The sequence below is a fragment of the Gallibacterium sp. ZY190522 genome, assembly GCF_054166015.1.
On the sequence record NZ_CM135118.1, the window covers coordinates 1,897,851 to 1,947,500 of the forward strand.

Sequence of the window (49,650 nt, forward strand, 5' to 3'; positions counted from 1 at the left end):
CCACTGCTTCCACCGCCTGCGGCTAATGCAATGCCTCCGAGCAATGCTGCTGCACCGGCTACATATGTCCAAGGACTAAAACTTTGTCCATTTTCTAAGCTGGTTGTTAATGTTCCACTGGCAATATCGTTGCTACTAAAACCACTCATTTCTGCTTCAACTTGGGTAACGATAACCTTGCCTTGCTCAGCACCTTGCGCCGCACTGTCAAACACTGCAAAGCATTGCTGTTCTGCGCTACATTCGCCCCAGAATTCATCTATGATAACTTCAATCTTGTCTTTTTTGCTTTTTATAACAAGATCGTTACCTGATCGGGAAACCTGTAAATCTTCCGGGGTTTTTCCTGTTTCACTGTCTATAACGTGATACTCTTCTCCGGCAACGGCTAATTCAACATATTTGCCTTTTTTGGCAACTTTGCTTAAATCAATTCGCTGTCCTGATTTTGCTTTGATTAAAATTAGACTCATTAGAGTCCTCCTTTATGGTTGGTAAATAAATTTATTTGATATGTTTCTTGTTTTATTTAATCTTTTATAAACAAAACTACTTCCTTTGCGTTACATTTTCTAAACTAAAAAATAGATTAAATTTTTCACAAGAATGCGCATACTATCTAATAAATACAAGGTTGTCAAAATAGGAAAATAGTAGTAGTAGTAGTAGTAGTAGTAGTAGTAGTAGTAGTAGTAGTAGTAGTAGTAGTAGTAGGTGATGATAGCAAACGTTTGCGTCAGGGCAAATACTATTTTTTAAAACTTAACCGGTTATTTTATTTACTAATAATCTGTTCTTTATTACTTTTTTTCTAACTTAAAATAATTACCTATTTATAGGTATAAAATAAACTATCGTTACTTTTTAATAGGGAAAAACAATGAGTAAATATGGTTTTTTCTATCAAAATACTTTCTATAAGGATTTATTTACTTTATTAAAAACTTTTGTTCTTTGAACATTATCTACCTCATTTTCACAACTTTTTTGTCTGCTAGGTTCATTAATGCCTTGCCATTTGTGAAAACAGAGTGAGTACAATCACACCAATCATAATTAAACTGATACCGATTACGCCACCAACATCTACTTTTTGGTTAAAAAAGAAAACACTAATTATTGCAGTTAAAACAATTCCGATACCAGACCAAATCGCATAAGCTGCACTTAATGGAATCCCTTTTAATGCCAACCCTAACAAATAAAATGATAATACATAACCAATAACCACACCGATTGAGGGGTATAATCGGCTAAACCCATCGCTCACTTTTAACATACTGGAAGCAAAAATTTCAGAAAGAATAGCTACCGCTAAAAATACCCAATACATTTAATCTGTTTTCTCCTGTAACGATTTTATCGCCTGATTTACTATTGATATTCCACTGCGTAAAATCAATAAACTCAAAATTGCACTCGCTACCAAATCCACCCATTGCCAATCTAATAGCCAAGCGCTTAAACCAGCAATAATTGCAATAATAGATCCAAACAGATCTGCCAATACGTGCAAATAAGCGGCACGAATATTCAAATTTTCGTGATCACTTTTAAACATTATTAATGCTACTACCATATTGACTAACAATCCGATAATCGCAACGCCAAGCATCGGTAATGCCACCATTTTCTCCGGCGTATGCCAACGTTGAACCGCCTCCCACAGAATCATTAATGCAACTAAAATTAACGAACTACCATTCAAAATGACAAATCGTTTTTGTATTTTTTCATTGAAGAAAAGTGCAATCAATGCCAATAATAATGACAAACTGTCATTTGCCATATGTCCGGCATCCGCCATTAAAGTTAAACTATGAAAATGATATCCCCCCCAAAACTCCACTAGCATATAACTGGTAATAATAACAAGGCTAATCAGCAGAATTGTTTTACTTTTAGGGATATGGTGATGATCGTGATGATCGTGATATAAATGATTGCTCATTTTTAAGCCTCTATATAAATGAAATGCTTGATTCTTTTTTATGGAATAATATAAAGTCTGTAGCGACTACAGAGTCAATCTTTTTCATAAAGGTTATTTAATATGAAAATTCACGAAATCAGCAAACTCAGTGGCATTAATCTAGAAACCATCCGTTACTATGAAAAAACGGGCTTATTACCTGAACCTCAACGCGGTAGCAATGGTTATCGCTATTATGATCAAGCAAGCCTTTCATTATTGAAATTCATTAAATCCTGCCGTTCATTAGGTTTTTCTTTGGAAGATATTAAACAGCTTATTCAGCTTCGTCATAAACCGACAGAACATTATCACGCCGATCAAATCATATTAAAACAGCTAGAACAGGTAGAACAAAAAATCCAACAATTATTGGAAATTCAGACATTTTTGAAACAGTTAAGCTGTCAAGAAGAACACAATGAAGACGAGTGCAAAGCCATTTCTGGATTAGAAGAGGTTGGAAATACCAAAGCACAAAATATATATTGAAATGATAACCGTTATCAATTAAAATCCAACCCCTTTATTTGTTAGCCCATAGGAAATACAGTCTTTGAATTAAACGCAGAGTCATTCACCTTACCTGAGAAAGTGTTGTTGCACTCTATTTCATTGCAATTCAACACAGGGAAAATTTACGGCATTATCGGAGCAAATAGCTCAGGGAAATCCACGTTAATTAAGCTCCTTGCCCGTCAGCCGGTGGCGAACACTCTCGTGAGTAGCTAGCAATGTTATTGGCACAGCCTCGCTGTTATGCAAAGCATTGATCCAAAAGCCAAAAAGTTATCGCCGTTTGCTTTCAACGGTTGAAATTGAACGGCAATATGGCGGAATTTTACACCGCACTTTGAAAATAAGAGGTAGATAAGTGCGGTCAGAAAATTCCACGTTTTTTATACACAAAATAGGAGACATCAAATGAAAAAACTCACTCATCTTGCCTTAATATGTGGCTTGGCATTCCCACTGGCTGGGCAAGCACACGATTTATGGGCATATGCACAACAAGCGGAAGCGGGCAAAGATTTGCTTGCAGTGCTTGGCTATGGCGATCGTTTTCCTGAAGGGGAAAAAATCGCAGAGGGGCGTTTAAATATTTTAAATCCGCTGGTGTTGCACAGTGCGGACGGCAAAAGCACTACCCTCACCCAAAAGGGCGAAAATTTTCACTATGTAACCACCAGCCCGTTGGCGAAAGCGGAATACAAAATTTCGGGCAGCTATAAACCGACATTTTGGTCGAAAAATGACAACGGCTGGAAGCGTGAAAATCTCACTCAAATGAAAGATGCCAATTACTGCGAAGAATCCAGTATGTTCGCTTCAACCTATGTGAACACAGGTGTTGATGTGAGCGATTTCGCCATTGCTCCAGTGGGATTACCGTTGGAAATCGTGCCATTGGTTGATCCAACCACGCTAAGCCCGATGGATGTTTTCCCCGTGCAAGTGTTGTATCAAGGTCAGCCAGCGAAAGGCGTGAGCGTGATCGGCACAACCAACGAATTTACCAAACTTGATGAAAAAGCCGTTTACGATCACCGTGAACCACAAGCTTTCTCTGGCAAAACGGACGCTCAAGGCAAAGTGAATTTCATTCCAGCCTTAGCCGGCACTTGGAAAATCAAGGCCATTTATGAAATGGATTACCCAGATCAAAAAGTGTGCCAAAAACGTAAACTTTATAGCACTTATACTTTTAAAGTGAACAAATAATTTTATTCTCGTGGGGCGGATCAAAACGCCCCTTATTTAAGCTGTAATTTGTAGTAAATTAAGGACTATTTATAGCAAAAGCTGTTAAATGGCATAGTAGACAAAATTGTTGCTAAAAAGTGGCTTAAAGCCTTATAGTACAAGGCTTTAAGCCCTCTTTTTGAAATATGAATAAAAAACTGCCCATTTTGCCAAAGTGCAGAAATAAAGAAACATGGCAAATTAAATAATTTTCAACGTTATTTTTGTCACCAATGCCATAAAACATTTACGTTCAAAAAGAAATTAGAGCCAATAAAAATTTGGTCTGATTACACTTGTGGAAAACAAACTTATCAACAACTTGCAATTAAATATCATTGTTCCGTTAGAACCATTCAAAGATATATAGATAAATCCCCCAAAACACCCTTAAAATTACCTCAAAATCGATACCTGAACATTATTATGGATACCACCTTTTTTGGTCGCTATTTTGGTGTTTTAGTGCTGATGGATTCAAAAACAAATAAGGTAGTTTGTTATCACTTTATACGAACAGAAAAGGATATTTATTACAAATTAGCATTAAATCGACTAAGAGAAAAAGGCTATATAATTCAAGCTATTACTTGTGATGGGAGAAGAGGATTAATGAAAGATCTTTTTAATACTCCGGTACAGATGTGTCAATTTCATATGATAGCTATTGTAATGAGAAAATTAAGAAAAAAACATCAATCATCAGCAGGTAAGGAATTAAAAATTATCACTAAAACAATAACAGAAAGCACAAAAAATGAATTTTATCTTCGCTTACATACATGGTATTTAAAGCACGAGATTTTTTTAAAAGAACGAAGTGAAAAAGCGAATGAAAAAGGCTATTTCCCATATAAGCATCGAAACATAAGAGGCGCTTATGCCAGTTTAAAATGGTATATGAATTATTTATTCTATTTTGAAAAGTATACTGAAATAAATATTGAAAAGACGACAAATAGGATTGAAGGATTATTTAAACATCTAAAACGTCAATTAAATAATCATAATGGCTTAACAAAACAGCATAAGATTATGTTTATAAAGGATTTTTTAAATAAAAAGAGTTGCTAATATTTTGAAAAATAAATATTAGCAACAAAATTGTCCACATGGCATAGTTTTTGATAGATCAGCAACAATTTTGTCTACTATGCCATTATTTTACACCTGGTGCTTTCCACAATGATGTGGTTAATCCTTCATCTACAAGTTGTAATTGTTTCTGATAAACTTCAGCCCATTGTTGTTTGCGCTGCTGATAAAGCTCATAATTTTTAGGGTTTGGTATATGTTTTCGTTCAAATCTGACAAGTTTTTTTCCTGCTTCGGCCAAAGAAGAATAAACCCCAACGCCAACACCTGCTGCAATCGCACAACCTAATGCAGTTGCCTCTTTTACTACAGGAATATTTACAATCAGTCCTGTAACATCAGCAAGGATTTGACTCCATAATTTTCCTTTAGCTCCGCCACCAGCAAAAACAATTTCTTTTAGTTTAACTTTAGAAAATTTTTCTACCTGATCTAAATTATAAGAAGAGACTACTGCTGCGTTTTCTTCTAATGCTCTAAATAAAACAGGTTTATTGCATTTTTCTGGATCAATCGAAAGATTAATAAATGATGGTGCTGCGTGATACCAAGATTTAAAATGCATCGCATCAGAAAAAATAGGTATAACATCATTTGCTCCAGCTGGTACCTTTTCGGCCATTTGTTCGAGTAAGCTATAAGCATCAACGCCAAGTTTTTCAGCTAAATGTTTTTCTTCTTCACAAAAAACATCTCTAAACCAACGCATCGTTAATCCAGTGAAAAAACTAATAGATTCAGCTTGAACTAAGGGAGAAATGACATAAGGATTTATACGAATATTCATTTCAGGATCTGTCTGTGGGGCTGGCAGATTTACCACTTGTTGCCAAAAAGTCCCCCCAATAATCGCCGCCTGTGAAGGCTCTGTAATACCTAACCCTAAACACCCCAGCTGAACATCTCCGCCACCTACAATGACTGGTGTTCCCTCTTTCAATCCTGTTATTTCCGCTGCTTGCTTTGTAACCTGCCCTAAGACTTCACCTGTTTCCTTAACTGGAGGCAAAATAGTAGAGTTTAATCCCGCCATATCTAACAGCATTGGAGACCATTGGCGAGTATGCAAATCCAACATCCCCGTAGTTCCCGCATTAGAAGGTTCTACCGCAAGCTGCCCACTTAGCATAAATCCGAGCCAATCGCTAATCATAGTTATCGCTTTGGTTTTTCGATAAATATCACTACGGTGATGGGCGAGCCATAATAATCTTGGTACAGCACTTAATGCCAAAGTTTGGCCTGAAATATGATAAAGTGTTTCTTCAAATGTATGATTATAAAGCTCTTTTAATTCATTCACCTCTTGGGTTGCTCTAGCATCAACATTACCACAAGCCCAAATTGGTTGCTGTTTTTCATCGTATAAGACAATACCTTCACGCATTGAACAGGTCGAAATTGCTAAAATCTGATCGGGACTTATTTTCGTTTTATCTAATACTGTCGAAATACTTTTACAAGCTAAATCCCAATTATGTTCTAAATCAAACTCCATTGATCCTGGGATATTTGGATCGCTTAAATGACTCCATTCGTATTGTGCTGCACCAATTTGATTTCCTTCTAAATCAAAAATAACCGCTCTAATACTCCCTGTTCCTGCATCTAATGCCATTAAATAGGCTGATTTCTTTTCCATGTTCCCTCCTGAATAATCTTGAAAAAACGCTAAAAAATCAACCGCACTTATAACATCTAGACAAGGTGTGCAAGGATCATACGAGCCGTTTTTTCTTCTGTTACCAATGAATTGATATGCTTCCCATATAATGCACTTAGGATAGCTTCGACCTTATTTTCTCCACCTGCAATACCAATTACATTAGGAATTTTTTGCAAGTTATCTAAAGAAACACTGATTAACTCTTCATGCAATGGCATATCAGGCTGTAATGTGCCATCTTTTTGCATAAAATAACCAAGAATATCTCCTACAGCACCTTTTGCTCTAATTGTTTGCTGCTTTTCTTCTGTTATATAACCTGAACGCAATAATGTTGCTTGTCCTCGCTGCCGCGTTGCTCCAATACCAACGATTGCGACATCAGCACTACAAGCTGCAAGCATAATATCCCTAACACAAGCTTCTTTTTTAAATAATTTAGCCGCTTCTATTGATGAAGCCCTTAACGGAGCTGGGATAATACTCACGGAACAAGAGCCATCCAATTGGCCAATACCTTTCATATAGGGACCAACCCCACCAGATAAGGTAATCAGTTTAATTTGATTCTGAGTAATAAAATCATTGCTATATTTGATAGTCTGCATAATGGTTTCCCCAAACCCAATGGATAAAAGTTGATTAGGCTTGAGTAAGGACATTAATAATTGCGCAGCTCCAATTCCTAAGCGTTCATTCAGATCATGTTGTTCTAGCTCTGGTAAAATTCGAATATATTTCAAATCAAAACGTTGTTGTAAAGCCTGTTCTAATTCTAAGCATCCAGTAAACCGAGAGTTAATCTGAACTTTAATAATCCCATGCTGACGCCCTCTTTCTAACAGTCGAGAAACTTTTAGCCTAGGCAATCCTAGTCTTTCTCCAATTTCACCTTGTGTTAAATTATCGTGGTAATAAAACCAAGCAATACGAGCTAAAAGCTCTTCTTCTGTCATTGAATGAGATAATGCGTTCATTTCTTGTCTTTTTTCATTCATTTTCTACTCACAAATATTATTCATATGAATCATAAAAATATCAATTGTTCATTTTCAATTTTTTCAAATACTGTGATACAGATCACTTTTCAGATAAAAACTTCCATTTATAGGGTAAATAATCTGAATATGAGATCTTGATCACAGATTTATTTTATGTTTGGAACTAACATTATGATAAATTGAATTTTAGATTTTACATTTGTTCAATCATTAAAGGTAACATCTTATGCATAATGAATCTTCAATGAAAAAATGTTTATTAGATGTACATAATATCAGCAAATCCTTTTCAGGCGTAGAAGTTCTTAAAGATATAGATTTTTCTGTATATGCTGGTGAAATTCACTCACTATTAGGTGGGAATGGTGCTGGAAAATCAACATTAATGAAAATTATCGCTGGTATCCAATCTGCTGATAGTGGCACAGTAAAAATTGGTGGTGAAATTCAGACTAGACTTTCCCCACAAAAAGCACATCGTCTTGGTATCTATCTTGTTCCACAAGAACCTCTGCTCTTTCCAAATTTAACCGTAAAAGAAAATATCCTTTTTAGTTTACCCCGTCATAAAGAAAATGAAGAAAAACTAAATGAATTGCTGAAAGAGCTAAACTCTCATTTGTCTCTTGATATGCAAGCAGGATCTTTAGAAGTTGCAGATCAACAACTTGTGGAAATAATGCGTGGACTAATGCGTAATGCAAGTTTGCTTATTCTTGATGAACCCACAGCTTCTTTAACTCCCGCTGAAACCGAAAATCTATTTAACAAAATTAATTCATTATTGGATAAAGGTGTAGGTATCATTTTTATTTCCCATAAATTAAATGAAGTATGTCAGATCTCTCATCGCATTAGTATTATGAGAGATGGATATATCGCTTTAACAGGGAAAACCAATGACCTAACTCAAGAACAAATTATCAACGCAATTAAGCCTAGCTTGAAAAATGCTCAGCTTAATGAAACACAAAAACTTTGGTTAGAATTACCTGGTCATCTACGTACTAAAGATACTAACTCTCCTATCCTTGAAGTAAATCATTTAACTGGTGAAGGTTTTAAAAATATCACCTTTGATCTTTATCCTGGTGAAATACTTGGATTAGCTGGTGTTGTCGGAGCTGGTAGAACAGAACTTGCAGAAACCTTATATGGTTTAAGGAAAGCAAAGTGCGGTGAAATTTTATTTAAAAATGAAAATATTACTTCTCTCTCATTAAAACAGCGTTTACAAAAAGGTATTGTTTATCTTCCCGAAGACCGGCAATCTTCAGGATTATATTTAGATACGGCACTTACTTGGAATGTCTGTGCGCTCACTTATTACAATCAAGGATTCTGGCTAGATGAAAATAGAGAAAATGCTACTTTAGAACGTTACAAAAGAGCGATGGGTATAAAATATGCAATGCCACAACAACCTATTCGCACCCTATCTGGTGGAAATCAGCAAAAAGTCTTAATTGCTAAATGTTTAGAAGCCAATCCACGTTTACTGATCGTTGATGAACCTACTCGCGGTGTTGATGTTGGCGCAAGAGCTGATATCTATCAACTTATCAAATCAGTCGCTAAACAAAATGTTGCCGTGCTTTTCATTTCTTCTGACTTGGAAGAAATCGAGAAAATGTCTGATCGTGTTCTTATTATGCATGATGGAGAAATTAACTGTAGTTTGCAAGGTGATCAAATAAATAGCGATAAGATTATGCAATTTGCATTTGGCGGATAAATTTCAAAGGAGACACCAAACTATGTGGAAATTCATTCAAAACAATAGAGAAATAACCATTCTAATTGCTATTTTATTTCTTTTTCTATTACTTGGATTTGAAGGTAATGGGTTTCATTTGCAAACAATAACAATGATTTTTAATTCATCTCTTATTGTTATCCTATTAGCACTAGGTACAACGTTCGTTATTTTAACGCGTAACATTGATGTTTCCATCGGTTCAATAATGGGGCTATGTGCTGTAATTATGGGTAGTCTTCTTAACGCTGAATTTAATCTGGTTACTGCATTTTTTATGACTTTATTATGTGGAATCGCAGCGGGAATATTTAATGGAATACTTGTTACTTTATTAAAGATACCTGCTATTGTTGCCACACTAGGTACATTAGGTTTGTACAAAGGAATAATGCTATTAATCACTGGTGGTAAATGGATCGAAGGATTACCACAAGATTTAAAATTACTTGCATCCCCTAACTTGTTATCTATCTCTCCCATTGGATGGATAACACTAATACTTATTTTAATTTCTTACTTCATTCTTACTCGTACTCAAAATGGACGCAATTTCTATGCCGTAGGCGATAATCTACAAGGTGCATTACAACTTGGTGTGAAAACAAATCAGATTCGAATCCTTGCATTTACAATTAATGGATTAATGGCGGCCATCGCTGGAATAGTATTCACTTCACAAATTGGTTTTGTTCCGAACTCAACTGGCAGTGGTTTAGAAATGAAAGCTATTGCTGCTTGTGTATTAGGTGGAATTAGTTTGCTTGGTGGAACAGGAAATATTCTCGGTGCCGTATTAGGCGCTTACTTCCTGATACAAATTGATACGATCTTGGTTTTACTTAAAGTTCCTGCTTATTGGAATAATTTTATTGCAGGACTCGTTTTACTATGTGTATTAATTTTTGATGGAAGAATAAGAGTAATGATTAGTGAAAACTTAAAACTACAACGTTACTCCAGATTCCTTAACACTAAATAAATTAAGGAGAAATTATGTTACAGATAAAGAAATATAGCTGGGAAATAACATTATTCTTTCTTGTTATTTTAGAAATAATTGGATTTGGTTTATTTAACCCTAGAATGCTAGATATCAATGTTTTATTATATAGCACAAGTGATTTTATTTATATTGGAATTCTGGCATTACCACTGACACTGATCATTGTTAGTGGTGGTATGGATATTTCTTTTGGTTCTACTGTTGGTCTTTGTGCTATATCTTTAGGTGTATTATTTCAATTAGGTTATCCTCTAAGTATTGCTATTTTTCTCACTCTTATCATTGGAATTTTATGTGGACTACTTAATGCAAGTCTTATTTTGTACACCAAAGTTAATCCCCTCGTAATTACATTAGGAACAATGTATCTTTACGGTGGTGGAGCTTTATTACTATCTGGATTTGCTGGTGCTACTGGTTATGAAGGTATCGGTGGTTTTCCAGATAGTTTATTAAACTTCGCTAATCAAAGTATTTTCAACATTCCAACTTCAATTATTTACTTCATTATTATAGCTATAATATTCTGGTTATTAATGCATAAAACAGTCATTGGCAGAAGTATATTTTTAATTGGCCAAAATGAACGTACTTCTATTTATAATGCCGTACCTATCAAACAAACCTTATTTATTATTTACGGTTTATTAGGTGCTGTTGCAGCATTTGTTGGAATATTACTAGTATCCTATTTTGGCTCGGCTCGTTCTGACTTAGGTAGTTCATTATTAATGCCTGTCCTTACAGCTGTTGTATTAGGCGGTGCAAATATCTATGGTGGAGCGGGTTCTGTTCTTGGCACAGCCATCGCGGCACTATTAATTGGTTATTTACAGCAGGGCTTACAAATGGTTGGTGTCTCTAATGAAATTTCTAGTGCTTTATCAGGAGCATTATTAATTATCGTACTAATTGGAAAATCATTCAGCATATATCGAAGTTTTATTATGAATTGGCTTAAGAAGAATGTTTTTATTTAAAACAAAAATAAATAAAGGAGGACTTTTATAATTAATCTTTAACTTTTATTTATGCAGTATCTCATTAATGTTCAACTATAAAATAGGAGACTCACTATGAAAATGAAATTAAAAACAACCGCACTTGCTATTATGTTAGGTTTAACCGCAACTTTTGTACAAGCTGCCGATAGAATCGCATTCATTCCTAAACTCGTTGGAGTTGGCTTTTTTACAAGTGGCGGCCAAGGTGCGACTGAAATGGGTAAAAAACTAGGCGTAAATGTTACTTACGATGGCCCAACAGAACCAAGCGTTTCAAACCAAGTACAATTAATTAATAATTTTGTGAATCAAGGCTATAACGCAATTGTCGTTTCTGCGGTTTCCCCTGAAGGACTTTGTTCTACATTACAACGTGCAATGAAAAGAGGTGTAAAAATTCTTACGTGGGACTCTGATGTAAAACCTGAATGTCGAAGCTACTATATCAACCAAGGCACACCTGAACAACTTGGTTCAATGCTAGTTGAAATGGCTGCTAATCAAGTCACTAAACCTAAAGCTAAAGTTGCCTTTTTCTATTCTAGTCCAACAGTAACAGATCAAAACCAATGGGTGAATGCAGCTAAAGCCAAAATCAGTAAAGAACATCCAGAATGGGAAATTGTAACAACTCAGTTTGGTTACAATGATGCAATTAAATCTTTGCAAACAGCAGAAGGTATTATCAAGGCCTATCCAGACTTAGATATTATTATTGCGCCTGATGCAAATGCCTTACCTGCCGCCGCCCAAGCTGCAGAAAACTTAAAAAATGACAAAATTACGATTGTTGGTTTTAGTACGCCAAATGTAATGCGCCCTTATGTAAAACGCGGCACAGTAAAACAATTTGGTCTATGGGATGTAGTAAAACAGGGTGAAATTTCTATTGCTGTAACAAATGAACTTTTAAAAGGTCGAACACTAAACGTAGGAGATAAAGTTAAAGTTCCTGATATTGGTGAAGTTGAAGTATCACCAAATAGTGTTCAAGGTTATCAATATGAAGCGAAAGGAAATGGAATTGTACTCCTTCCTGAACGTGTTGTTTTTACCAAAGATAATATTGACAACTATAATTTTTAAAATCAGGTAGGAGAATAAAATGGCAGATTTAGATGATATCAAAGATGGAAAAGACTTCGGATTAGATAAGCCCCAAACACATAAGACATTTTATTTAAAAGGATGTGCGGCTTTAGACTGGGGAATGCAATCTAGACTGGCTAACATATTTAATCCTAAAACAGGTAAAACAATTATGTTAGCTTTTGATCACGGTTACTTTCAAGGCCCAACAACAGGATTAGAGCGCATAGATCTCAATATTGCACCATTATTTGAATATACTGATGTTTTAATGTGTACAAGAGGGATCTTACGTAGCGTTGTTCCTCCAGATACTAATAAGCCTATTGCATTACGTGCATCAGGAGCAAATTCAATTCTAACTGAATTATCGAATGAAGCCGTTGCAGTTGATATTGAAGATGCATTAAGACTAAACGTATCAGCTATGGCTGCGCAAGTTTACATTGGCTCAGAATACGAACATCAATCAATTAAAAATATTATCAAATTGGTTGATCAAGGTTATCGCTATGGAATGCCAATTATGGCTGTAACTGGTGTTGGTAAAGATATGGCTAGAGATCAACGCTATTTTTCACTTTCTACGCGTATTGCTGCAGAAATGGGCGCAAATATAATCAAAACCTATTATGTTGATAAAGGCTTTGAGCGTGTTACAGCTGGATGCCCTGTTCCCATTGTTATTGCTGGCGGGAAAAAGCTCCCAGAACGCGATGCATTAGAAATGTGCTATCAAGCTATAGATCAAGGCGCTTTAGGGGTAGATATGGGAAGAAATATTTTCCAATCAGATTCACCTATTGCGATGTTAAAAGCCGTGAATGCCGTTGTTCATGACGGTGAAAATTCGGAAAAAGCTTATCAACTCTATCTTCACGAAAAAAATAGTTAACCACAAATTCATTAAGGAGCAATTATGCTTACAATGTTAGTTGAAATTAATGTGAAAGAAGGAAAAGAAGAAGAATTCTTAACCCTTTTTAAACATCATCAGGCTTGCACAAGTGCTGAAAAAGGGAATATTCGTTTCGATGTTTTACGCGATCCTGAAATCAAAACACGTTTTTATGCTTATGAAGTTTACGCGAGTGAAGAAGCTCTAAATGAGCATAGAAAAACGCCACACTATCAGCATTGTGTGAAAGAACTAGAAAATCTTATGACTTGCCCTAGAAGTAAAAAACTATTTGACTGGGTTAGCCCTGAAATTTCATAAATATATTTAATAGTAAAAAAATACATTATGCTTTAATCTGCACCCTAAACTTGGACGTAAAAACCAGCAATTAAGGTGCAGATTTTTGATCTGCCCCCAAAAAGTTAGACTATATTCTAATTTCATTCAAGGACTGAGTTCTGTATTCCACAGGGCTTAGTCCTTTGAGCTTCACTTGAATACGCTCATTGTTGTAGTAATGAATGTACTCGTGAATCACTTTTTCAAGCTGTTCAAAGGTTTCAAACCGCTTGCCAAAGTAACATTCCGTCTTCAATCGCCCGAAAAAGCTTTCCATCGCACCATTATCAAGGCAATTGCCTTTTCTCGACATACTTTGCTTAATACCGTGTTTTTTCAATATCTCCCGATAACCCATCATTTGATACTGCCACCCTTGTCGGAATGCAGTATCGGTTTTTCCCCCGCTAATCGGTTCACCGCCTGGGTCAACATTCTGGTTATCTGCTCAAAACTCGGACTTCTCGCCACATCATAAGCAATAATTTCGTTATTAAACAAGTCTTTAATCGGCGATAAATACACTTTGCCTTCCGCACATTTGAACTCGGTGATATCCGTTACCCACTTCTCATTCGGCACCGTTGCCGTAAAATCCCGTTGCAACAGATTATCGGCAATGTGTCCCACTTTGCCTTGGTAAGAACGATATTTTTTCTGCTTACTTTTTCCTTTTAACCCCAAACGTTGCATTATCGCTTGCACCCTTTTGTGGTTGATAATCAAGTATTTCCTTAATTCCAAGGTAATTCGACGATAACCATAATTTTCGTCATTTTTGCGATAAATTTCCTCTATTTGCTGTGAAATCGCTACATTTTTATCCGACTTTGGCTTGAGATGATAAAAGAACGAACTGCGTGCCAATCCGATTAGCCTGAGTAACAATTCCAACGGGAAACGCGAGCGTAAGGCATTTACGATGACGGCTTTTTCCGCATTTTTTGTTGGTTGAGTTCCTGCAACTTTTTTAGCATTGCATTCTCCGCTTCTAATTCCAAAATTCGGTAACGCAAGCGTTCTTCTTCTGTTTTGGGCGTTGGTGGCATTTTAGGCGAGTTGAGTTTCATACTTGGACGACCTTTAGGTTTGAGTAATAACCCATCTATACCTTGTTTTTCAAAGCGTTGCAACCATTGACTAATTATCCCTGAACTGGGGATATCAAAGCGAAATCAGGCGGCTTCAGCGGAGCACTGGCCTTTTTTGATAGCTTGAATAACCTTTAATTTAAACTCAACAGAATAATATCGTTTTTTACCTAACACAGCTAATCCATTGATTCCATTATGATTAAATTTCGCAATCCAACGTGCTAACGTTCTTTGGGGAAGCTGAAAATACTGGCGAGTAAGCGAACGGTTTTTTCCATTTTGATGATAAAAGTCGAGCACTTGTTGTTTGAAACGTTGAGTATATTTAGTCATAAAAAATCTGCACCTTAATCAATTGGTTGTTTAGTCCAACTTTTGGGGTGCAGATCATTCGTCAAGGGCTTTTTGTGTGCCGTTGAAGGCATCTTGGCGTTGAATCCACAATTTGGTGGTGACAAAAATCTCTTCGCGAGGGATGCCGCTGGCTTTAATCGCACGCCCTACGCCTGCTTCGTTGCCGTAAATGGCAGCGGTGTCGAGCAGGCGATAGCCTTGTTCGAGGGCGGATAAGACGGCTTTTTCCGTTTCTTCATCGCTCACTTGATACACGCCAAAGCCGATCATTGGCATTTCAATACCGTTGTTTAATGTTGCTGTTTTCATTTTTACTCCTATGTGCTTTAAATGATGACATTATAGGGAGAAAATATTGTTTTGATTAGTGGGGTATTTTTTGATAGCCTGTTGAATATTTTTCAACAATCAAAGAGAGCCAAGATGATTGAAAATATGAATGAATTACGCAATTTTATTATTGTTGCACAAACTGCCAGTTTTACTAAAGCGGCTGCATATTTAGGCGTATCGACCTCAGCGTTAAGCCATTCTATGCGGAAATTGGAAGAACAGCTGAAAATAAAATTGTTTCATCGAACAACTCGCAGTGTTGCCACTACCGAAGCAGGTGAACAACTTTTTAAACAACTTTTCCATTATTTGAGAGTATTGAAGATAATGTTAATGCATTAAGTCATTTTCGTAACACGCTAAATGGAACATTACGTATTAATGGGGCTGATCACGTTTTTCTCTATGTTATTTGGGATAAGCTATTAAGATTTATGGAAAAATATCCCGAAGTAAAATTAGAGCTAATCAGCGATATGAAATTTACTGATATCGTGGCTGGGCGTTTTGATGCGGGGATTCGTTTAGGCAAAGAAGTAGATAAAGATATGATCGCCATCAGAATTTCAGATGATATGCAAATGGCATTAATTGCAACGCCACAATATTTAGAACAATACGGAATTCCAAAAACAATTGATGATTTAACTTCACATCAATGTTTGTGTGTACGAATGCCAACTTCTGAAGGTATTTTTCCTTGGGAATTTTGTATGCCAAAAGGTAAAGAAGTGGTTAAATTTATGCCATCGGGTCGATTCGTGGTGAATAATAATTTTCTTGCGAAAAAAGCCTGCTTATCTCATTTGGGGTTGGCATTAATGCCGAAAGACAGAGTACTAAAAGAGCTTAAATCTGGTGAGATAGTCGAGGTGTTACAAAATTATGCAATGCGTTACGAAGGTTATTATCTTTATTACCCTAATCGGAGACAGGATTCTCCGTTGTTTAAGGCTTTGGTGGAATGTATAAAATAAAGCAATATATCCAAACAAATATTAAAAAGAGAAACCTCTTTTTTATAAAGGTTTCTCCTAATGTTTTATAATTTATTTTGATAATATAAGAATGCTTAGAATGGCATATCATCATCAAAATCAGCAGTATCCGGATTTACTGCCGCTTGAGGTGCTTTCGCTACTGTCGGTTGTGCAAATTGGTTAGGTTGTGCCGGCTGATTATAAGACGGTTGTGCAAACTGATTTTGTGGTTGAGCCATTGGTGCTGACATATCAGCCCCCATACGATCACTGCGACTATCCAACATCTGTAATGTATCTGCCTGAATTTCAGTAGTATAACGATCCTGACCGTTTTGATCCTGCCATTTTCGAGTACGTAATTTCCCTTCTACATAAACTTTTGATCCTTTACGCAAATATTGTCCGGCAATCTCTGCTAAACGGCGGAATAAAACAATACGGTGCCATTCAGTAATTTCACGCCATTCTCCACTCTGTTTATCCTGCCAACGTTCACTAGTTGCTACGCTGATATTGGCAACTGCATCACCATTTGCAAAGGTTCTTAATTCAGGATCATTTCCCAAATTTCCCACAATAATTACTTTATTAACGCCTGCCATAATTGTTCCTCTTAATTTAAATTAAAACCTCGCTATCTTACCGTAAATCCCCTATGAAAAAAATAAAATAATACTGGATATTTGCACAGTTTTTTCGATTTTGCGATAATCATCGACGTTTTTATTTTTTGATCAGCTATTATGAACAATATCGAAATCCGGGGTGCAAGAACCCATAATTTAAAAAATATTAATTTAACTATTCCTCGTAACAAATTGGTCGTTATCACTGGTTTATCCGGTTCGGGAAAATCTTCGTTGGCATTTGATACACTTTATGCCGAAGGGCAGCGTCGTTATGTGGAATCACTTTCCGCTTATGCTCGACAATTTCTTTCTTTGATGGAAAAACCGGATGTGGATCATATTGAAGGTTTATCTCCGGCAATCTCAATTGAACAGAAATCCACTTCACATAACCCTCGATCTACTGTCGGCACTATTACCGAAGTTTATGATTATTTAAGACTGTTATTCGCTCGAGTCGGAGAACCTCGCTGTCCAACGCATAACATTCCATTGGCAGCTCAAACTATCAGTCAAATGGTGGATAAAATTCTTTCCTTGCCAGAAGGCAGCAGAATGATGCTACTTGCACCGGTGGTGAAAGCTCGCAAAGGTGAACACACTAAACTGCTAGATAGCATTTCTGCGCAAGGCTATATTCGTGCAAGAATTGACGGTGAAATCTGCGATCTTTCCGATCCTCCACAACTGGAACTGCAAAAGAAACATACTATCGAAGTGATTGTCGACCGTTTCAAAATCCGCCCTGAATTATCAACACGTTTAGCTGAATCACTAGAAACTGCTTTAGAACTTTCTGGTGGTATTGTTGTTGTTGCTAATATGGATAACAGTGATGCAGAAGAGTTGGTTTTCTCTGCCAATTTTGCTTGCCCACATTGTGGGTATTCTTTACCAGAATTAGAACCACGAATGTTTTCATTTAATAATCCGGCAGGCGCTTGCCCTAGTTGTGATGGATTAGGCATTCAACAATATTTTGATGAACATCGTGTAGTCCAAAATCCAAGTTTATCACTTGCCAGTGGAGCAATTCGCGGTTGGGATCGTCGCAACTTCTACTACTATCAAATGTTAACGTCGTTAGCACGTCATTATCATTTTGATATTGAAACACCTTTTGAAGAATTACCGAAAAAAATTCAGCATTTAGTACTTCACGGTTCCGGTCACGAAAAAATTGAATTTCAATATATCAATGATCGTGGAGACACAATTGTGCGTCATCACCCATTTGAAGGCATATTAAACAATATGGCTCGCCGTTACAAAGAAACTGAGTCAATGTCAGTACGTGAAGAATTGGCAAAATATATCAGTACTCGCCCTTGTAAATCGTGCCACGGCTCTCGTCTAAAAGAAGAGGCTCGCCACGTCTTTATCGGCGAAACCACGTTACCACAAATTTCTGAAATGAGTATCGGTGAGGCATTACATCATTTTGAACAATTACAGTTTGAAGGGCAAAAAGCAAAAATCGCTGAAAAAATTTTAAAAGAGATTAAAGAAAGGCTGCATTTTTTAGTCAATGTTGGTTTGGAATATCTATCTTTATCCCGTTCTGCTGAAACACTCTCTGGAGGTGAGGCTCAGCGTATCCGTTTGGCTAGCCAAATCGGGGCAGGCTTGGTCGGAGTAATGTATGTATTGGATGAGCCTTCTATCGGGCTACATCAACGCGATAATGAGAGGTTGTTAAATACACTGATTCATTTGAGAAATTTAGGCAATACTGTGATTGTGGTTGAACACGATGAAGATGCAATCCGTACTGCTGACTATATCATCGATATTGGCCCTGGAGCTGGTGTACACGGTGGTGAAGTGATAGCACAAGGCACCGCTCAGCAGATTATGAAAAATCCAAATTCTCTTACCGGTCGTTTTCTTTCCGGTAAAGAAAAGATCGAAATTCCAGCAGAGAGAACGGCTATAGATTCACAAAAAATATTACGACTAATTGGAGCAAGCGGTAACAATTTAAAAAATGTAGATTTAGAAATTCCTGTCGGATTATTTACCTGTATCACTGGTGTATCCGGTTCGGGGAAATCCACCTTAATTAACGACACTTTATTCCCAATAGCACAAAATGCGCTTAATCGTGCTGAAAACCAGCAACACGCTCCCTTTAAAGCAATTGAAGGATTAGAATTTTTTGATAAAGTAATCAATATTGATCAAAGCCCAATCGGACGCACACCACGTTCTAATCCTGCAACCTATACTGGAGTTTTCACGCCTATTCGTGAACTTTTCGCCGGTGTGCCAGAAGCTCGAGCAAGAGGATATAATCCGGGGCGCTTTAGTTTTAATGTACGTGGCGGTCGTTGTGAAGCTTGTCAGGGCGATGGGGTAATTAAAGTCGAAATGCACTTTCTACCAGATATTTATGTGCCGTGTGATCAATGTAAAGGAAAACGTTATAACCGAGAAACATTGGAGATCCATTATAAAGGTAAAACTATTCATCAAGTTTTGGAAATGACGGTTGAAGAAGCTCGAGAATTTTTTGATGCTGTGCCAATGATCGCTCGTAAATTACAAACATTAATTGATGTTGGCTTGTCTTATATTCGCCTTGGTCAAGCTTCAACAACCCTGTCAGGTGGCGAAGCACAACGGGTTAAATTGGCATCAGAACTATCTAAACGTGATACTGGAAAAACACTCTATATTCTTGATGAGCCTACAACCGGACTGCATTTTGCCGATATTAAACAATTATTGGAAGTACTTCATCGTTTACGCGATCAAGGCAATACTATTGTTGTAATTGAACATAATCTGGATGTGATCAAAACTGCCGATTGGATCGTTGATTTAGGGCCAGAAGGTGGCAATGGAGGTGGCGAGATCATTGCAAAAGGCACACCGGAACAGGTCGCGGAAATGACACATTCTCACACAGCAAGGTTTTTAAAACCTATTTTAGATAAACAAAAATAGATCTTGTAATTTATTAAAACCTATCCATTTTCAAATCAAAAAGAGTTGCTAATAGTGTTAATAGATCATCTTTAGCAACTCTTTGGCATAGTAGACAAAATTGTTGCTGATCTATCAAAAACTATGCCATGTAGACAATTTTGTTGCTAATATTTATTTTTCAAAATATTAGCAACTCTTTTTATTTAAAAAATCCTTTATAAACATGATCTTATGCTGTTTTGTTAAGCCATTATGATTATTTAATTGACGTTTTAGATGTTTAAATAATCCTTCAATCCTATTTGTCGTCTTTTCAATATTTATTTCAGTATACTTTTCAAAATAGAATAAATAATTCATATACCATTTTAAACTGGCATAAGCGCCTCTTATGTTTCGATGCTTATATGGGAAATAGCCTTTTTCATTCGCTTTTTCACTTCGTTCTTTTAAAAAAATCTCGTGCTTTAAATACCATGTATGTAAGCGAAGATAAAATTCATTTTTTGTACTTTCTGTTATTGTTTTAGTGATAATTTTTAATTCCTTACCTGCTGATGATTGATGTTTTTTTCTTAATTTTCTCATTACAATAGCTATCATATGAAATTGACACATCTGTACCGGAGTATTAAAAAGATCTTTCATTAATCCTCTTCTCCCATCACAAGTAATAGCTTGAATTATATAGCCTTTTTCTCTTAGTCGATTTAATGCTAATTTGTAATAAATATCCTTTTCTGTTCGTATAAAGTGATAACAAACTACCTTATTTGTTTTTGAATCCATCAGCACTAAAACACCAAAATAGCGACCAAAAAAGGTGGTATCCATAATAATGTTCAGGTATCGATTTTGAGGTAATTTTAAGGGTGTTTTGGGGGATTTATCTATATATCTTTGAATGGTTCTAACGGAACAATGATATTTAATTGCAAGTTGTTGATAAGTTTGTTTTCCACAAGTGTAATCAGACCAAATTTTTATTGGCTCTAATTTCTTTTTGAACGTAAATGTTTTATGGCATTGGTGACAAAAATAACGTTGAAAATTATTTAATTTGCCATGTTTCTTTATTTCTGCACTTTGGCAAAATGGGCAGTTTTTTATTCATATTTCAAAAAGAGGGCTTAAAGCCTTGTACTATAAGGCTTTAAGCCTCTTTTTAGCAACAATTTTGTCTACTATGCCATTTTTTATTTAACTAAGAAAATAACGATAAGCTTTGCTATCGGTTACATCTTGACATACATAACCCAACTGGCTCAAATGGCGTTCAAAATCGGCTAAATCATCATTCTCAAATTGGAAACCAGCAAGAATATTGCCATAATCAGCACCGTGTGCACGATAATGAAACAATGAAATATTCCAATGTGTTCCTAATGTTTCCAAAAATTTCAACAACGCTCCTTTTTGCTCTGGAAACTCAAAACTGTACAAACGTTCAAATTTATCGCTGTTCGGACGACCACCAATCATATAACGAATATGTGTTTTCGCAACATCATCATTGGTCATATCTTCTACATAATAACCAGCTTGACTTAAATCATTGATAATTTCCGCTTTTTCTGCTTCATTAGCAGTACGAACTCCAACAAAAATACACGCTTTTCTATCATCAGCATAACGATAATTAAATTCGGTTACCGCTCTATCACCCAATAAATGACAGAATGTTAGGAAACTTCCTTTCTGTTCTGGAATAGTTACTGCCAATAAAGCTTCCCGATTTTCACCAATTTCACAACGTTCAGAGACATAACGCAATGTATGGAAATTTAAATTCGCACCTGACAGAATCGCTGCCAATTTTTCGCCCTTAAGCTGCTGCTGACGTGCATACTTTTTCAATCCAGCTAAAGAGAGTGCTCCAGATGGCTCAGCAACCGCACGCACATCTTCAAATAGATCTTTCATTGCCGCACAGATTTCATCACCATCCACCAGTACAATATCATCAAGATATTGCTGACATAAACGGAATGTTTCATCACCAATACGTTTAACCGCAACACCATCAGCAAATAACCCGACTCGCTCCAGATCAACCGGATGTTTTGCTTTTAATGCCGCATATAAACAGGCGGAATCTTTCGACTCAACGCCAATTACTTTAATTTCCGGCATCATCTGCTTGATTAATACGGCAACACCTGCCGCCAAGCCACCGCCGCCAACCTGCACAAAAATACGATCAATATCCGAATTCTGTTGCAATAACTCCATTGCCAATGTTCCTTGACCTGCAATCACTAATGGATGATCAAACGGTGGAATGAATGTCATTTTTTTACTTTCAGACAGTTCTATCGCTTTTGCCTTTGCTTCATCAAAATTAGCACCGTAAAGCAACACTTCTCCGCCAAAAGCTCGCACCGAATCAACTTTAATGCTTGGCGTATTTTGTGGCATAACAATTAATGCTTTTAAACCTAGTAATTTTGCCGATAAAGCGACTCCTTGTGCATGATTACCCGCAGAAGCGGCAATCACTCCAGCTACTTTCTGTTCCGGCGTCAAGGCTGAAATCATTGCATAAGCGCCACGCAATTTGAAACTATGCACCGGTTGACGATCTTCTCGCTTGATAAAAATTTGGTTATCTAAACGATTAGAAAGTTTTTCCATCTTTTGTAGCGGCGTAACTTGCGCCGCTTCATACACTTTTGAACCCAATTTCACTATTGCCTTTAAATATTGCAAACCGCTAGGTTGGGCGGTTGTCAATAAAGTTTGCATATCCATTTTGTTACCACTTACAGTTTACTACGATCTCTAACTGCCCCTTTATCTGCACTGGTTGCCAATGAAGCATAAGCTCTCAATGCCAAGGAAACCTGACGTTGGCGACTTTTCGGTTTCCAACCCTGTTCTTCTCTTACTGCACGGCGTTTTGCCAGCTCCTGTGCATCCACCAATAATTCAATTTTACGTTGTGGAATATCAATAGCGATCAGATCACCATCTTCCACTAAACCGATAGTGCCACCATTTGCGGCTTCTGGAGAAACGTGTCCAATAGATAAACCGGAAGTACCTCCGGAAAAACGTCCATCAGTTAATAACGCACAAGCTTTACCTAAGCCCATTGATTTGAGATAACTGGTCGGATAAAGCATTTCCTGCATACCCGGGCCACCCTTTGGACCTTCATAACGAATTACGACTACATCGCCGGCAATCACTTTACCTCCAAGAATACCTTCCACTGCATCTTCCTGACTTTCATACACTTTTGCTGGACCAGTAAAAGTTAAAATGCTTTCATCAACGCCAGCAGTTTTAACGATACAACCGTTTTCCGCCAAATTACCGCTTAACATTGCTAACCCACCGTCCTGACTATAAGCGTGTGCTTTATCACGAATACAGCCTTGTGTGCGATCATCATCAACACTATCCCAACGACAATCCTGTGAAAAAGCCTGTGTAGTACGAATTCCAGCAGGCCCAGCACGATAAAATAATTTCACTTCATCACTGACATCACGTTTAATATCATATTGATTTAATTGTTGCTCTAAGGTTAACCCCAACACCGTATGAGTTTGATTATGTAATAAGTTGGCACGATCCAACTCACCTAAAATCCCCATTACCCCACCGGCACGATGCACATCTTCAATATGATATTTATTGGTATTCGGAGCCACTTTACATAAGCAAGGCACAAGGCGAGAAAGGCGATCAATATCCGTCATAGTAAAATCAACTTCTGCTTCCTGTGCAGCAGCAAGCAAATGTAAAACTGTATTGGTTGAGCCACCCATTGCGATATCCAAACTCATTGCATTGTTGAAAGCATCTTTAGTAGCGATAGAACGAGGCAATACACTGTCATCGTCCTGTTCATAATAACGGCGGCAAAGCTCAACAATTTGCGATCCTGCTTTTAAGAAAAGCTTCTTACGATCGGCGTGTGTCGCTAAACAAGAACCATTCCCCGGTAAACTTAACCCAAGTGCTTCTGTTAAACAGTTCATTGAGTTAGCAGTAAACATTCCTGAACAAGAACCGCAAGTCGGACAAGCGGAACGTTCTATCACTTCCACATCCTGATCGGTAACATCCGGATTAGCACTTTGAATCATTGCATCTACCAAGTCCAAACGGATTAATTGATCAGAAAGTTTGGTTTTCCCTGCTTCCATCGGCCCACCAGAAACAAAAATGGTCGGAATATTTAAACGTAATGCAGCCATCAACATTCCCGGAGTGATTTTATCGCAATTTGAAATACAAACCATTGCATCAGCACAGTGTGCATTTACCATATATTCTACCGAATCGGCTATTAATTCACGTGATGGCAACGAATACAACATCCCACTATGTCCCATCGCAATACCATCATCCACAGCGATTGTATTAAACTCTTTGGCAATACCGCCTGCCTCTTCAATCTGCTTTGCAACCATTTGACCAAGATCTTTCAAATGCACGTGTCCCGGTACAAATTGAGTAAATGAGTTAACTACAGCAATTATCGGTTTACCAAAGTCATTATCTTTCACACCGGTTGCGCGCCATAATGCACGTGCTCCCGCCATATTACGACCTTGTGTGCTGGTCGCTGAACGTAGTTTAGGCATAATAATCTCTCCTGTAATTTAATGTTCGTTACCGACAATAGTTACATCAGTCACGCCATATAATTTTATTAATTGATTAGTCAATAATGACAACTCTCTCTCACTTTGTAATGTCAGTGCTATTTTAATTTGTTGATTTTCAAGGTGACTCTGTAAATCAACGGCAACAAAGCCACGATGTCTAACCACGCGTAAAATCCGTTCCAAAGTTTCAGGTCGCCACTGTGCAGTAATGCTGATTTGATAATTTTTCATCTTACACCCCAATATCTTCCAACATTTCATCATTTTTTGCACCTGGTGGTACTAACGGCCACACATTTTCATTTTCGTGAATGCAAACGTGTAATAAATAAGGACCTTCAGCATTTAAGAGCCGATCCAATGCGGCATTGACTTCACTGCCTTTTTCAATACTTTCACCGGGGATATCAAATGCCCTCGCTAACATTAAGAAATCAGGGTTATCCTCTAAAATAGTTTCACTATGACGACCGCGGAAAAAGAGTGTTTGCCACTGACGTACCATTCCTAAACGTTGATTATCCAACAACAGGATCTTAACCGGTAATTTACCGCGTTTGATTGAACCCAACTCTTGGATATTCATCATAAACGAACCATCACCAGTAATTAATATCACCTGATCTTGGGGACGAGCCTTTTGCGCACCAACTGCTGCTGGCAAACCGAAGCCCATTGTGCCAAAACCAGCAGACGTTAAATAATTTTTCGGATCAAAATGTTGCATATGTTGAGCCGACCACATTTGATGCTGACCAACATCGGTAGCAATTACACTGTTTTTCTTACGTTTTTTAGATAACGTATGTAATAACCACCAAGGATTGATCAGCGTATCACCGCTATTTTCTGCATAAGTAAAATCATATTGCTGTTTTAAACGAAGTACATCATCACGCCAAGCATCAATTTGTAACGGCATTGCCAACTGTTGTAGCAATTGCTTCATATCTCCACGAATTGCCACATCAGCACGACGTAATTTATTGATTTCCGCAATATCGGCATCAACGTGAATAACTTTCGCTTGTGGGGCAAAACTATCCAATTTACCGGTTACTCTGTCGTCAAATCTAGCTCCAAGCACTAATAAAAGATCGCTCTCCTGTGCCGCATAATTCGCCGCTTTTGTGCCGTGCATTCCAATCATTCCCATATAATAGGGATTATCTGCTGGCAATGCGCCTAATCCCTTAATAGTAGAAAAACTCGGCATTTGTGTAATCTCTACAAAATGACGTAATTCCGCTACGGCATCAGCCATTCCAACCCCACCACCAACATAAAGTACTGGACGTTTTGCCTGTTGTAATAATGTTTTTGCTTGTTCTAATAAAGAAGGCTCAATTGAAAAAGGTTTTGGGATAGGATAAACAAGAGGTTGGCGCTCTATTTTGGCAAACTGTACATCTTTCGGCACATCAATTAATACTGGCCCCGGTCTACCACTTTGTGCTATTTGGAATGCTTCGGCCATTACTTCCGGCAATTCATCGATACTCTGCACGATAAAGCTATGTTTCGTACAAGCCAATGATAAACCTAAAACATCCGCTTCCTGGAAAGCATCCGTGCCGATAAACGGTGAAGCAACTTGTCCGGTGATCGCAACAACCGGAATAGAGTCCATCATAGCATCACCTAAACCAGTAACTAAATTAGTTGCGCCCGGACCGGAAGTAGCAATACAAACACCAACTTTACCACTGGCACGAGCATAACCTATCGCTGCCATTGCTGCTCCCTGCTCATTACGACAGAGCAGATGATCCAAACCTGAATCATAAATCGCATCATAAACCGGCATAATTGCACCGCCAGGATAACCAAAAATTGTTGTCACTCCGTGTGCTTTTAAACTTTCTGTGATAAATCTTGCACCATTCATTTTTATTTCCTTAAAACGATAAAAAACCCTCGCCTACTGCTGAGGCGAGGGTTCATCTGACCTAAAATCTTATATTGAAAGTTTTATCAGCCGTACCACTCACCTCGTGATGCTAATCACCACGAGGTTAATAATAATACCAATAAAACGAATAGAATTCATAGTTTCAATATCCAATGTGGGTCTAAGTATGTATGTTGTGTGCTTTTGAGCGTCTTTATTGATACCACATTTTTTATCGGAATCAAATAGTTTTATTAAAAAATTTTAATTTTTATGATAATCAAAAAATCAACCGCAACACCCATTTTTTGTTAACATATAATCTCATTAAAATTTATTCCTACTATTTTTTATTTTTCAGATAAGGGGTTTTATGCGCAGTTTACTTCCTTTTCAATTAGTTGCGTCAGATTTGGATGGTACACTTCTGAACGGACAGCACGTTGTCGGTGATTTCACAATTGATACTTTAAGAAAATTAGAGCAAAAACAGGTAGATATTGTCGTAGCAACCGGCAGAAAACACGAGGATGTTTTTTCAATTGTCGCTAAAATAGGCATCGAAAATATCCGAATGATCACATCAAATGGAGCAAGAATTCACGATTTAAGTGGACATTTACTTTATAAAAATGATTTACCTAACGATCTTGCCTTAGAAATAATGAACGTTCCGTTCGATAAAAACAAAATTTTTGTCAACTCCTATCAGGATAGTGGTTGGTTTATCGATCGTGAAGTACCACAAATGGCAAAATATCATAAAGACTCTGGTTTTGGCTATCAGGTTGTCGATTTTCGTCATCACAATGCCCAAGGCACAGAAAAAGTCTTTTTTATTGCACGTTGTCAACAGGATTTGCTCGAACTAGAACAACATCTTCGTCAAACCTATGGTGATTATACGGAGATCGTTTACGCCTCGCTCAACTGCCTTGAAATTATGAACAAAGGAGTAAGCAAAGGAAACGCCCTTAGAAAAGTATTACACGATTGCCACTACAACAATAGCGCCTGTATTGCTTTCGGTGACGGAATGAATGACGAAACAATGTTAGATTTTGTTGGCAAAGGTTGCATTATGCAAAATGCCAATCCTGCATTGATCCACGCCTTGCCACAACTAGAGATTATCGGGCATCACGCCCACGAGGCGGTAGCGAGCTATCTGCGCGCTACCTTTGGAATTATTTAATATGTTACAACTGTTTTATATTTCTATCGGCGCTGCACTAGGGGCTTGTTCCCGCTGGGGATTAAGCAATTTGCTTAATCCTATTTTTCATCAGTTCGCATTTGGTACCTTAATTGCTAACTATTTAGGCTGTTTTTTAATGGGAATTGTCAGCGGCGCATTGCTTAGTTTTCCAATGATTAGCAGTGAATGGCGACTCTTTTTTATTACCGGTTTTCTTGGTAGTTTAACCACATTTTCTTCCTTTTCCGGTGAAGTTATCGCCATTTTTTTAGGGCAACAACACTTAACTGCGATCGGTGTTATCTGCCTACATTTATTAGGTTGCCTTGCTTTTACCCTACTCGGTATTTTCTTATGGCGACTACTTTTTGTTACCTAAACAAGAGTTTAAATCCAAAAAATAAGGCGCTGAATTTGCACCTTATTTCTCGATTATGTTTATTCTTTCTACATCCGTTCTAAAATTTTAAAAGTTAACGTATAACTATTTTTATCATCTACTGCTCGTGTTTCAATAAAATTTGTTTTCCACACCATCGGATCAATCTCAGGGAAAAAAGTATCTCCTTGCAATTCGGCATCAATTTCCGTTAAATAAAGACGATCTGCTATCGGCAATGTTTCAGCAAAAAGATGTCCACCACCAATAATCATTACTTCATTCTCACCCTTTATTAATGCTAATGCTTGAGATAAATCTGAAACAACTTCAATACCATCCGCTTGAAAACCTTGTCGGGATAACACGATATTTTTGCGATTCGGCAATGCTCTGCCTATTGATTGGAATGTTTTCCGCCCCATAATCACCGGCTTACCCAACGTATTTTTTTTAAACCACGCTAAATCTGCCGGCAAATGCCAAGGCATTTGATTATCTCGTCCAATGACCCGATTTTTTGTCATCGCTACAATCAAACTCAGCATCATACTTCCTCACGCCGGTTTTACAATATTACTTGGGTAACAGCCCAACACTTTGACAAAACTACAGTATGTTTTTAATTCCTCTAATGCCTGTTGTGTACTTTCCTGATGTAAATTCGCTTCAATTTCCACGTAGAACATCTCCTCCCAAGGTTTGCCATAAATCGGACGAGATTCTAATTTAGTCATAATGATTTGATGTTTCTTAAACACCAGTAACGCATCTACCAATGCACCTGCCTGCTGTGTTGTCGATATTAACAGCAAGGTTTTTGCATTAACTTGAGGCGAAACTTCCACTGGCTTTTTGCTGATCACAATAAAACGAGTAATGTTATTGATTTGATTAGCTATGCCATCTTGCAACACTTGCAAACCATAAAGTTTACCACCTTCCGCATTACCCAACGCTGCTACATTCGCACGATTAATTTTCGCTACCAATTGCATCGCGTGCGAAGAACTTTCGCAATATTTAACGTGTACGCCCTGCAACGAATTGATAAATTGACTGCATTGCTGAATCACTTGTGGATGGCTATACAAAGTATCAATCTGCGCCAAATCAGTTGGTGTTGAAATCAATACACAATGTTGAATCGGATAAGTCAATTCACCGACCAAATGCAAATCGGTATGTTGCAATAAATCATACACATCATTAATAGATCCAGATGTAGTGTTTTCTAGCGGCAAGACCCCATAATCCGCTTTGCCATCTTCTACCGCTGCAAACACTTGACGAAAAGATTCACAACTTAACTCTATCAACTCTTTTTGATAACGCTCAGCATACTGACGTGCAGCCAAATTAGAGTAAGACCCCAACATTCCTAAAAAAGCGATATGAATTTGATTATTGCGTTGCTGATTCAATTTATTCTGCAAATACGCCTGTTGAGTCAACACTGAATCTTCAATAATTTTTTGGAAAACTTCTGTGATATATTGCGGATTTAATTGATAATTTTGGCTATCCGCATAACGAATTAACGCATCCAACAGCTGCTGTTCACGCTCAATATCACGCAACGGTTTTTTCGTGATCTCTTTGCTTTTGACCACATCATAAGCAACTTGATGACGTTCAGCCAATAAACGCAAAATCTCGCGATCAAGTTGAGTAATTTTTTGACGAATTTCGGTTAAATCTAAACTCATACCATTATCCTTTGTTAGGCAAGCTGTTACTGATTATAAAGAATCTGCACGCTTTCACAAGAAATTACCATCTTTAATTCTCTACGAGCATATTTATTGACTTTAAAAAATAAATAACAAAATCAAATAATTAACTCACCATCAACACAACACTTCAAATGTAAAAAAAATGTTGATTTATGTTTTCTTTTTTGATAATTTTAGTTCAGTTTTTAATCTATGTACTAAAGGTGAAACTTATGATTAAATATTTCTTAAATATGAATAGTCTTAATGAGTTAGCACTCTCAAAAACCTCTTCTCTTACTAAAAATATCAAGTACACCCTATCATCTCAAAACACTATTGAAGAGTTAACACTTTCAGAAATTATTCCGCCTACTAAAAATGTCAAATATGCTCAGCAATCCCAACACTCTATTGAAGAGTTAACTCTTTCAGAAATTATTCCGCCTACTAAAAATGTCAAATATGCTCAGCAATCCCAACACTCTATTGAAGAGTTAACTCTTTCAGAAATTATTCCGCCTACTAAAAATGTCAAATATGCTCAGCAATCCCAACACTCTATTGAAGAGTTAACTCTTTCAGAAATTATTCCGCCTACTAAAAATGTCAAATATGCTCAGCAATCCCAACACCCTATTGAAGAGTTAACACTTTCAGAAATTATTCCGCCTACTAAAAATGTCAAATATGCTCAGCAATCCCAACACCCTATTGAAGAGTTAACACTTTCAGAAATTATTCCGCCTACTAAAAATGTCAAATATGCTCAGCAATCCCAACACTCTATTGAAGAATTAACACTTTCAGAAATTATTCCTCCTACTAACACCAAAAACATCAAGTATACTCGACAATATTAAAATATTGCTATAGAAGAACTTTAATTAAAGGAGAATATCATGTTTTCATTTATAGATCATAACTTTTCTACAAAGTACTGGAATAAAAAATCTTGTGAAATAAAAATTAATAATATTCCTTTTATAGAAGATGAAATTATAAGCTCTTTACTTTTTTATAAAGAAGATCTCACTAAATATCAAAAAATAAATAAAAGTATGGACTTCATTACTGCAATAGATAATAAATTAGTTATTTCAAAAAATCCATCTATGTTAATTACAAAAAATGAGTCTTTAGATGATTATATTTTTAGATTAGAAAATAGCTTTACTAATAGTTGGTGTATAGCATATTTTGGATTACATACTATTTCCTCATCTATATGGGACAAAATAAGAGATTTTTCCAAAAAATTAAATAATAATCTAATTAATAGACCCTTAGGAAGAATAGATATAGACTGTTTCATTGGAAGGTATAACTCTACACACACAGGAATTCATGTTGATCATGCTCATAACTTTTCATTTACTATGAGAGATGGAAAAAAAATGTATACTTGGGATCCTCTCCATAAAAATATAAATCACATAAAATATCCAGAATACAATAAATATAAAAATGATAGTATTATATTACATAATAATAAAGATAGAGTATGTTATTTCCCACACAATTATTTTCATGTAGCCGAAAGCCCTAATAAAACATCAGTTGTAATAAATATTGCACTCTGGGATAAAGATGATAAAAAAGATAATATATATACATATATAAATCAACAACTATCTTGTTTTGTTGAGGAGAAAAATGACATAAATTTTTATTCAGGAGCAGTAAATTTAGATAAAAATTTTAATAAAATCATATTAAAAATAAATGAGTTAAAAATTGAAAAAATTTTAATACAAAGCATAATAAATCAGTTAATACGTGATACTAGCTTTTATATTGGAGTACCAAGACCACGCAAAAAATTTCAAAAAAAAGAGATTTTTTCTATAGAAAAAAACTCTATTCTTCAATGGTATCCACTTTCAGACAGTATTATATTTTCTTCTAATGGTTATTGTGCGAAAATAAAAAAATCAAAAGAAATTAAAAATTTATTAGAAGATTTAATAAGTGAAGATAGAATTACTTATAATAACAAATCAGAACAGGAAAAAGATATTATAATAAAATTATTTGAATGGGGATACTTAGAATGAGGCTCTTCTTTATACTATTTATTTTAACTATTTCTATATCCAGCTTAACTGATGAAGCAACACAAACAATATTATCTTTACAGATAAACGAGCAAGACGGCATCTTACCATTAGTTTTCATTCTTTATATGATAGGGGGTATTGTTGCCACACCTTTATCTAGATATTTATTACATCCCAAAACACCAATAAAAAATTTAATCTATATTTTCTCTACACAAGGTTCTATAATCTATATAACTTATTTTTTATCTTCAACATATTTTATATTTATTATTTCTTTCTTTCTTGGAACAACAGGTAATTTACTATGGATTAAGATATTATCCATTATACCATTATTTCAAAATAAAAACAGTGCAAATAAGGTTGCTCATACTTGTAGAAATATAGGATTTATTACTGGGCCTTTGCTGGGAAGTTTTTTATTTACATTATATAATCAATATTCTTTTTTTATATTATCAATTATTACATTTATTCCAATTATGTTTTTATTTGGAAAAAATAATTTTTTATTTTATACAACTAAAAAAAACGTCTCAAAAAATAGCAATGATATAAAATATGATAAATATAATTTATTTAAGAATACTAAAGTAAAAAAAGTTCTTATACCTACAGCACTCACCATATTATCCACCTCTAACTTTAATATACTAATTATACCCTATATTACAAAAATAAATAATTTCCCAAACTATTACTACGGAACTCTTTTATCAATCATTAGTTTTGGATTAATTATTTCACCAATATTATTAAGCGACTTATTCAAAAAAATAGGTACTGCTGCTGGAGCATCTGCTGGAACCTTATTAATTGGTTTAGGAGTGTTTTCTATTGGTTATACCAATAACTTCTTAATTATGCTTATTTTTTCACTTATTTTAGGATTAGGTAATGGAATACAGAATACTCTATTAAGTCTATTTCTTTATGAAACCTTCCCAAATAATTCTGAAAAAAGCGTTATTCCATCCTATGTTGCTTATATACAAATAACTGTTCTTTTCGGTTTTATATTATCCTTTTTAATTAAAGATGATTATATTAAAGATTATTTTCTATACAGTGGATTTTTTGTAATAACAACATCTTTAGTTTCTATATTTATAAATAAAAGAAGAGGAATATAAAATGGATAACTTTTATTATTGTAATAATACTGGGGCATACCCTTGGCAAATCATAGAATATTTATATGGAAAAAGAAATGAAATTTGTAGCAGATACTCTCTTATAGAAAATTCAAATAGAGGTCTAATCAGAGATAGTAACATTATTGTAAAAAGAGGTGTTAAAATTAATATAAATAAAGAGTGTACTTTATTTAAAGACACAATAAATATTATGGATAATACACTTTGTATTAGTATCATTAATCCAATCTCTGAAAGTTATATACAGATTATAGAAGAGGATCTTAACATTCTATTATCAGGAGATTTTTCAAAAAAAATAAATCTATTTGGAAGAAATATAGAGATATATAAGACTATCATTCCTCTATATAGACATAAAATCATTAATATAGATCCAGTAACCAATTTTTACTCCAAAAAGCTCTATAATTTATCTCCTTTTATTAAATTCTATAACATTAAAGATATATTATATATAATTAACCCTATTAATGGTGTAAAATTCGTTATCTCTAAAAAATTATTCAATATTTTATCTAAAAAAACATTTTCTATGATAAATTCTGATCAAAAAATTATTGAAAAATTATATTCAAAAGGTTTTATTAACGAAATAGGAGAAAAATATGATTAGTATAGGTATGGGGACAGAAAATTCAAGTAAAGTCTTAGCTTCTCTTATAAAGATGCTAAGACCATTAAAAATAATTGAAATTGGTGCAGGATACTCTACTATCGTAATGCTAAATTCAATTATAGAATACTTTAATGAATTAAAAAATGATATTAATCTTAGCAATAATGAAAATTGGAGCGAAAGATTATCAATTATACTTCCTCCTAATAAATTAGAAAATATTCCTATTCCTAAATTAATATCTATTGACGATGGAATGGGTGAAGGTAGTTCAGCAAATAAGGTTTGGGAAATTATAGAAAATAATCCTGCATATAAAATGCATTCTGAAATAATTAAAAAAAATTTTTATCACATTAATATGAAAGACATTCAACAATGGGGAAAAATAGATCTTATTTGGTTAGACGCAGGAACATTAGTTGATGACGCTTTCTTTTTAAATAGATTAACTCCTCAATTATCTGAAGGAGGTATTATAGCATTACATGAACCATTTTTTACATCAATTATAAATAATAATGGTAACAAACTATTAAGAAGTATAAGAACACCTTTATGGGAAGAAATCTCTAAACACTTATCAGATCAATACGAAATTATCTCTTTAACAGAAAATCATAAATATAGACAATCTGGGCTAGGATTAATTAGAAAAAAAACGAAATATGAACTCATTTATAGAAAAGAATCTTTTCAAGAGGAAATGTTAATTATAAATCAGGCTCCTATTTTACCTGACTTTGGAGATATAACCAAAAAGAATTATCACCCTATCTCCATTCTAAAAAATAAAGCTAATAGAATTATTTATTCTGCAATCCAACTAGAATTTAACTCTATAGAAAAAATAAAGCAGATAACTTTTTTAGATATAAAAACTATTGAAAAATCATTAAAATCATTAACTTCTTATGGTTTAATATATAATGAAAACAAAATATTTAAATTGAATGATATCATCTGGGAAAAATTACCATCAAATAGTCAAAAAAATAAAATAAATATATACCATAAAGATATATTAGACAAAATTATAAGTAATCTTAATTTTAATGAAATATATAGTGAACAAGAAATTTCTTCTTTCTGTTCTATGTTTGATAGAGATTTTGCAACATTAAGACGAACACTTATAGATCTATCTTACTTAAAAAGGGATAACAATGGAAATTACAAAAGGATAAACTAAAATTTCCCAAACGCTAAACAGCAAACATCCTTGTTCGCTGTTTTTTACACTTATGCCAATGCCATCGCCAATAATGTTATTGGATGTAAGCAGGTTCGGCTGGTTGACATATCAATTTGCCATTTACAGGTTTCACAATCGGAAATAATATAGTCAAAGTTACCAGCCTCAATTTGGGAAAATAGAGAATTACCTATTGCTTGTGAAGTTTCATAATTCTCAGATTTAAAGCCATAAGTTCCAGCAATACCACAACATTGAGAATTAAGCATCACCAATTCCAATCCCGGAATTTTTCTTATTAATTCAACAGTGTAAGGCACCCAACCCGCTTTTTCCATATGACAGGCGGTATGATATGCAACTCGTAACGGTAATGGTTTTAGTGGCAAGGTTTTTTCACCACTTTCCAATAATTTATAAATATAACGAGTAACCAAATTAATATGATCTTTTATTTTGCTATTATCTCGACCAAGAATATGTTCATATTCATCTTTTAAAGTTAATGTACAACTTGATGAAGTGCCAACTACATCTAATTTCTTATCTTCAATCACTTTTTCAAGTTGTTGAATATTGAAATCCGCTTGACGAGTTGCTTGTTTTGGAAAGCCATTCACCATTAATGGCAAACCACAACATTTTTCTTTTTCTAATAACACAACACCAACATCCATTGCATTAAAGACTTTAATCAACTCTTTACCTAATTCCGGATTATTGTAATTAACATAGCAACCGTGATAATACGCTACTTTATCTTTATATAAAGATTGTCGTTGTGCCGCATTTTTTTTGTACCAATTACGGAAACTACCAAAAGAGTATTTTGGTAAACTACGACGATGATCCACTTTTAAGGTCTTATCTAATAAGAAACGTGTTGCTTTCAAACCAGTAATAGTATTAACCACCGGTGCAAATGGCGTATTCAATGTTCCCATTAAATCAGTATTACTTAAAATAGCATCTCTTAATTTTTGAATTTTTGATTTGCCTTTTCCTTTACCATAATGATCACGCGCACGCACTATAATATCGCCGATTTTCACACCTGATGGGCAAGCAATTTCACAACGTTTACAGTTTGAACAATATTTTAATGCTTCATCATAAAGAAGAGGATTTTTTAAACGTAAACGTTCACCATCTGGTCCCGCTTGTTTAGGACCGGGGTAAAAAGGATTATTGCGTGAAACCGGACAAACGGCGGTACAAGCAGTACATTTAATACAACTTTCAAAACTAGAATCTTGATAAGGTTGTTGTTGAGTTTGTTCAGCTTGAGCAATTAATTGTTGTAAATTCATTGTTGACCTCCCGCCAAAATATAATCAGTAACATTAAAGGCAGTAACGATAGAAACGCCCGAACCGCAACCATCATTTAAGCCACTGAAACCACCTATAACTGCACCTACTGCAAATAAGTTAGGCACAACTTGTCCTTCTTTCTCCACTTGGCAATGTGCATTAATTTTTACGCCATAATATTGATATGGTTGTGGATCAGAGAAGCGGTGTGCAGTCCAGCGCAAACGATCACTATCGGCGATTAAATCTAAGTCAAACACTGGTTCTATAATTTTTTCAAAATGAGCTACTAAACCATTACTGAAGAAACTTCCGCTCGCTAAAATATAATTTTTAGCACTAAGTGCAATTTCTTCATTTAATGCGGTATAAATTTTACTAACACGACCATTTTCAAACTCACCTCTCAATGCAGTGTCACCATTCATTAATACGCCACCTAAACGTTGGAATTCACGGCGTAATTTATAATGTTGGCGCAATCCTAATAATGAAGGCGGTAAGGTTGGTAATTCAAATAGTGGCAAACCAGTCGCCTGTCTGAGTTGTTCAAACAAGTTGTCGTCATCAATGCCAAAACAAGCTGGTAAAAAAACTGCTTCTGCACTACCGGCAGCATTTTTAATTTCCTGTACTAACTGTTGGAAATTTAACTTATGTTCCAACACCTGTGAAATATTGACACTACGAAATTCACGTGCATTGGTACGTAAATGATCCAATTCCGGTATATGTAAAAAACTGTGGCGAATTTCACAATCAGCAAATTGAGGCAGTGTCTTTAAATTTGCAGCTAGTAAATGTGGTTGGAAATCGTGATAACCTTCAATACCAAGAATCATTAATGAACGATAAGAAAATGACTGATCATCCATTGCTAGAGTTGGTACGCTATTCGGTGATAGCCACGCCGGGTGCAATGATCCCAACGGAGTAACACGATAATGATTTTTTGTTTGCTCACCTTGTAAATTGAGTTGTAATTGTTCTGCCAACAGCTGGAAATCTCTTGCATAACGTAACACTTTTTCCGCACCGATTAAACTATAAGGATGTTGTGGTGCAGATTGGGTTAGTGCAGTTACTCCAGTAGCCAAAACGTTAACGGCTTTTTCATCACAAAAACTTAATAAATCTAAAGAACCAGAAGAAAAATCAATAGCACTTTGTCCGGTTGTTACGATGGCACAATGCTGTCCTTGTTGTTGTAATTTGATACCACAAAGTAATCCAGCCAAACCACCGCCAATAATAAGAGTATCAAAATTCATTTGTGTCTGTCCCCTCGTCTGTTGATTGCGTATTCACTTGTTTTAGTCCGAGCAAACTATAATAAATCCAACTACTGAACTCAGCCTCACGAATTGCATCACCCCACGCAATTGGCTCAATTCCACGCCAACGCTCTTCTAAGAAAGCAGAAAGTTGAGTAGTAGAACGCTGTGCAGAAATGATATTAAAACGACTCATTAAACCTGCTGCTCGGCAGGCACAAAGTTCTCCCTGACAAGTTCCCATACCGACTCGAGTACGGCGTCGTAAATCAACCAAATTATTTACATCTAACTCTTCTAAAGCATAACGTACTTCACCAGCAGTCACCATCTCACACTCACAAACCAAACTACGATCCAAACGTTGTTCAGCCAATAGACGATCCGCTCTAGCTCCGTGGCGGTAGATAGCAGAAATACGAATTGGATTTGGAATAGAAATAATACGTTGGTGAGTTTCAGTAGCAGTTTCTTGTGATCCCGGCAATGGCTGTTTCGCAGTTTTACACTCAGCTTGATGATTTAATTTCTTGCAAATTAAATCAGTTGCCCACTCTGCCATTAAACGGTAAGTCATCAATTTACCACCGGTAATGGTAATAAATCCTTTTAATCCGTCCCGCGTTTCGTGATCCAACAACACAATACCACGACTAACATTACGTCCTGACGGGTCATCATCACTCGCAACCAATGGACGCACTCCGGCATAAGCACGCAATACACGAGTATGACGTAATGACGGTGCCAATTTTTCACCTTCGGTAAACAGAACATCCACTTCTTGTGGTGTGACAATCATATTATCAATTTGATCATATGGAATACGGTCGGAAGTTGTACCGATAACGCAAATGGTATCCCCTGGCACTAAAATATCAGCATTCGCCGGTTTACGACAACGATTAATCACCAAATTATTAATACGGTGTCCCATAATCAATAATGAACCTTTTGCCGGAAACATTTTGATTTTTAAATCAGCATATTCAGCAATCCCTTGTCCCCAAATACCGCCAGCATTAACCACAATCTTGGCATAAACTTTTATATTCATTTTTCGTTTATGGTCAAATGCTTCTACGCCAATAATGCTATCTCCTTCACGAATTAATCTAGTTACTTCGTGATAAGTTAAAATAGTTGCTCCATTTTCTTTGGCATCTAACATATTTGCAGCGGTCAAACGGAATGGATCGACAGTACCGTCCGGCACAACCACTGCCCCAATCAGAGCTGGATTAACTGACGGTTCTAAACGTTTTGCCAAATCCGGCTCGATTTGAACTGCGTCAATGCCTGCTTTTTGACAACTCTCAATAAATGTTTTTTGATAATTGAGATCATCTTCCGGTAGAGTAATAAATAGCCCTTTGGTATCTTCCACACAATGGCGCGCAATCTGTTTCAAGATCATATTTTCTTTAATACACTCTTCTGCAGATTCGTGATCATTAACCGCATATCTCGCACCACTATGTAATAAACCGTGATTACGTCCGGTAGCACCGGTCGCAATATCACGACGTTCCAATAAAATACTGCGAAGTCCCCGTAACGAACAATCACGCGCAATGCCTGCGCCGGTTGCCCCGCCTCCAATGATGATGACATCGGTTTCCCATTGCGGAGAGGTCGTATTTACTTGCTGATTTGTCATTTTTGAAGCCCCCAACACACAATAAATTATTCCAATACGAAAATTTAGCTTTATTTTAACTCAAAAAGAAAATAAAAAATCACAATTTGATTGAAAAAGAACAAATTTGTAAGCGAGATCACATTTTTGATGACGATTTTTAGAAAAATAAATTTATTTATGTGATCAAAACTATATAAAAATAAAAAATGAACAAATTTTTGTTGTTTTTTAATACAAAAATGGGCAGAAAAAATTTAAGTGACAGAAAAGTTGTTCACTAGCTCACAATTCTGGATTTACTTTCTGACGAAAGCATTGCTATTTGGTATATTGAAAATTAAATAATGCTCGTAAAGTAAAGGAGGATACATTATGACAAACAACAAGTCTCCAACAGTTTGGAGCAGATCAAGTTTAATCTTAGGCATAGATATTCTGATTTCATTAATTTTACTATTTAGTCTACCATTTGAACCTCAAGTCAATAAAGGTTTAACTTTATTGGTTTTCGTTGGAATCCTATGGTTGACGGAAGCGTTAAACGTGACTGTAACCGCACTATTAATTCCGATTTTAGCCGTTGCTATGGGGCTAACTGATACTAAAAAAGCGCTCGTTGCATTTGCTGATCCAACAATTTTTCTTTTCTTTGGTGGCTTTGCGTTGGCAACTGCATTACATATTCAAAAATTAGATCGATTTATTGCTAATAAAATTATGTCTCTTGCCAGAGGAAATTTATTGATAGCAGTCATTTATCTGTTTGTAGTCACTGCTTTTTTATCAATGTGGATGAGCAACACTGCCACTGCTGCAATGATGTTGCCATTGGCAATGGGGATTTTGTCTAATCTCGATCAACAGAAACAACACAATACTTATGTGTTCGTTTTATTAGGGATTGCTTATAGTGCTAGTATAGGCGGAATGGGAACATTAGTTGGTAGCCCACCGAATGCGATTGTTGCCTCTCAATTACACCTCAATTTCTCACAATGGTTGGGATACGGCTTGCCAATAATGATTTTATTAATGCCGGTAATGATTGCTGCGTTATATCTTGTTTTTCGTCCAAAATTTGAAAAATCATTTAAATTTGAATTTGAACAGATTGAGATTGATCGTCAACGTCTCATTACCTTAGCTATTTTCGTTTTTATTGCACTATGTTGGATTTTCAGTAGCTCTGTTAATCCTATGTTGGCATCATTATTGGGATTATCCGGAAAAATTGCTAGCTTTGACAGCTTTATCGCATTGTTGGCGGCAGTCTTAATCTGCATCACCGGCGTGGCGAATTGGAAACAGATCCAAGACAACACAGAATGGGGTGTGTTAATGCTTTTTGGTGGCGGTTTAACACTAAGTGCTGTGTTGAAAGATTCCGGTGCAAGCAAAGTGATGGCTGATGGTATTGTCTTTTTAATTCAAGACGGACATTTCTACATTATTGGTTTGGTTGTTGCTGCTTTCATTATTTTCTTAACTGAATTCACTTCCAATACTGCGAGTGCTGCATTATTGGTGCCTATTTTCATCTCTATTGCAGAAGCTTTAGGTGTACCAGCAATCGGTCTTGCCTTAATTATCGGATTAGGTGCATCTTGTGCGTTTATGCTTCCAGTGGCAACTCCACCAAATGCAATTGTATTCGGTTCGGGTCAAATTAAACAACAAGAGATGGTCAAAGCAGGAATTATCCTCAATATTTTCTGCGTATTCCTTATCGCTACTTTTGCCTATGTTTTCTGGCTTTAAATCTGCTTTGATAAAATAAGCCATTATAAAATAAAAGGATTAAATCGATCTTATATCGTTTTAATCCTTTTTAATGTCGTTTTATCTTATTACAAATATTCATTTTGCCTTTTTTGTTCACTTTCTATAACATAGATTTCACTGTTTTTTATTATTTTCATCAAATAAGAAGGATATTGTGAATAAGCACAATACTAATGATTTTTCACCGTTTTTAGTATTTGAACGGGAACAATGGGCTACACTAAGAAATTCTTTCCCTTTATCTTTAACAGAACAGGATCTAAAACCGCTACTTAGCTTTAATGATGAACTTTCTTTAAATGAGGTTCGTTCTATCTATTTACCCTTAGTTCGTTTATTAAATTACTATATTGATGAAAATTTACAACGCCACGCTGTTATAGAACGGTTTCTTGGTATAAAAAAGCCAAAAGTACCTTATATTATCAGTATTGCCGGTAGTGTTGCTGTTGGTAAAAGCACAACGGCTCGTATTTTACAGACACTTTTAACTCAGCCGGAAAGAAAAGTTGATTTAATTACTACAGATGGTTTTTTATACTCACTGAAAAAACTTAAGCAGTTAAATTTATTAAGCAAAAAAGGATTCCCTGTTTCTTACGATACTCAAGCTTTAATTCAGTTTGTTTCAGACATTAAATCAGGCAAAGAAAGCGTAAAAGCACCTGTTTATTCCCATCTGACTTATGACATTATTCCCGATCAATATACTGAAATTAATCAACCAGATATTTTAATTATTGAAGGTTTAAATGTATTACAACGAAGCCATAAATCGCATAATTTATTTGTATCCGATTTTGTTGATTTTTCTATCTTCGTTGATGCGGAAGAAACTTTGTTGAAACACTGGTATATCAAGCGTTTTCTTAAATTTCGTAAAGGTGCTTTTGCTAACCCGAATTCATATTTCCATAATTACGCTAAACTTTCTGAATCTGAAGCGATAAAAATCGCCTCAACTATTTGGGAAAGTATCAATGGTGTTAATCTGCACGAAAATATTCTTCCGACCCGTGAACGAGCAAGTCTAATTTTAATAAAAGGAGAAGATCACGCCATTAACACCATTAAATTAAGAAAATAATTATTTCAAAACCTTAATTTTCCAATGTTTATCGTTGGTAATTACCGATAATAACAAATCAATATTAGGATGTTTTCCCGGGTTTTCGAGTGCATCCTGATAATGTTCCGCAAACCACTCTAATCCTTGTTGTGCGCTATTTTTATCTAATTCACCATTGTATTTTTGTGCTAATGCGTGATATACCCGTAAAGATCCTAACTTTCCGATGATTGCAGGAATAGTATGCACAATTTCTGTTTGAGAATTTATAATATCAATTTGTTGAATACCTTCGATAGATGGCAAAGTTTGCAAAATCTGTTGAAAATTCATAAATATTGCTCCTCATAATAAGTTTTAAAAAAGGAAATGTTATGTCAATTATTTTATCCGCTGAAAACGTTGTTTTTCAAAACAGGATTCATTACCCCAATATCTATATTGAGCAAGGTAAAGCAACATTTTTTCAAGGGCCGAGTGGATGTGGTAAAAGCACTCTACTTCACCTTTTTAATGCCACATTACCAGTTACACAAGGGAAAATTTTATATCAAAACAAAGATATACAACAATTTGATAAAATTAAACTACGCCACGAAATTTTACTCGCTTCTCAGCAATTATATTTATTTAATGGCTCAATTTTAGAAAATTTTCAGCAATATCATCGTTATAGAGAACATACTTTACCTGATAAGAAACAACTGGAATTATATTTGGATCTTTGCTGCGTTCCATTCTCATTAGAACACTCCGTCAATCAGCTCTCCGGAGGTGAAAAACAGCGAGTATTTATTGCGATTGCACTTAGTTTTTCACCTAATATTTTGATGTTGGATGAACCAACATCCGCACTAGATGCACAAGTTGCCTCACAAATTATGGATAACTTTAAATCATTTTGTTTACCCAAAATGACATTAATTATGATCAGTCACGATCAGAATTTAACCCAAAAGTACGCTGATCAAATTATTTATTTTCATTAGGAATTGATTATGAACAATATTGCCGAAATCCAGATTTTTAATTTTTGTCTGGTTTATCTCCTATTATTAATAGTACTTTTTATTATGAAAAAGTGCGAAATCAATCAGTCTAAACTCTTGTTTATTGCCAGCATTAGAATGACGTTACAACTCATTATTGCCGGTTTTGTACTGACCTATATTTTTAAAAATCCACATCCTATTTTTACAGCACTTTATTTATTGGCAATGATCATCTTTGCTGTACACCGAGTCCTTTCAAAAAATCCTAATTTAAATCAACGCTTTAAATTAGCTATTATCGGCTCTATTTCATTTTCCGGTCTTGCCATATTAGCGTTTTTTATTCTTGTTGTCGTGAAAGAAGATTTCTTTCATCCTCAATATGTTATTCCTTTAAGCGGAATGATTATGGGAAATGCAATGACTGGGGTAAATCTTGGTGTCAAAACATTTCGTGAAAGTTTGCAAAGCGAACGTTCACGAATTGAAGCGTTACTCAATTTTGGGGTAACACCACAAAAAATATTGACACCTTTTGTCAATCAAGCTCTGGAAAGTGCATTATTACCAACACTAAATTCTATGGTTGGAATGGGTATTGTCGCTTTACCTGGTTTGATGACTGGTCAAATTCTTTCCGGGACACTACCTAATACCGCTATTTTGTACCAAATTGCTATTATGATTGCGATTTGTACCGCTGTTTGTTTATCCGTTTTTGGTTCTCTTTATTTCGGTTATCGCTCTCTTTATAACAAAGATCAGCAAATAACATTGTAATTTAACGTGAGATCGCCTAATGGCGATCTCAATCTTAGATTGAGTTAGTTAGCTAAATCCTGTAAACTATCATCCCGTCTTGATACTCAGGTATCTCTTTATATTCCATCCACATTTAAATTAATAGGCATAAAACAATGGCAACAAATTATATTTTTGTCACAGGCGGTGTTGTTTCTTCTTTAGGGAAAGGCATTGCAGCGGCATCTCTTGCAGCAATTCTAGAAGCTCGTGGCTTGAACGTTACAATGATGAAATTAGATCCTTACATTAACGTTGATCCGGGTACAATGAGTCCAACTCAACACGGTGAAGTCTTTGTTACTCAAGACGGTGCAGAAACGGATCTCGACCTCGGTCATTATGAGCGTTTTATCCGCACTAAAATGACCAAACGTAATAACTTCACTACCGGAAAGATCTATTCTGAAGTATTGCGTAAAGAACGTCGTGGTGATTACCTTGGTGCAACAATTCAGGTTATTCCACATATTACTAATGAAATTAAAGCGAAAGTTATTGAAGGTGCTGCTGGTCACGATGTTGTTATTGTTGAAGTCGGTGGAACGGTGGGAGATATCGAATCACTTCCATTTTTGGAAGCATTACGCCAACTTGCAGTGCAGGTAGGCCGTGAAAGAACTCTATTTATGCATCTCACTTTAGTGCCTTATATTGCAACTGCTGGAGAAGTGAAAACTAAGCCAACACAACATTCAGTGAAAGAATTATTATCTATCGGTATTCAACCAGATGTGTTGATTTGTCGTTCCGATCGCATTATCCCACCGAATGAACGTGCAAAAATTGCACTGTTCTGCAACGTGCCGGAAAAAGCGGTTATTTCATTAAAAGATGTTAATTCCATTTATCAAATTCCTGCATTACTAAAATCACAAGGATTGGATGAATTTATCTGTCAACGCTTCCACCTTGATTGTCCGGAAGCAGATCTATCTGAATGGGAAAATGTGCTTTATCAAGAAGCTAATCCAATCGGTGAAGTCACTATCGGGATGGTTGGAAAATATACCGAATTGCCTGATGCCTATAAATCAGTCAATGAAGCATTAAAACACGGTGGATTGAAAAATCGTTTATCCGTCAATATCAAATATATTGACTCACAAGATGTTGAATCTAAAGGCACTGATTTATTAAAAGGTTTAGATGCTATCTTAGTCCCTGGTGGCTTTGGCTATCGTGGTATTGAAGGCAAAATTCTAACCGCACAATATGCACGTGAAAATAATATTCCTTATTTAGGTATTTGTTTGGGAATGCAAATTGCCCTTATTGAATATGCACGTCACGTTGCAGGAATGAAAGATGCAAGTTCTTCAGAATTTGATAAAAATTGTCCTCAGCCGGTGATTGGATTAATTACAGAGTGGCAAGATGCTGATGGCAATGTAGAAGTGCGTAGTGATAAATCCGACTTAGGCGGCACTATGCGACTTGGTGCACAAAAATGTCATCTAGTAGAAGGCAGCTTAGCGCGCCAATTATATGGTAAAGAAACCATTGAAGAACGCCATCGTCATCGTTATGAAGTTAATAACAAATTGTTACCTCAAATTGAAAAAGCCGGATTGAAAGTAACTGGCTGGTCAGCAGATAATAAATTGGTTGAAATTATTGAAGTGCCTAATCATCCTTGGTTTGTTGCTTGCCAATTCCATCCGGAATTTACATCAACACCGCGTGATGGCCACCCTCTATTCAGTGGATTTATTAAAGCTGCTTATGATTATCAGAAAAAGCAAAAAGCTTAATTAATTAAATACTAAAGAAAGGGGCTAAGCCGTGTATTACAACGACTTAGCCCTTTAAATTATTATTAGATTCCTATAATTTTAACTCTATTTTCTTTTTGCGCATTTTAAATATCAAGCTAATAATCACTTTACTCAGAAAGCTTCTTCGTCATTTAAAATACCAAATTGTGCATAAAAAGGCATAGTAGACAAAATTGTTGCTAAAAAGTGGCTTAAAGCCTTATAGTACAAGGCTTTAAGCCCTCTTTTTGAAATATGAATAAAAAACTGCCCATTTTGCCAAAGTGCAGAAATAAAGAAACATGGCAAATTAAATAATTTTCAACGTTATTTTTGTCACCAATGCCATAAAACATTTACGTTCAAAAAGAAATTAGAGCCAATAAAAATTTGGTCTGATTACACTTGTGGAAAACAAACTTATCAACAACTTGCAATTAAATATCATTGTTCCGTTAGAACCATTCAAAGATATATAGATAAATCCCCCAAAACACCCTTAAAATTACCTCAAAATCGATACCTGAACATTATTATGGATACCACCTTTTTTGGTCGCTATTTTGGTGTTTTAGTGCTGATGGATTCAAAAACAAATAAGGTAGTTTGTTATCACTTTATACGAACAGAAAAGGATATTTATTACAAATTAGCATTAAATCGACTAAGAGAAAAAGGCTATATAATTCAAGCTATTACTTGTGATGGGAGAAGAGGATTAATGAAAGATCTTTTTAATACTCCGGTACAGATGTGTCAATTTCATATGATAGCTATTGTAATGAGAAAATTAAGAAAAAAACATCAATCATCAGCAGGTAAGGAATTAAAAATTATCACTAAAACAATAACAGAAAGTACAAAAAATGAATTTTATCTTCGCTTACATACATGGTATTTAAAGCACGAGATTTTTTTAAAAGAACGAAGTGAAAAAGCGAATGAAAAAGGCTATTTCCCATATAAGCATCGAAACATAAGAGGCGCTTATGCCAGTGTAAAATGGTATATGAATTATTTATTCTCTTTTGAAAAGTATACTGAAATAAATATTGAAAAGACGACAAATAGGATTGAAGGATTATTTAAACATCTAAAACGTCAATTAAATAATCATAATGGCTTAACAAAACAGCATAAGATTATGTTTATAAAGGATTTTTTAAATAAAAAGAGTTGGTAATAATTAGGGGAAATAATTAAAACCAACACTTTTGTCCATTAGAGGCATAGTTTGCAGAAAAACCAACACTTTTGTCTACTATGCCTTCTTTTTGTGCATTTTAAATATCAAGCTAATAATCACTTTACTCAGAAAGCTCCTTCGTCATTTAAAATACCAAATTGTGCATAAAAACACTTATAGTTTAATTAAATCAAGAAACAAATGGATTGAATAAATCTATCTTAGTAAAGATTAATACCTATTCAATAAGGAATGAACAGATTAGGAAAATACTAAACAAAAAAATGATAAATTATAAATGGCAGGGGCGGAGAGGCTCGAACTCCCAACACCCGGTTTTGGAGACCGGTGCTCTACCAATTGAACTACGCCCCTATTGATAGAATAAATGGCGGAACGGACGGGACTCGAACCCGCGACCCCCTGCGTGACAGGCAGGTATTCTAACCAGCTGAACTACCGCTCCGTAAATAGATAATTGGCGATGACCTACTCTCACATGGGGAATCCCCACACTACCATCGGCATTACAATATTTCACTTCTGAGTTCGGCATGGGATCAGGTGGTACTATTGCATTATTATCGCCAAAAAATTCTTTTATTTACTAAATACACTAAAGAAATGTATTTAGTAAATAAAAAACCTGGCAGTGACCTACTCTCACATGGGGAATCCCCACACTACCATCGGCATGACAACATTTCACTTCTGAGTTCGGCATGGGGTCAGGTGGTGCTATTGCATTCTCGCCGCCAGGATTATCCTGTCTATACACTGCTTTTTCCTACTTTCTGCTCTTGCTCTTGCTTTCCACAGTGTATCTGCTTATTCTCTATCTTCTCTTTCTTCTTGTTCTTTCTTTAACCTTTCCGGCTTCCTTTTAACTTAACACAAGCTGTCTACTTCCTTCTCTCTTCGCTCTCTTCCCTCGCTCCGCGCTCTTGCCTTTCCTCGCTTCCGCTTCTCCTCAGCCTCCGCTCTCCGCAAAAACCCTTCAGCGTTGTATAGTTAAGCCCCTCGGGCAATTAGTACTGGTTAGCTCAACGGCTCACACCGCTTACACACCCAGCCTATCTACGTCTTAGTCTTAAACAACCCTTACTGACTTTTGTCAGGGAGAACTCATCTCGGGGCAAGTTTCGTGCTTAGATGCTTTCAGCACTTATCTCTTCCGCATTTAGCTACCCAGCAATGCCTCTGGCGAAACAACTGGAACACCAGTGATGCGTTCACTCCGGTCCTCTCGTACTAGGAGCAACCCCCCTCAATTCTCCAACGCCCACGGCAGATAGGGACCGAACTGTCTCACGACGTTCTAAACCCAGCTCGCGTACCACTTTAAATGGCGAACAGCCATACCCTTGGGACCTACTTCAGCCCCAGGATGTGATGAGCCGACATCGAGGTGCCAAACACCGCCGTCGATATGAACTCTTGGGCGGTATCAGCCTGTTATCCCCGGAGTACCTTTTATCCGTTGAGCGATGGCCCTTCCATTCAGAACCACCGGATCACTATGACCTACTTTCGTACCTGCTCGACTTGTCCGTCTCGCAGTTAAGCTGGCTTCTACCATTGCACTAACCTGACGATGTCCGACCGTCATTAGCCAACCTTCGTGCTCCTCCGTTACGCTTTGGGAGGAGACCGCCCCAGTCAAACTACCCACCAGACACTGTCCGAACACTCGTCCCGAGCGCTTCGTTAGAACATCAAACGTTAAAGGGTGGTATTTCAACAACGACTCCACGATAACTGGCGTTACCGCTTCGCAGTCTCCCACCTATCCTACACATTAAAATTCAAGGTTCAGTGTCAAGCTATAGTAAAGGTTCACGGGGTCTTTCCGTCTAGCCGCGGGTACACCGCATCTTCACGGCGATTTCAATTTCACTGAGTCTCGGGTGGAGACAGCCTGGCCATCATTATGCCATTCGTGCAGGTCGGAACTTACCCGACAAGGAATTTCGCTACCTTAGGACCGTTATAGTTACGGCCGCCGTTTACTGGGGCTTCGATCAGGTGCTTCTCTTTCGATGACACCATCAATTAACCTTCCAGCACCGGGCAGGCATCACACCCTATACGTCCACTTTCGTGTTTGCAGAGTGCTGTGTTTTTATTAAACAGTTGCAGCCAGCTCGTCGCTTCGACTGGTTCATGCTCCATCCGCTTCGGACTTCACACTACGCCAGCGCACCTTCTCCCGAAGTTACGGTGCTATTTTGCCTAGTTCCTTCACCCGAGTTCTCTCAAGCGCCTTAGTATTCTCTACCTGACCACCTGTGTCGGTTTCCAGTACGGTTTAGATAAACCTTTCGCTTAGTGGCTTTTCCTGGAAGTTGGGTATCAGTTACTTCAGCACCTTGGTGCCTCGTCATCATCTCTCAGTGTTAATGGTGAGCCGGATTTGCCTAACTCACCCACCTACTAACTTAAACGTACTCTTCCATCCGTACGCTAACCTAACCTGCTCCGTCCCCACATCGCAGTTTATCCAAGTATGGGAATATTAACCCATTTCCCATCGACTACGCTTCTCAGCCTCGCCTTAGGGGCCGACTCACCCTGCCCCGATTAACGTTGGACAGGAAACCTTGGTCTTCCGGCGAGCGGGTCTTTCACCCGCTTTATCGTTACTTATGTCAGCATTCGCACTTGTGATACCTCCAGCAGCCCTCTCGAACCACCTTCTTCAGCTTACACAACGCTCCCCTACCCAACAAGATTTCTCTTGATGCCGCAGCTTCGGTGCTATATTTTAGCCCCGTTACATCTTCCGCGCAGACCGACTCGACTAGTGAGCTATTACGCTTTCTTTAAATGGTGGCTGCTTCTAAGCCAACATCCTAGCTGTCTAAGCCTTTCCACTTCGTTTCCCACTTAATATAGACTTTGGGACCTTAGCTGGCGGTCTGGGTTGTTTCCCTCTCCACGACGAACGTTAGCACCCGCCGTGTGTCTCCTATACATTACTCTTCGGTATTCGCAGTTTGCATCGGGTTGGTAATCCGGGATGGACCCCTAGCCGAAACAGTGCTCTACCCCCGAAGGTATTCATATAAGGCTCTACCTAAATAGATTTCGGGGAGAACC

General features: G+C 36.3%; 42 protein-coding genes, 2 tRNA genes, 3 rRNA genes and 3 pseudogenes (3 of these 50 only partly in view). 25 read left to right on the forward strand and 25 right to left on the reverse strand.

Translation table 11 applies throughout. The annotated features are described in order from the left end of the window. On the reverse strand, nucleotide 1 holds a 1-nt sliver of the coding sequence (locus ACXPAV_RS09145; RefSeq protein WP_458003323.1) for a GA-like domain-containing protein. It extends 14,963 nt beyond the left edge of the window; only 1 of the gene's 14,964 nt is visible here; only part of the start codon is in view: it crosses the left edge, with 1 base visible at nucleotide 1; the stop codon falls past the left edge of the window. Continuing rightward, nucleotides 1–473, reverse strand: partial view of a hypothetical protein gene (locus ACXPAV_RS09150; RefSeq protein WP_335798307.1) — the 5' portion only. Its footprint begins 43 nt before the window's first position; only the first 473 of its 516 coding nucleotides appear in the window; the start codon lies at nucleotides 471–473; its stop codon lies beyond the left edge, outside the window. Before ACXPAV_RS09150 ends, ACXPAV_RS09145 begins: the two co-directional genes overlap by 44 nt. A gap of 530 nt (nucleotides 474–1,003) precedes the next feature. Further along, nucleotides 1,004–1,333, reverse strand: coding sequence for a DMT family transporter (locus ACXPAV_RS09155; protein ID WP_021461091.1), 330 nt, complete (start codon nucleotides 1,331–1,333; stop codon nucleotides 1,004–1,006). Then, nucleotides 1,334–1,951 carry a cation diffusion facilitator family transporter gene (locus ACXPAV_RS09160; RefSeq protein ID WP_458003324.1) on the reverse strand — a complete coding sequence of 206 codons (618 nt, stop codon included), beginning with the start codon at nucleotides 1,949–1,951 and terminating at the stop codon, nucleotides 1,334–1,336. It lies immediately after the preceding gene. Nucleotides 1,952–2,053: 102 nt separating this feature from the next. Between ACXPAV_RS09160 and ACXPAV_RS09165 the strand changes: the two genes are divergently transcribed. From ACXPAV_RS09165 to ACXPAV_RS09180, 4 genes are all read left to right on the forward strand, one after another. After that, entirely contained in the window at nucleotides 2,054–2,464 is a 411-nt protein-coding gene (locus ACXPAV_RS09165) for a MerR family transcriptional regulator (RefSeq protein WP_458003325.1), read from the forward strand. Between the two features lie 102 nt (nucleotides 2,465–2,566). Then, complete coding sequence (locus tag ACXPAV_RS09170; protein ID WP_458003326.1) at nucleotides 2,567–2,704, forward strand: ATP-binding cassette domain-containing protein; 138 nt, start codon at nucleotides 2,567–2,569, stop codon at nucleotides 2,702–2,704. A 192-nt stretch (nucleotides 2,705–2,896) separates the two neighbouring features. After that, nucleotides 2,897–3,694 (forward strand): DUF4198 domain-containing protein, encoded by a 798-nt coding sequence (locus ACXPAV_RS09175; protein WP_039164161.1) that lies wholly within the window; start codon nucleotides 2,897–2,899, stop codon nucleotides 3,692–3,694. Nucleotides 3,695–3,898: 204 nt separating this feature from the next. Beyond that, nucleotides 3,899–4,789 carry an IS256 family transposase, variant Zn-binding type gene (locus tag ACXPAV_RS09180; RefSeq protein WP_458004412.1) on the forward strand — a complete coding sequence of 297 codons (891 nt, stop codon included), beginning with the start codon at nucleotides 3,899–3,901 and terminating at the stop codon, nucleotides 4,787–4,789. Nucleotides 4,790–4,874: 85 nt separating this feature from the next. On the opposite strand, the gene lsrK is transcribed toward ACXPAV_RS09180, so the two are convergent. Both lsrK and lsrR read right to left on the reverse strand, forming a co-directional pair. Continuing rightward, nucleotides 4,875–6,428 carry an autoinducer-2 kinase gene (gene lsrK / locus ACXPAV_RS09185; protein ID WP_432430745.1) on the reverse strand — a complete coding sequence of 518 codons (1,554 nt, stop codon included), beginning with the start codon at nucleotides 6,426–6,428 and terminating at the stop codon, nucleotides 4,875–4,877. A gap of 80 nt (nucleotides 6,429–6,508) precedes the next feature. Next, nucleotides 6,509–7,474, reverse strand: coding sequence for a transcriptional regulator LsrR (gene lsrR / locus ACXPAV_RS09190; RefSeq protein WP_039172847.1), 966 nt, complete (start codon nucleotides 7,472–7,474; stop codon nucleotides 6,509–6,511). Between the two features lie 229 nt (nucleotides 7,475–7,703). Here lsrR and lsrA point away from each other — a divergent pair, with 229 nt between their 5' ends. From lsrA to lsrG, 6 genes are all read left to right on the forward strand, one after another. Then, nucleotides 7,704–9,212: an autoinducer 2 ABC transporter ATP-binding protein LsrA gene (gene lsrA / locus ACXPAV_RS09195; RefSeq protein ID WP_458003327.1), complete on the forward strand. Its 1,509-nt coding sequence runs from the start codon at nucleotides 7,704–7,706 to the stop codon at nucleotides 9,210–9,212. Between the two features lie 22 nt (nucleotides 9,213–9,234). Beyond that, nucleotides 9,235–10,215, forward strand: a complete 981-nt coding sequence (lsrC, locus tag ACXPAV_RS09200) for an autoinducer 2 ABC transporter permease LsrC (protein WP_039090068.1) — start codon at nucleotides 9,235–9,237, stop codon at nucleotides 10,213–10,215. Between the two features lie 14 nt (nucleotides 10,216–10,229). After that, nucleotides 10,230–11,219: an autoinducer 2 ABC transporter permease LsrD gene (gene lsrD / locus ACXPAV_RS09205; RefSeq protein WP_458003328.1), complete on the forward strand. Its 990-nt coding sequence runs from the start codon at nucleotides 10,230–10,232 to the stop codon at nucleotides 11,217–11,219. Between the two features lie 96 nt (nucleotides 11,220–11,315). After that, nucleotides 11,316–12,329 (forward strand): autoinducer 2 ABC transporter substrate-binding protein LsrB, encoded by a 1,014-nt coding sequence (lsrB, locus tag ACXPAV_RS09210; RefSeq protein WP_039090072.1) that lies wholly within the window; start codon nucleotides 11,316–11,318, stop codon nucleotides 12,327–12,329. A gap of 19 nt (nucleotides 12,330–12,348) precedes the next feature. Continuing rightward, complete coding sequence (lsrF, locus tag ACXPAV_RS09215; protein WP_458003329.1) at nucleotides 12,349–13,227, forward strand: 3-hydroxy-5-phosphonooxypentane-2,4-dione thiolase; 879 nt, start codon at nucleotides 12,349–12,351, stop codon at nucleotides 13,225–13,227. Between the two features lie 24 nt (nucleotides 13,228–13,251). Beyond that, a complete protein-coding gene (gene lsrG / locus ACXPAV_RS09220) occupies nucleotides 13,252–13,551 on the forward strand; it encodes a (4S)-4-hydroxy-5-phosphonooxypentane-2,3-dione isomerase (RefSeq protein ID WP_039090075.1) in 300 nt (99 codons plus the stop codon). Nucleotides 13,552–13,660: 109 nt separating this feature from the next. Here the strand turns inward: lsrG and ACXPAV_RS09225 are convergent. Continuing rightward, nucleotides 13,661–14,999, reverse strand: a pseudogene (locus ACXPAV_RS09225) (IS3 family transposase). A gap of 57 nt (nucleotides 15,000–15,056) precedes the next feature. Beyond that, nucleotides 15,057–15,329: pseudogene (locus ACXPAV_RS09230) on the reverse strand (aldo/keto reductase); the annotation flags it as partial. Between the two features lie 114 nt (nucleotides 15,330–15,443). On the opposite strand from ACXPAV_RS09230, the pseudogene ACXPAV_RS09235 reads away from it, so the two are divergent. Next, nucleotides 15,444–16,330, forward strand: a pseudogene (locus ACXPAV_RS09235) (LysR family transcriptional regulator). A gap of 95 nt (nucleotides 16,331–16,425) precedes the next feature. Here the strand turns inward: ACXPAV_RS09235 and ssb are convergent. After that, nucleotides 16,426–16,938, reverse strand: a complete 513-nt coding sequence (ssb, locus tag ACXPAV_RS09240; protein ID WP_039133681.1) for a single-stranded DNA-binding protein — start codon at nucleotides 16,936–16,938, stop codon at nucleotides 16,426–16,428. A 141-nt stretch (nucleotides 16,939–17,079) separates the two neighbouring features. Here ssb and uvrA point away from each other — a divergent pair, with 141 nt between their 5' ends. Then, entirely contained in the window at nucleotides 17,080–19,914 is a 2,835-nt protein-coding gene (uvrA, locus tag ACXPAV_RS09245) for an excinuclease ABC subunit UvrA (protein WP_458003330.1), read from the forward strand. A gap of 168 nt (nucleotides 19,915–20,082) precedes the next feature. Here uvrA and ACXPAV_RS09250 read toward each other — a convergent pair whose 3' ends face one another. The 5 genes from ACXPAV_RS09250 to ilvG all read right to left on the reverse strand — a co-directional run bounded on the left by ACXPAV_RS09250 (nucleotide 20,083) and on the right by ilvG (nucleotide 26,406). Further along, entirely contained in the window at nucleotides 20,083–21,006 is a 924-nt protein-coding gene (locus tag ACXPAV_RS09250) for an IS256 family transposase, variant Zn-binding type (RefSeq protein WP_458004413.1), read from the reverse strand. Between the two features lie 90 nt (nucleotides 21,007–21,096). After that, nucleotides 21,097–22,641, reverse strand: coding sequence for a threonine ammonia-lyase, biosynthetic (gene ilvA / locus ACXPAV_RS09255; protein WP_458004414.1), 1,545 nt, complete (start codon nucleotides 22,639–22,641; stop codon nucleotides 21,097–21,099). Nucleotides 22,642–22,658: 17 nt separating this feature from the next. After that, complete coding sequence (gene ilvD / locus ACXPAV_RS09260; protein WP_458003331.1) at nucleotides 22,659–24,494, reverse strand: dihydroxy-acid dehydratase; 1,836 nt, start codon at nucleotides 24,492–24,494, stop codon at nucleotides 22,659–22,661. Between the two features lie 18 nt (nucleotides 24,495–24,512). Then, on the reverse strand, nucleotides 24,513–24,749 hold the full coding sequence (gene ilvM, locus ACXPAV_RS09265; protein WP_039085554.1) for an acetolactate synthase 2 small subunit: 237 nt from the start codon (nucleotides 24,747–24,749) through the stop codon (nucleotides 24,513–24,515). A 1-nt stretch (nucleotide 24,750) separates the two neighbouring features. Beyond that, nucleotides 24,751–26,406: an acetolactate synthase 2 catalytic subunit gene (gene ilvG / locus ACXPAV_RS09270; RefSeq protein WP_458003332.1), complete on the reverse strand. Its 1,656-nt coding sequence runs from the start codon at nucleotides 26,404–26,406 to the stop codon at nucleotides 24,751–24,753. Between the two features lie 376 nt (nucleotides 26,407–26,782). On the opposite strand from ilvG, the gene ACXPAV_RS09275 reads away from it, so the two are divergent. Both ACXPAV_RS09275 and ACXPAV_RS09280 read left to right on the forward strand, forming a co-directional pair. Beyond that, a complete protein-coding gene (locus ACXPAV_RS09275) occupies nucleotides 26,783–27,604 on the forward strand; it encodes a Cof-type HAD-IIB family hydrolase (protein ID WP_458003333.1) in 822 nt (273 codons plus the stop codon). A 1-nt stretch (nucleotide 27,605) separates the two neighbouring features. Further along, a complete protein-coding gene (locus tag ACXPAV_RS09280; RefSeq protein WP_458003334.1) occupies nucleotides 27,606–27,986 on the forward strand; it encodes a fluoride efflux transporter CrcB in 381 nt (126 codons plus the stop codon). A 68-nt stretch (nucleotides 27,987–28,054) separates the two neighbouring features. Here the strand turns inward: ACXPAV_RS09280 and folA are convergent, their stop codons facing one another. Both folA and pheA read right to left on the reverse strand, forming a co-directional pair. Continuing rightward, entirely contained in the window at nucleotides 28,055–28,537 is a 483-nt protein-coding gene (folA, locus tag ACXPAV_RS09285; protein WP_458003335.1) for a type 3 dihydrofolate reductase, read from the reverse strand. Nucleotides 28,538–28,543: 6 nt separating this feature from the next. Then, the gene (pheA, locus tag ACXPAV_RS09290) at nucleotides 28,544–29,695 is read right to left on the reverse strand and encodes a prephenate dehydratase (protein ID WP_458003336.1); all 1,152 of its coding nucleotides are present in this window, start codon (nucleotides 29,693–29,695) and stop codon (nucleotides 28,544–28,546) included. Between the two features lie 239 nt (nucleotides 29,696–29,934). Here pheA and ACXPAV_RS09295 point away from each other — a divergent pair, with 239 nt between their 5' ends. From ACXPAV_RS09295 to ACXPAV_RS09315, 5 genes are read left to right on the forward strand one after another with little or no spacing between them, the layout of a single operon-like run. Beyond that, on the forward strand, nucleotides 29,935–30,564 hold the full coding sequence (locus tag ACXPAV_RS09295; protein ID WP_458003337.1) for a hypothetical protein: 630 nt from the start codon (nucleotides 29,935–29,937) through the stop codon (nucleotides 30,562–30,564). 39 nt (nucleotides 30,565–30,603) lie between these two features. After that, on the forward strand, nucleotides 30,604–31,758 hold the full coding sequence (locus ACXPAV_RS09300; RefSeq protein WP_052115766.1) for a hypothetical protein: 1,155 nt from the start codon (nucleotides 30,604–30,606) through the stop codon (nucleotides 31,756–31,758). Continuing rightward, nucleotides 31,755–32,897 carry an MFS transporter gene (locus ACXPAV_RS09305; RefSeq protein ID WP_013746185.1) on the forward strand — a complete coding sequence of 381 codons (1,143 nt, stop codon included), beginning with the start codon at nucleotides 31,755–31,757 and terminating at the stop codon, nucleotides 32,895–32,897. The genes ACXPAV_RS09300 and ACXPAV_RS09305 overlap by 4 nt, the downstream gene beginning before the upstream one ends. Nucleotide 32,898: 1 nt before the next feature. After that, nucleotides 32,899–33,537, forward strand: coding sequence for a hypothetical protein (locus ACXPAV_RS09310; protein WP_013746184.1), 639 nt, complete (start codon nucleotides 32,899–32,901; stop codon nucleotides 33,535–33,537). Continuing rightward, complete coding sequence (locus ACXPAV_RS09315; protein ID WP_013746183.1) at nucleotides 33,530–34,732, forward strand: DUF2087 domain-containing protein; 1,203 nt, start codon at nucleotides 33,530–33,532, stop codon at nucleotides 34,730–34,732. Before ACXPAV_RS09310 ends, ACXPAV_RS09315 begins: the two co-directional genes overlap by 8 nt. Before the next feature lie 50 nt (nucleotides 34,733–34,782). Here the strand turns inward: ACXPAV_RS09315 and glpC are convergent, their stop codons facing one another. From glpC to glpA, 3 genes are read right to left on the reverse strand one after another with little or no spacing between them, the layout of a single operon-like run. Next, entirely contained in the window at nucleotides 34,783–36,045 is a 1,263-nt protein-coding gene (gene glpC / locus ACXPAV_RS09320) for an anaerobic glycerol-3-phosphate dehydrogenase subunit GlpC (protein WP_458003338.1), read from the reverse strand. Then, nucleotides 36,042–37,319, reverse strand: a complete 1,278-nt coding sequence (glpB, locus tag ACXPAV_RS09325; RefSeq protein WP_335799946.1) for a glycerol-3-phosphate dehydrogenase subunit GlpB — start codon at nucleotides 37,317–37,319, stop codon at nucleotides 36,042–36,044. The genes glpC and glpB overlap by 4 nt, the downstream gene beginning before the upstream one ends. Continuing rightward, the gene (gene glpA / locus ACXPAV_RS09330) at nucleotides 37,309–38,982 is read right to left on the reverse strand and encodes an anaerobic glycerol-3-phosphate dehydrogenase subunit A (RefSeq protein ID WP_039174652.1); all 1,674 of its coding nucleotides are present in this window, start codon (nucleotides 38,980–38,982) and stop codon (nucleotides 37,309–37,311) included. Before glpA ends, glpB begins: the two co-directional genes overlap by 11 nt. 354 nt (nucleotides 38,983–39,336) lie before the next feature. Here glpA and ACXPAV_RS09335 point away from each other — a divergent pair, with 354 nt between their 5' ends. Both ACXPAV_RS09335 and coaA read left to right on the forward strand, forming a co-directional pair. Next, nucleotides 39,337–40,722, forward strand: coding sequence for a DASS family sodium-coupled anion symporter (locus ACXPAV_RS09335; protein ID WP_458003339.1), 1,386 nt, complete (start codon nucleotides 39,337–39,339; stop codon nucleotides 40,720–40,722). Between the two features lie 178 nt (nucleotides 40,723–40,900). Next, nucleotides 40,901–41,833 (forward strand): type I pantothenate kinase, encoded by a 933-nt coding sequence (coaA, locus tag ACXPAV_RS09340; RefSeq protein WP_458003340.1) that lies wholly within the window; start codon nucleotides 40,901–40,903, stop codon nucleotides 41,831–41,833. Here the strand turns inward: coaA and ACXPAV_RS09345 are convergent, their stop codons facing one another. Beyond that, nucleotides 41,834–42,148, reverse strand: a complete 315-nt coding sequence (locus tag ACXPAV_RS09345) for a DUF2322 family protein (RefSeq protein WP_039174658.1) — start codon at nucleotides 42,146–42,148, stop codon at nucleotides 41,834–41,836. It abuts the gene before it with no gap. A 41-nt stretch (nucleotides 42,149–42,189) separates the two neighbouring features. Here ACXPAV_RS09345 and ACXPAV_RS09350 point away from each other — a divergent pair, with 41 nt between their 5' ends. The 4 genes from ACXPAV_RS09350 (at nucleotide 42,190) to ACXPAV_RS09365 (ending at nucleotide 46,548) form a co-directional block, all read left to right on the forward strand. Beyond that, nucleotides 42,190–42,804 carry an ABC transporter ATP-binding protein gene (locus ACXPAV_RS09350; protein ID WP_039174660.1) on the forward strand — a complete coding sequence of 205 codons (615 nt, stop codon included), beginning with the start codon at nucleotides 42,190–42,192 and terminating at the stop codon, nucleotides 42,802–42,804. Between the two features lie 9 nt (nucleotides 42,805–42,813). Then, nucleotides 42,814–43,587: an ABC transporter permease gene (locus ACXPAV_RS09355; protein ID WP_039174662.1), complete on the forward strand. Its 774-nt coding sequence runs from the start codon at nucleotides 42,814–42,816 to the stop codon at nucleotides 43,585–43,587. Nucleotides 43,588–43,724: 137 nt separating this feature from the next. Beyond that, nucleotides 43,725–45,362, forward strand: coding sequence for a glutamine hydrolyzing CTP synthase (gene pyrG / locus ACXPAV_RS09360; protein ID WP_458003341.1), 1,638 nt, complete (start codon nucleotides 43,725–43,727; stop codon nucleotides 45,360–45,362). 295 nt (nucleotides 45,363–45,657) lie between these two features. Then, a complete protein-coding gene (locus ACXPAV_RS09365) occupies nucleotides 45,658–46,548 on the forward strand; it encodes an IS256 family transposase, variant Zn-binding type (protein ID WP_458004415.1) in 891 nt (296 codons plus the stop codon). Between the two features lie 302 nt (nucleotides 46,549–46,850). On the opposite strand, the gene ACXPAV_RS09370 is transcribed toward ACXPAV_RS09365, so the two are convergent. The 5 genes from ACXPAV_RS09370 to ACXPAV_RS09390 form a co-directional block, all read right to left on the reverse strand. Continuing rightward, nucleotides 46,851–46,926: transfer RNA gene (locus tag ACXPAV_RS09370), tRNA-Trp, on the reverse strand. Nucleotides 46,927–46,940: 14 nt separating this feature from the next. Further along, nucleotides 46,941–47,017 (reverse strand) — tRNA-Asp (locus ACXPAV_RS09375). Nucleotides 47,018–47,027: 10 nt separating this feature from the next. Further along, nucleotides 47,028–47,143: ribosomal RNA gene (rrf, locus tag ACXPAV_RS09380) — 5S ribosomal RNA — on the reverse strand. Between the two features lie 52 nt (nucleotides 47,144–47,195). Beyond that, a 5S ribosomal RNA gene (gene rrf, locus ACXPAV_RS09385) occupies nucleotides 47,196–47,311 on the reverse strand. 247 nt (nucleotides 47,312–47,558) lie between these two features. Next, nucleotides 47,559–49,650, reverse strand: a 23S ribosomal RNA gene (locus ACXPAV_RS09390) (it continues 805 nt past the right edge of the window).

What these genes read in the sequence shown, in the direction of transcription:
- ACXPAV_RS09155 (WP_021461091.1), bottom strand. Translation starts at nt 1,333, where the DNA reads ATGTATTGGGTATTTTTAGCGGTAGCTATTCTTTCTGAAATTTTTGCT.
- ilvA (WP_458004414.1), bottom strand. Translation starts at nt 22,641, where the DNA reads ATGCAAACTTTATTGACAACCGCCCAACCTAGCGGTTTGCAATATTTA.
- uvrA (WP_458003330.1), top strand. Translation starts at nt 17,080, where the DNA reads ATGAACAATATCGAAATCCGGGGTGCAAGAACCCATAATTTAAAAAAT.
- ACXPAV_RS09305 (WP_013746185.1), top strand. Translation starts at nt 31,755, where the DNA reads ATGAGGCTCTTCTTTATACTATTTATTTTAACTATTTCTATATCCAGC.
- ACXPAV_RS09275 (WP_458003333.1), top strand. Translation starts at nt 26,783, where the DNA reads ATGCGCAGTTTACTTCCTTTTCAATTAGTTGCGTCAGATTTGGATGGT.
- ACXPAV_RS09315 (WP_013746183.1), top strand. Translation starts at nt 33,530, where the DNA reads ATGATTAGTATAGGTATGGGGACAGAAAATTCAAGTAAAGTCTTAGCT.
- glpC (WP_458003338.1), bottom strand. Translation starts at nt 36,045, where the DNA reads ATGAATTTACAACAATTAATTGCTCAAGCTGAACAAACTCAACAACAA.
- ACXPAV_RS09300 (WP_052115766.1), top strand. Translation starts at nt 30,604, where the DNA reads ATGTTTTCATTTATAGATCATAACTTTTCTACAAAGTACTGGAATAAA.
- lsrF (WP_458003329.1), top strand. Translation starts at nt 12,349, where the DNA reads ATGGCAGATTTAGATGATATCAAAGATGGAAAAGACTTCGGATTAGAT.
- pheA (WP_458003336.1), bottom strand. Translation starts at nt 29,695, where the DNA reads ATGAGTTTAGATTTAACCGAAATTCGTCAAAAAATTACTCAACTTGAT.
- ACXPAV_RS09355 (WP_039174662.1), top strand. Translation starts at nt 42,814, where the DNA reads ATGAACAATATTGCCGAAATCCAGATTTTTAATTTTTGTCTGGTTTAT.
- ilvD (WP_458003331.1), bottom strand. Translation starts at nt 24,494, where the DNA reads ATGCCTAAACTACGTTCAGCGACCAGCACACAAGGTCGTAATATGGCG.
- glpA (WP_039174652.1), bottom strand. Translation starts at nt 38,982, where the DNA reads ATGACAAATCAGCAAGTAAATACGACCTCTCCGCAATGGGAAACCGAT.
- ACXPAV_RS09295 (WP_458003337.1), top strand. Translation starts at nt 29,935, where the DNA reads ATGATTAAATATTTCTTAAATATGAATAGTCTTAATGAGTTAGCACTC.
- ACXPAV_RS09280 (WP_458003334.1), top strand. Translation starts at nt 27,606, where the DNA reads ATGTTACAACTGTTTTATATTTCTATCGGCGCTGCACTAGGGGCTTGT.
- ilvG (WP_458003332.1), bottom strand. Translation starts at nt 26,406, where the DNA reads ATGAATGGTGCAAGATTTATCACAGAAAGTTTAAAAGCACACGGAGTG.
- ACXPAV_RS09160 (WP_458003324.1), bottom strand. Translation starts at nt 1,951, where the DNA reads ATGAGCAATCATTTATATCACGATCATCACGATCATCACCATATCCCT.
- lsrB (WP_039090072.1), top strand. Translation starts at nt 11,316, where the DNA reads ATGAAAATGAAATTAAAAACAACCGCACTTGCTATTATGTTAGGTTTA.
- ACXPAV_RS09350 (WP_039174660.1), top strand. Translation starts at nt 42,190, where the DNA reads ATGTCAATTATTTTATCCGCTGAAAACGTTGTTTTTCAAAACAGGATT.
- glpB (WP_335799946.1), bottom strand. Translation starts at nt 37,319, where the DNA reads ATGAATTTTGATACTCTTATTATTGGCGGTGGTTTGGCTGGATTACTT.
- ilvM (WP_039085554.1), bottom strand. Translation starts at nt 24,749, where the DNA reads ATGAAAAATTATCAAATCAGCATTACTGCACAGTGGCGACCTGAAACT.
- lsrG (WP_039090075.1), top strand. Translation starts at nt 13,252, where the DNA reads ATGCTTACAATGTTAGTTGAAATTAATGTGAAAGAAGGAAAAGAAGAA.
- ACXPAV_RS09310 (WP_013746184.1), top strand. Translation starts at nt 32,899, where the DNA reads ATGGATAACTTTTATTATTGTAATAATACTGGGGCATACCCTTGGCAA.
- ssb (WP_039133681.1), bottom strand. Translation starts at nt 16,938, where the DNA reads ATGGCAGGCGTTAATAAAGTAATTATTGTGGGAAATTTGGGAAATGAT.
- folA (WP_458003335.1), bottom strand. Translation starts at nt 28,537, where the DNA reads ATGATGCTGAGTTTGATTGTAGCGATGACAAAAAATCGGGTCATTGGA.
- lsrC (WP_039090068.1), top strand. Translation starts at nt 9,235, where the DNA reads ATGTGGAAATTCATTCAAAACAATAGAGAAATAACCATTCTAATTGCT.
- lsrA (WP_458003327.1), top strand. Translation starts at nt 7,704, where the DNA reads ATGCATAATGAATCTTCAATGAAAAAATGTTTATTAGATGTACATAAT.
- ACXPAV_RS09345 (WP_039174658.1), bottom strand. Translation starts at nt 42,148, where the DNA reads ATGAATTTTCAACAGATTTTGCAAACTTTGCCATCTATCGAAGGTATT.
- lsrK (WP_432430745.1), bottom strand. Translation starts at nt 6,428, where the DNA reads ATGGCATTAGATGCAGGAACAGGGAGTATTAGAGCGGTTATTTTTGAT.
- ACXPAV_RS09165 (WP_458003325.1), top strand. Translation starts at nt 2,054, where the DNA reads ATGAAAATTCACGAAATCAGCAAACTCAGTGGCATTAATCTAGAAACC.
- lsrD (WP_458003328.1), top strand. Translation starts at nt 10,230, where the DNA reads ATGTTACAGATAAAGAAATATAGCTGGGAAATAACATTATTCTTTCTT.
- lsrR (WP_039172847.1), bottom strand. Translation starts at nt 7,474, where the DNA reads ATGAATGAAAAAAGACAAGAAATGAACGCATTATCTCATTCAATGACA.
- pyrG (WP_458003341.1), top strand. Translation starts at nt 43,725, where the DNA reads ATGGCAACAAATTATATTTTTGTCACAGGCGGTGTTGTTTCTTCTTTA.
- ACXPAV_RS09335 (WP_458003339.1), top strand. Translation starts at nt 39,337, where the DNA reads ATGACAAACAACAAGTCTCCAACAGTTTGGAGCAGATCAAGTTTAATC.
- ACXPAV_RS09175 (WP_039164161.1), top strand. Translation starts at nt 2,897, where the DNA reads ATGAAAAAACTCACTCATCTTGCCTTAATATGTGGCTTGGCATTCCCA.